The 57,671-nt window shown below is 46.9% G+C and carries 51 protein-coding genes and 2 pseudogenes (1 of these 53 running past the window's edge); 35 read left to right on the top strand and 18 right to left on the bottom strand.

The features are described 5' to 3' along the window. Positions 1-437: the 3' portion of a thioesterase family protein gene (locus tag COW15_RS14415; RefSeq protein WP_293633207.1), read on the top strand. The gene continues 28 nt to the left of window position 1, outside the view; only the last 437 of its 465 coding nucleotides appear in the window; the start codon falls outside the window, past its left edge; its stop codon occupies positions 435-437. 185 nt (positions 438-622) lie between these two features. Then, positions 623-1,513, top strand: a complete 891-nt coding sequence (rarD, locus tag COW15_RS14410; RefSeq protein WP_293633206.1) for an EamA family transporter RarD — start codon at positions 623-625, stop codon at positions 1,511-1,513. A gap of 105 nt (positions 1,514-1,618) precedes the next feature. On the opposite strand, the gene argA is transcribed toward rarD, so the two are convergent. The 4 genes from argA to radC all read right to left on the bottom strand — a co-directional run bounded on the left by argA (position 1,619) and on the right by radC (position 4,479). After that, entirely contained in the window at positions 1,619-2,938 is a 1,320-nt protein-coding gene (gene argA, locus COW15_RS14405; protein WP_293633205.1) for an amino-acid N-acetyltransferase, read from the bottom strand. A 325-nt stretch (positions 2,939-3,263) separates the two neighbouring features. After that, positions 3,264-3,437, bottom strand: a complete 174-nt coding sequence (rpmG, locus tag COW15_RS14400; RefSeq protein ID WP_006079871.1) for a 50S ribosomal protein L33 — start codon at positions 3,435-3,437, stop codon at positions 3,264-3,266. 6 nt (positions 3,438-3,443) lie between these two features. Beyond that, positions 3,444-3,680, bottom strand: a complete 237-nt coding sequence (gene rpmB / locus COW15_RS14395; RefSeq protein ID WP_006079870.1) for a 50S ribosomal protein L28 — start codon at positions 3,678-3,680, stop codon at positions 3,444-3,446. Positions 3,681-3,801: 121 nt separating this feature from the next. Beyond that, the gene (gene radC, locus COW15_RS14390) at positions 3,802-4,479 is read right to left on the bottom strand and encodes a DNA repair protein RadC (protein ID WP_007651295.1); all 678 of its coding nucleotides are present in this window, start codon (positions 4,477-4,479) and stop codon (positions 3,802-3,804) included. Positions 4,480-4,600: 121 nt separating this feature from the next. Here radC and coaBC point away from each other — a divergent pair, with 121 nt between their 5' ends. From coaBC to folE, 5 genes are all read left to right on the top strand, one after another. After that, positions 4,601-5,824 (top strand): bifunctional phosphopantothenoylcysteine decarboxylase/phosphopantothenate--cysteine ligase CoaBC, encoded by a 1,224-nt coding sequence (gene coaBC, locus COW15_RS14385; RefSeq protein ID WP_293633235.1) that lies wholly within the window; start codon positions 4,601-4,603, stop codon positions 5,822-5,824. Continuing rightward, on the top strand, positions 5,821-6,279 hold the full coding sequence (gene dut, locus COW15_RS14380; RefSeq protein WP_253989318.1) for a dUTP diphosphatase: 459 nt from the start codon (positions 5,821-5,823) through the stop codon (positions 6,277-6,279). The genes coaBC and dut overlap by 4 nt, the downstream gene beginning before the upstream one ends. A gap of 34 nt (positions 6,280-6,313) precedes the next feature. Beyond that, positions 6,314-6,907 (top strand): nucleoid occlusion factor SlmA, encoded by a 594-nt coding sequence (gene slmA, locus COW15_RS14375; RefSeq protein ID WP_007651298.1) that lies wholly within the window; start codon positions 6,314-6,316, stop codon positions 6,905-6,907. Between the two features lie 134 nt (positions 6,908-7,041). Next, positions 7,042-9,042 (top strand): S9 family peptidase, encoded by a 2,001-nt coding sequence (locus COW15_RS14370; RefSeq protein ID WP_293633204.1) that lies wholly within the window; start codon positions 7,042-7,044, stop codon positions 9,040-9,042. Between the two features lie 255 nt (positions 9,043-9,297). Then, on the top strand, positions 9,298-9,942 hold the full coding sequence (folE, locus tag COW15_RS14365) for a GTP cyclohydrolase I FolE (RefSeq protein ID WP_293633203.1): 645 nt from the start codon (positions 9,298-9,300) through the stop codon (positions 9,940-9,942). Positions 9,943-10,120: 178 nt separating this feature from the next. On the opposite strand, the gene pyrE is transcribed toward folE, so the two are convergent. Together pyrE and rph are read right to left on the bottom strand one after the other, a co-directional pair. Continuing rightward, the gene (gene pyrE / locus COW15_RS14360; RefSeq protein ID WP_248992646.1) at positions 10,121-10,762 is read right to left on the bottom strand and encodes an orotate phosphoribosyltransferase; all 642 of its coding nucleotides are present in this window, start codon (positions 10,760-10,762) and stop codon (positions 10,121-10,123) included. 143 nt (positions 10,763-10,905) lie between these two features. Next, positions 10,906-11,619 (bottom strand): ribonuclease PH, encoded by a 714-nt coding sequence (gene rph, locus COW15_RS14355; RefSeq protein WP_007651307.1) that lies wholly within the window; start codon positions 11,617-11,619, stop codon positions 10,906-10,908. 212 nt (positions 11,620-11,831) lie between these two features. Here rph and COW15_RS14350 point away from each other — a divergent pair, with 212 nt between their 5' ends. After that, positions 11,832-12,695, top strand: a complete 864-nt coding sequence (locus COW15_RS14350; protein ID WP_293633202.1) for a YicC/YloC family endoribonuclease — start codon at positions 11,832-11,834, stop codon at positions 12,693-12,695. Positions 12,696-12,842: 147 nt separating this feature from the next. Here the strand turns inward: COW15_RS14350 and COW15_RS14345 are convergent, their stop codons facing one another. Then, positions 12,843-13,976 carry a hypothetical protein gene (locus tag COW15_RS14345; RefSeq protein WP_293633201.1) on the bottom strand — a complete coding sequence of 378 codons (1,134 nt, stop codon included), beginning with the start codon at positions 13,974-13,976 and terminating at the stop codon, positions 12,843-12,845. Between the two features lie 169 nt (positions 13,977-14,145). Here COW15_RS14345 and COW15_RS14340 point away from each other — a divergent pair, with 169 nt between their 5' ends. Next, positions 14,146-14,784, top strand: a complete 639-nt coding sequence (locus COW15_RS14340) for an ERCC4 domain-containing protein (protein ID WP_293633200.1) — start codon at positions 14,146-14,148, stop codon at positions 14,782-14,784. 28 nt (positions 14,785-14,812) lie between these two features. On the opposite strand, the gene yjjG is transcribed toward COW15_RS14340, so the two are convergent. After that, positions 14,813-15,496, bottom strand: a complete 684-nt coding sequence (gene yjjG, locus COW15_RS14335; RefSeq protein WP_293633234.1) for a pyrimidine 5'-nucleotidase — start codon at positions 15,494-15,496, stop codon at positions 14,813-14,815. A gap of 403 nt (positions 15,497-15,899) precedes the next feature. On the opposite strand from yjjG, the gene COW15_RS14330 reads away from it, so the two are divergent. Together COW15_RS14330 and COW15_RS14325 are read left to right on the top strand one after the other, a co-directional pair. Next, positions 15,900-16,796 carry a LysR family transcriptional regulator gene (locus COW15_RS14330; protein WP_293633199.1) on the top strand — a complete coding sequence of 299 codons (897 nt, stop codon included), beginning with the start codon at positions 15,900-15,902 and terminating at the stop codon, positions 16,794-16,796. Between the two features lie 103 nt (positions 16,797-16,899). Next, on the top strand, positions 16,900-17,376 hold the full coding sequence (locus COW15_RS14325; RefSeq protein WP_293633198.1) for a PD-(D/E)XK nuclease superfamily protein: 477 nt from the start codon (positions 16,900-16,902) through the stop codon (positions 17,374-17,376). A 35-nt stretch (positions 17,377-17,411) separates the two neighbouring features. On the opposite strand, the gene COW15_RS14320 is transcribed toward COW15_RS14325, so the two are convergent. The 5 genes and pseudogenes from COW15_RS14320 to COW15_RS14300 all read right to left on the bottom strand — a co-directional run bounded on the left by COW15_RS14320 (position 17,412) and on the right by COW15_RS14300 (position 21,735). Then, positions 17,412-19,367 (bottom strand): DUF2075 domain-containing protein, encoded by a 1,956-nt coding sequence (locus tag COW15_RS14320; protein WP_293633197.1) that lies wholly within the window; start codon positions 19,365-19,367, stop codon positions 17,412-17,414. After that, positions 19,364-19,594: a helix-turn-helix transcriptional regulator gene (locus tag COW15_RS14315; RefSeq protein ID WP_293633196.1), complete on the bottom strand. Its 231-nt coding sequence runs from the start codon at positions 19,592-19,594 to the stop codon at positions 19,364-19,366. Before COW15_RS14315 ends, COW15_RS14320 begins: the two co-directional genes overlap by 4 nt. 184 nt (positions 19,595-19,778) lie before the next feature. Beyond that, a pseudogene (locus COW15_RS14310) lies at positions 19,779-20,047 on the bottom strand (hypothetical protein); the annotation flags it as partial. 120 nt (positions 20,048-20,167) lie between these two features. After that, positions 20,168-21,433 (bottom strand): type II toxin-antitoxin system HipA family toxin, encoded by a 1,266-nt coding sequence (locus COW15_RS14305; RefSeq protein ID WP_293633195.1) that lies wholly within the window; start codon positions 21,431-21,433, stop codon positions 20,168-20,170. Continuing rightward, positions 21,430-21,735 carry a transcriptional regulator gene (locus COW15_RS14300; protein WP_248993318.1) on the bottom strand — a complete coding sequence of 102 codons (306 nt, stop codon included), beginning with the start codon at positions 21,733-21,735 and terminating at the stop codon, positions 21,430-21,432. The genes COW15_RS14305 and COW15_RS14300 overlap by 4 nt, the downstream gene beginning before the upstream one ends. 267 nt (positions 21,736-22,002) lie before the next feature. On the opposite strand from COW15_RS14300, the pseudogene COW15_RS14295 reads away from it, so the two are divergent. Continuing rightward, positions 22,003-22,530: pseudogene (locus COW15_RS14295) on the top strand (DUF4143 domain-containing protein); the annotation flags it as partial. 90 nt (positions 22,531-22,620) lie between these two features. Here COW15_RS14295 and COW15_RS14290 read toward each other — a convergent pair. After that, positions 22,621-23,736 carry a Fic family protein gene (locus tag COW15_RS14290; RefSeq protein ID WP_293633194.1) on the bottom strand — a complete coding sequence of 372 codons (1,116 nt, stop codon included), beginning with the start codon at positions 23,734-23,736 and terminating at the stop codon, positions 22,621-22,623. 307 nt (positions 23,737-24,043) lie between these two features. On the opposite strand from COW15_RS14290, the gene COW15_RS14285 reads away from it, so the two are divergent. After that, a complete protein-coding gene (locus tag COW15_RS14285; protein WP_293633193.1) occupies positions 24,044-24,871 on the top strand; it encodes a sulfotransferase family protein in 828 nt (275 codons plus the stop codon). A gap of 23 nt (positions 24,872-24,894) precedes the next feature. Here the strand turns inward: COW15_RS14285 and COW15_RS14280 are convergent, their stop codons facing one another. The 4 genes from COW15_RS14280 to COW15_RS14265 all read right to left on the bottom strand — a co-directional run bounded on the left by COW15_RS14280 (position 24,895) and on the right by COW15_RS14265 (position 29,874). Continuing rightward, the gene (locus COW15_RS14280) at positions 24,895-26,319 is read right to left on the bottom strand and encodes an MFS transporter (RefSeq protein ID WP_293633192.1); all 1,425 of its coding nucleotides are present in this window, start codon (positions 26,317-26,319) and stop codon (positions 24,895-24,897) included. Positions 26,320-26,362: 43 nt separating this feature from the next. Further along, on the bottom strand, positions 26,363-27,427 hold the full coding sequence (locus tag COW15_RS14275; protein ID WP_293633191.1) for an aminoglycoside phosphotransferase family protein: 1,065 nt from the start codon (positions 27,425-27,427) through the stop codon (positions 26,363-26,365). Next, the gene (locus COW15_RS14270) at positions 27,420-28,292 is read right to left on the bottom strand and encodes an NTP transferase domain-containing protein (RefSeq protein WP_293633190.1); all 873 of its coding nucleotides are present in this window, start codon (positions 28,290-28,292) and stop codon (positions 27,420-27,422) included. Before COW15_RS14270 ends, COW15_RS14275 begins: the two co-directional genes overlap by 8 nt. A gap of 139 nt (positions 28,293-28,431) precedes the next feature. Further along, a complete protein-coding gene (locus COW15_RS14265) occupies positions 28,432-29,874 on the bottom strand; it encodes a hypothetical protein (protein ID WP_293633189.1) in 1,443 nt (480 codons plus the stop codon). A gap of 243 nt (positions 29,875-30,117) precedes the next feature. Between COW15_RS14265 and gmk the strand changes: the two genes are divergently transcribed. The 22 genes from gmk (at position 30,118) to COW15_RS14155 (ending at position 57,613) form a co-directional block, all read left to right on the top strand. Continuing rightward, on the top strand, positions 30,118-30,741 hold the full coding sequence (gene gmk, locus COW15_RS14260) for a guanylate kinase (protein WP_293633188.1): 624 nt from the start codon (positions 30,118-30,120) through the stop codon (positions 30,739-30,741). 58 nt (positions 30,742-30,799) lie between these two features. Next, positions 30,800-31,078 carry a DNA-directed RNA polymerase subunit omega gene (gene rpoZ / locus COW15_RS14255; protein WP_007651394.1) on the top strand — a complete coding sequence of 93 codons (279 nt, stop codon included), beginning with the start codon at positions 30,800-30,802 and terminating at the stop codon, positions 31,076-31,078. Positions 31,079-31,122: 44 nt separating this feature from the next. Further along, a complete protein-coding gene (spoT, locus tag COW15_RS14250) occupies positions 31,123-33,228 on the top strand; it encodes a bifunctional GTP diphosphokinase/guanosine-3',5'-bis pyrophosphate 3'-pyrophosphohydrolase (protein ID WP_293633187.1) in 2,106 nt (701 codons plus the stop codon). A 25-nt stretch (positions 33,229-33,253) separates the two neighbouring features. Further along, a complete protein-coding gene (locus COW15_RS14245; RefSeq protein ID WP_293633186.1) occupies positions 33,254-33,637 on the top strand; it encodes a RidA family protein in 384 nt (127 codons plus the stop codon). A gap of 154 nt (positions 33,638-33,791) precedes the next feature. After that, the gene (locus COW15_RS14240) at positions 33,792-35,939 is read left to right on the top strand and encodes a winged helix-turn-helix domain-containing protein (RefSeq protein WP_293633185.1); all 2,148 of its coding nucleotides are present in this window, start codon (positions 33,792-33,794) and stop codon (positions 35,937-35,939) included. Between the two features lie 273 nt (positions 35,940-36,212). Further along, positions 36,213-36,851, top strand: coding sequence for a helix-turn-helix domain-containing protein (locus tag COW15_RS14235; RefSeq protein WP_293633184.1), 639 nt, complete (start codon positions 36,213-36,215; stop codon positions 36,849-36,851). Positions 36,852-36,960: 109 nt separating this feature from the next. Next, entirely contained in the window at positions 36,961-37,131 is a 171-nt protein-coding gene (locus COW15_RS14230; RefSeq protein ID WP_293633183.1) for a hypothetical protein, read from the top strand. 108 nt (positions 37,132-37,239) lie between these two features. Beyond that, the gene (locus COW15_RS14225; RefSeq protein WP_293633182.1) at positions 37,240-37,413 is read left to right on the top strand and encodes a hypothetical protein; all 174 of its coding nucleotides are present in this window, start codon (positions 37,240-37,242) and stop codon (positions 37,411-37,413) included. A gap of 103 nt (positions 37,414-37,516) precedes the next feature. Then, the gene (locus COW15_RS14220; protein ID WP_293633181.1) at positions 37,517-38,542 is read left to right on the top strand and encodes a radical SAM protein; all 1,026 of its coding nucleotides are present in this window, start codon (positions 37,517-37,519) and stop codon (positions 38,540-38,542) included. 2 nt (positions 38,543-38,544) lie between these two features. Next, positions 38,545-39,249, top strand: coding sequence for a hypothetical protein (locus tag COW15_RS14215; RefSeq protein ID WP_293633180.1), 705 nt, complete (start codon positions 38,545-38,547; stop codon positions 39,247-39,249). Position 39,250: 1 nt separating this feature from the next. After that, positions 39,251-41,356 (top strand): peptidase domain-containing ABC transporter, encoded by a 2,106-nt coding sequence (locus COW15_RS14210; protein WP_293633179.1) that lies wholly within the window; start codon positions 39,251-39,253, stop codon positions 41,354-41,356. A gap of 13 nt (positions 41,357-41,369) precedes the next feature. Continuing rightward, the gene (locus COW15_RS14205; protein WP_293633178.1) at positions 41,370-42,599 is read left to right on the top strand and encodes an HlyD family efflux transporter periplasmic adaptor subunit; all 1,230 of its coding nucleotides are present in this window, start codon (positions 41,370-41,372) and stop codon (positions 42,597-42,599) included. Between the two features lie 9 nt (positions 42,600-42,608). Beyond that, a complete protein-coding gene (locus COW15_RS14200) occupies positions 42,609-43,310 on the top strand; it encodes an ABC transporter ATP-binding protein (protein WP_293633177.1) in 702 nt (233 codons plus the stop codon). Then, positions 43,307-45,721 (top strand): ABC transporter permease, encoded by a 2,415-nt coding sequence (locus tag COW15_RS14195; protein WP_293633176.1) that lies wholly within the window; start codon positions 43,307-43,309, stop codon positions 45,719-45,721. The genes COW15_RS14200 and COW15_RS14195 overlap by 4 nt, the downstream gene beginning before the upstream one ends. Beyond that, positions 45,714-48,113, top strand: coding sequence for a prolyl oligopeptidase family serine peptidase (locus COW15_RS14190; RefSeq protein ID WP_293633175.1), 2,400 nt, complete (start codon positions 45,714-45,716; stop codon positions 48,111-48,113). Before COW15_RS14195 ends, COW15_RS14190 begins: the two co-directional genes overlap by 8 nt. 72 nt (positions 48,114-48,185) lie before the next feature. Further along, positions 48,186-49,412: a hypothetical protein gene (locus tag COW15_RS14185; protein ID WP_293633174.1), complete on the top strand. Its 1,227-nt coding sequence runs from the start codon at positions 48,186-48,188 to the stop codon at positions 49,410-49,412. A 168-nt stretch (positions 49,413-49,580) separates the two neighbouring features. After that, positions 49,581-51,245 (top strand): AMP-binding protein, encoded by a 1,665-nt coding sequence (locus COW15_RS14180; RefSeq protein WP_293633173.1) that lies wholly within the window; start codon positions 49,581-49,583, stop codon positions 51,243-51,245. 182 nt (positions 51,246-51,427) lie between these two features. Further along, a complete protein-coding gene (locus COW15_RS14175; RefSeq protein WP_293633172.1) occupies positions 51,428-52,378 on the top strand; it encodes a calcium/sodium antiporter in 951 nt (316 codons plus the stop codon). A gap of 186 nt (positions 52,379-52,564) precedes the next feature. After that, entirely contained in the window at positions 52,565-53,266 is a 702-nt protein-coding gene (locus COW15_RS14170) for a hypothetical protein (RefSeq protein ID WP_293633171.1), read from the top strand. 105 nt (positions 53,267-53,371) lie between these two features. Further along, on the top strand, positions 53,372-54,451 hold the full coding sequence (locus tag COW15_RS14165) for a sensor histidine kinase (protein ID WP_293633170.1): 1,080 nt from the start codon (positions 53,372-53,374) through the stop codon (positions 54,449-54,451). Next, positions 54,451-55,047 carry a response regulator transcription factor gene (locus COW15_RS14160; RefSeq protein WP_293633169.1) on the top strand — a complete coding sequence of 199 codons (597 nt, stop codon included), beginning with the start codon at positions 54,451-54,453 and terminating at the stop codon, positions 55,045-55,047. The genes COW15_RS14165 and COW15_RS14160 overlap by 1 nt, the downstream gene beginning before the upstream one ends. 424 nt (positions 55,048-55,471) lie before the next feature. Further along, positions 55,472-57,613: a SpvB/TcaC N-terminal domain-containing protein gene (locus tag COW15_RS14155; RefSeq protein ID WP_293633168.1), complete on the top strand. Its 2,142-nt coding sequence runs from the start codon at positions 55,472-55,474 to the stop codon at positions 57,611-57,613. Positions 57,614-57,671 lie beyond the last annotated feature (58 nt).

The raw sequence follows: 57,671 nt of genomic DNA, 5'->3' as shown, positions 1-57,671 counted from the left end.
TAAAACGTGTCGCAGAAGTATTTGATCAACATGTACCTTTTCATAATCTGCTCGGACTCGATATTAAGCGCTACGATATCGATGGCGTAGAGGTAGTGATCAATATGAAACCTGAGCTTATCGGCAATATTCACCAACAAATTCTCCACGGCGGTGTCACGGCGACGGTGCTCGATGTGGTCGGCGGACTCACAGCCTTTGCAGGGCTGGTCGCAAGCCGTGAAGATTGGACAATCGAAGAATTACAACAACGCCTGCAAACTCTGGGGACGATTGATATGCGGGTCGATTACCTTAGGCCGGGACGTGGCCAAATCTTTACCGGCACGGGCAGCGTGATCCGAGCTGGCAACCGGGTGTCGGTGTGCCGGATGGAGTTGCATAATGAACAAGGCACACATATCGCATTTGGAACTGGTACTTATATGGTAGGTTAACGCTCTCGTGATTGACAGTAGACTATTCAAACTTCAATGCATTGATTAATAAATTATATTTATTACTATCAACCCTAAAATACGCTACCGAGATATTCTGTAACCAAAAAGTCTTTAAGACATACCTTGAGTCAGACAACAGACCCACCTACAATCGCGGTCTTGTTGTCCTTCGAAGATGCCCCATGCCAGACCATGAATACCGCAAAGGGATCCTACTCGCCGTCAGTGCTTACTGCATGTGGGGTTTTGCACCTTTATATTTCAAACTGCTCCAACAGGTTTCCGCCACCGAAATTTTACTTCATCGGGTAATTTGGTCATTTGTGTTTATGGTGATCATCATGATGTTTATCGGCGGTTTTGAAAAATTACGCCAACTTTTTAAACAGCCTAGGCAACTGATGGTGCTCACGGTCACTTCGATACTCATTGCGGGCAACTGGTTGATTTTCATTTGGGCAGTCAATAATGATCATATGCTCGATGCCAGCTTAGGCTACTTTATCAACCCACTATTGAATGTATTGCTGGGCATGCTGTTTTTAGGGGAAAGATTACGTAAATTGCAATGGTTTGCCGTAGCACTTGCCAGCGCCGGAGTGCTAATCCAGCTGATTTCATTTGGTTCCATCCCAATTGTTTCGCTCGCACTGGCTGGCAGCTTTGGCTTTTACGCCCTATTACGCAAAAAAGTGAATGTAGATGCAAAATCAGGTCTACTGGTCGAAACCGCGCTTTTACTGCCCGTTGCGTTAATTTATCTTCTTACAACGCTGGATGCGGCGACCGCCAATATGCTAACCAACAATTGGCATTTAAACTTACTGCTGATGGCGGCGGGTATTGTTACCACTATCCCTCTGCTGTGTTTTGCGGGGGCGGCGGTCCGCATTCCTTTGTCTATGCTCGGTTTTTTCCAATATATCGGCCCGAGTATCATGTTCATCCTCGCGGTGAGTCTATTTAATGAGCCCTTCGATGCAGAAAAAGGCGTGACCTTCGGCTTTATTTGGAGCGCACTGCTCATCTTTACCTTAGACATGGCCTATAAACGCAAGAAGGTACAAGCGTAAAGGATGTAAGAGCATTGCTCTACTTTAGGCGAGGAACCCTATCTACAGCGTTAAAGATAAAAATGCCAGCACTCGCTGGCATTGATTGAATTGATTTAGAACGGCTTAGAGATCGAGGGCGAGAATTTTTGAACGGCGCTGATAGTTATACAGCTGCTTTTTCTTCTGCGGCAGCGCTTCCACATCTTCAATCACAAAACCATGCTCTAAAAACCAGTGAATGCTACGTGTTGTCAGCGCGAACAAGCGTGAATAACCACGGCTGCGCGCTTGGCCAATAATATTCTTCAGCAGCAGGCTACCACGGTCGGCATCGCGATAATCGGGGTGCACCACAAGACAAGCAAACTCACCGGCATTATCTTCTTCAAAAGGATAAAGCGCGGCACAGCCAATCACTAAGCCATCACGCTCAATCAGCATAAACTGCTCGATTTCAATCTCGAGTTGCTCACGGCTACGGCGCACCAGAATGCCTTGCTCCTCCAATGGACGGATAAGGTTCAACACCCCACCAATATCGGCGATCGAAGCACGGCGTAATCGCTCGGCACTTTCAGTCACAATTTGAGTACCAATACCTTCACGGGAGAACAGTTCCTGCAGCAGCGCACCATCTTCGAGATAACTGACCAAGTGACAACGCGGTACACCATTGCGACAGGCATCAATGCTCGCCTTCAAGAAAGCCATAGTGCCCACACAGGCGGAGCCTTGCTCGGCAAGCTTATTAAGAATATTCTGCGCATCATTGGGCATTAACTCGGCAATCACATCACCGTTACGATCGAGAATACCGTTCTGTGAGCTAAAACCAATCATCTTATCGGCTTTAAGCTTAATCGCCACTTGAGTGGCAATCTCTTCCGCCGTTAAGTTAAAGCTCTCACCGGTAACCGAAGCGGCAATCGGCCCCATCAATACGATGCAGTGATTATCTAGCTGCCGTTTTAAGCCTTGCACATCGATACGACGCACTTTGCCACTCAAACAAAAATCGATGCCATTATCCACGCCTAACGGTTGAGCAATCACAAAATTACCGCTGACTAAGTTAATTTGCGCGCCTTGCATGGGCGTGTTACTTAGACTCATCGACAAACGTGCGGTGATATCAAACTGCAGCGCACCCGCCACTTGTTTGATCACTTTGAGAGAGTCTTCATCCGTGATACGTACACCCTCGTGATAAGCAGGTTCAATACCGTTGGCAGCCAAGGCAGCATCTATCTGCGGCCTAGCACCATATACCAATACGACTTTAATCCCTAAACTGTGCAGCAAAGCGACATCGTTTAAGATGGCGCGAAATTGATTTTGAGCCAAAGCTTCACCACCCAACATGACCACAAAAGTTTTACCTCTGTGAGCATTGACATAGGGGGCAGAATGACGAAATCCATCAACCAGTTCAGTGGTACGCACGCGTTATTTACACCTCATTTTTGAGCTGGCAACGTCACTATGAACACGCCAGGAATGAATCATTAAGTTTCGCGTATGGTATTGCATTTTAATTCACATATAAAGAATTTATTCTCATTAAAATGCAGTTTTAATACATTAAAGTGCTTACATTCGCACAATTTTACACTTTCAGTAAGTGTTTACATTTTTTTAACTGTACGGCGCAAAATTCGATGACTTAAGTTTGCGATAAAATTATCTCAACTTGATGACTCACCGCTAAAAAAACGCAAAAAAAAAAGCCCCTTATTTAAGGGGCTTTTCTCGAAACACTAACCAAGAATTACTTGATTTTGGCTTCTTTGTAGATAACGTGCTGGCGAATAACGGGATCAAATTTTTTGATTTCCATTTTTTCTGGCATGTTACGCTTGTTTTTTTCAGTTGTGTAGAAGTGACCAGTTTTAGCTGTAGAAACTAATTTGATCTTCTCACGATTACCTTTAGCTTTAGCCATGATCTATTACACCTTCTCGCCACGGGCACGAAGTTCAGCAACAACAACTTCAATACCTTTCTTATCGATCAGACGGATACCTTTAGTAGATACACGTAACTGTACGAAACGTTTTTCTTCTTCTAACCAGAAACGGTGGTTTTGCAGGTTAGGTAAAAAACGACGACGGGTCGCGTTTTTTGCGTGCGAACGGTTGTTACCAACCATCGGCTTCTTGCCAGTAACTTGGCATACTCTTGACATGTCAATCTTCTCCAAAAACAATTTTAACGCTCGAGCATTAATGTGCCTCGTATGGCCGTCGCCCGAGGCACAAAGAGGGCGCATTTTATACACGATCACAGAGTGAAGATCAAGTGTTAGATTAATTAATCCAGCCTCGTTCCGCAAAAGAAACTATCTCTCGATCACCGACAACCATATGATCCAACAAGGATACATCTATGGTTGCTAACGCATTTTTTAATCGCTCAGTTATTCGTCGGTCAGCCTGACTGGGCTCGGCAATCCCCGACGGATGATTGTGACACACTATGACGGCAGCAGCCTTTTTTTCAAGCACTAAGCTCACCACTTCACGTGGATATACTGAGGCTGAATCTATGGTTCCGCGGAATAATTCGACAAACTGAATTACTCTATGCTGGCTATCCAGCAGCAAAATTGCGAACACTTCATAGGAGCGGTCAGCTAATTGTCGCATTAAATAGTCCCGAGTTAAATCGGGATTTGTCAAAACCTGACCTCTCTGCAGGTTTTCTTGTGCCACACGCCGTGCTAATTCAGCCGCGGCTTGAAGCTGGGCGTATTTTACAGGTCCCACGCCCGGAAGTCGACACACCTGATGCTTTGGTGCACAAAGTAGGCTTCTTAATCCGCCAAATTCATGGATAAGTGAACGCGCTAAATCCACCGCATTGAGCCCAGACAAACCATTGCGCAGCAAAACGGCAAGCAATTCAGCATCGGACAGATGTGCAGCCCCTTTTTGTAACAGCTTATCTCTGGGTCCTTCTCCCTCTGGCCAGTCCTTAATCGCCATACGACCTCCTGTCATTTCCCCCATTTGCCGTTTACAGAGTATGGACGAGATTTTTTGAACTGGGATAGTCACTAAAATTGACCGCTTTGTGATATCGTTGGCGGCATTATTTCAATCTCGGATGATGTCTGTGAGCCTGACAAATAAAAACGTCCTATTGGGCATTGGTGGCGGCATAGCCGCCTATAAAAGTGCTGATTTAGTGCGCCGACTAAAAGAACGCGGCTTTGATGTGCGCGTGGTGATGAGTCAAAGTGCAATGGAGTTTATCACCCCCCTCACACTGCAAGCCTTGTCTGGACATCCCATCGCGTCTAGTTTGCTCGATCCTGCGGCAGAGGCCGCCATGGGGCACATTGAACTCGCCCGTTGGGCCGATCTGGTCATTATCGCCCCCGCAACGGCCAACTTACTCGCCCGTATCAATGCCGGTATGGCAGATGAATTAATCACCACCACTTGTCTTGCCACCGAGGCGCCTATCGCCCTGTGTCCGGCGATGAATCAGCAGATGTATCGCAATCTGGCAACTCAAGCGAATTTAGCGAGCCTTACAGCCCGCGGCTTTACCCTCTGGGGGCCCGCGAGCGGCAGCCAAGCCTGTGGTGAAGTCGGCCCTGGACGTATGTTAGAGCCATTGGATATTGCCGAATTAGCGACGCAATTTTTTGCGGTTAATGACCCCCCAGCGCCTAAACCTCTGCTAGGACAATCGGTACTGATCACCGCCGGCCCGACCCGCGAAGCTATCGACCCCGTTAGATACATTTCGAATCACAGTTCGGGGAAAATGGGTTTTGCCCTCGCCAAAGCTGCGGCAGAGATGGGCGCAACTGTGACTTTGGTCTCAGGGCCAGTTAATCTAGCCACTCCCGAAGGCGTGACACGCATCGATGTAGAATCGGCGCAAAATATGCTCGACGCTGTAATGGATAAGGTTGATAAAAAAGATATTTTTATTGGCTGCGCCGCCGTTGCCGACTATCGCATTAGCGACATCGCCACCTGCAAAATCAAAAAATCGGCGGAAGAAATGCAACTTGCGCTGGTGAGGAATCCTGATATCTTAGCCACGGTTGCGAGCTTACCTAACCATCCCTTTGTGGTGGGATTCGCCGCAGAAACCCATGATGTAGAAACCTATGCCCGCGATAAACTCAAACGTAAAAACTTGAATATGATCGCCGCAAACGACATTTCCGTCGCAGGACTTGGTTTTAATGCCGATGCCAATGCCCTGCGCGTGTTCTGGCCGCAAGGCAGCCAAGATTTGCCCGCCACTGACAAACTCACGCTGGCACGGCAATTACTTTCGTTGATAGTGAAAGAAAAAACAAATACATGAAAACACCGATTGAATTAAAGATCCTCGACTCCCGTATTGGTTCTGAGTTCCCCCTGCCCGCTTACGCCACTCCAGGTAGTGCGGGTATGGATCTTCGTGCCATGATAGACACCACAATGACGATAGCGCCCGGTGAAACTCGGCTTATTCCAACGGGGATTGCCATTCATGTTGCCGACCCAGGATTGGCTGCGGTGATTTTACCCCGCTCCGGTCTTGGCCATAAGCACGGTATCGTACTTGGCAATCTGGTTGGGCTTATCGACTCCGATTACCAGGGACCCTTGATGGTGTCTTGCTGGAATAGAAGCGATTGCCCATTTACCTTAGAAATTGGCGATCGTCTCGCACAACTGGTGTTTGTTCCTGTGGTACAGGCCCAATTCAAACTCGTTGATGAGTTCGACAGTTCAGATCGTGGTGAAGGTGGATTTGGCCATTCTGGCACTAAATAATCCCCCTAGTCGTTATTAAGCCAAGGATACTGCAATGGCTGTAAGCCCAAAAATTAATCGTCGTGAACATATTTTGCAATGCCTAGCGCAGATGCTAGAAACCAGTCCCGGACAAAGGATCACCACAGCCAAACTCGCCTCGGAAGTGGGTGTATCGGAAGCCGCACTTTACCGCCATTTCCCCAGCAAGGCGCGGATGTTCGAAGGCTTAATCGAATTTATCGAAGAGTCACTGCTCTCGCGCATTAACTTAATCATGGATGACGAAAAAGACACCATGAAGCGCTGCCAGCTTGTTTTACAGCTACTGCTGATTTTTGCCGAGCGTAATCCGGGGATTTCCCGCGTACTCAATGGGGATGCGCTGCTCGGAGAAAATGAACGTCTCCGTAGCAGGATCAGTACACTATTTGCCAAAATTGAAACCCAGTTAAAGCAAATTTTACGGGAAAAGACGTTGCGGGAAGGCAAAGGCTTTAACTTAGACGAAGCCATATTGGCTAATTTGCTATTAGCCTTTGCCGAAGGCCGAATTGCTCAATTTGTACGAAGTGAATTCAAACTCAAACCGACTACACACTTCGATGAACAGTGGCGATTTATCCAACATCAACTGTTGCAAAGTTAATGATTTACTTAAATAAAGGGCGCTATTTAACGCCCTTTATTTTTATCGCACTTCCTTGTTTCGCTCTCACTTTTGTTTTATTCTCAACAATCATTTAAGAAACAAAAATCACAATAAATTTACAAGGATGTCGGATGAAACGCTTTCGATTAGCCGCTTTGGCTGCTCTTTGCTTACCTATGATGCCTATCGCCACATTTGCGGCTGAAACATCGGCCGCGAATGCATTATCGCAGGCGCAATTATTTAGTAAAGGTGATGAATATTCACATGTAAGAATATCTCCAACGGGCAAGTACCTCAGCACAATCACGAGTGTTGAGGGTAAAAACGTACTGTTAGTCTTAGACGCTCAGACAAAAAAATTGCTTAATGCAATACGTTTCCCGGGGAATGCCCAGGTCGGTGACTATCAGTGGGCCAGTAGTGAACGACTGGTTTTGGCAAAAGAGTACTTAAAAGGCTGGAGTGATGTTCCCCAGTACTACGGCGAGTTGCTGGCGGTAAATGCCGATGGTTCACGTAAGGCCTATCTCTTTGGCTACAACAGCGGCGAACAACAGACTGGCTCCAATATCAAGAAAAACACCCCAATGCGTGCGACAGCGTTTATCCTCGATCCCCTGCCCGATGATGAGCGTTATATGCTGGTCAATGCAATCCCATGGAGTGATAAGCTCAATCTTGACTTTGAGCTATCACAAGATGTCTATCGCGTAGACTTGTTCAATGGCACACGCAAACGCATCACAGGCTCACCTATAGGTCAAGCACGTTTTATGACAGACCACGAGGGTGAAGTCCGCTTCGTTGTCGGTGAAGATCGTCAAAATACCACCAAAGTGTTTTACCGTAAGGCAGGTGAATGGATCAATACCGATAAACTCAATCTCGGCCTAAGTGATTTTCACCCCATTTCCTTCGCCGATGGTAAAAATACCATTTATGCAGCAGGTCGAACCCAAGGTGAGACCTTAGGCGTGTACAGAATCAACCTTGAGACTGGCGATAAGACCGAGATTATTCAAGATGAAAATGTCGATCCGAGTAATTTTTGGATAAATGGCACTAACAAACAACTTTATGCAGTTGAGTTTGAAAATGGTTACCCAAGCTATGCCTTCGTCAATAACGAAGACAGCCATGCCAAACTGCTAAAGGATTTGCTTGCCGCGCTGCCGGGTCACCAAGTGCGGATTGTCAGCGAAACTAGGGATGGCGAGAAGCTCGTGGTCATTGCATTTAACGACCGAAATCCTGGTGACTACTATGTCTTTGATACGAAAAAACTTAAACTCGAGTATCTCGCCGCCGCCAGAAAATGGCTCGATCCCGAGAAAATGGCCGAGGTGAAACCCATCAGTTTTACCAGCCGCGATGGTAAAACGATCCATGGTTACCTCACATTACCCTATGGAAAAGAAGCTAAAAATCTACCGCTAGTGGTGAATCCCCATGGCGGCCCGCATACAGGCCCCAAAAATGGAAGAGATTGGTGGGAATTTAATCCTGAAACCCAAATGATCGCCAACCAAGGTATAGCCGTATTACAAGTTAACTTTCGCGGTTCTGGAGGCTATGCAGCAGATTTTACGATAGCGGGATACCAAAAATGGGGCAGTGATATTCAATTTGATATTATCGACGCGACTCAGTATGTGATAGACCAAGGTTTTGCCGATAAAGAACGTATCTGCATCGCTGGCGGCAGCTTTGGTGGCTATAGTGCCCTACAAAGCGCGGTATTAGCGCCAGATATATTCAAATGCGCCATAGGTATGGCTGGTATCTATGATTTACCACTATGGAAAGATGACAGTGATGTTGCAAACTCATCATCTGGAAGCAGCTATCAAACAGATGTACTAGGAAACAATTTGGAAACACTTAAAGCCATGTCGCCAAGCTATAACGTCAACAAGCTCAAAGCGAACTTGTTGCTAGTTCATGGTGGAGATGACGAGCGAACCCCAATAACTCAACTCGAATCACTCGAAAAAGCCCTAAAAGCTCATAATTACCCCTACCAAAAACTGGTGATGGATAATGAAGGTCACGGTTTTTATAACGATGAGCATAGAGCGAAATACTATGAACAGATGCTAGGTTTCTTGAAAACCAACTTAAAACTTTAGGATTCACTCAATTTTACTAACACTTATCGCTGAATAAGATTAGCAGCATCGAATGTAAAGCCGATATCCGATAAGGACTATCGGCTTTTTCATCGGCGCGGTGAGTGATTTTCGGTATGAATTATCCGCAATTCGCGCTATCCTCCTCCCCCTTGTTCTTGCCCCGCAAGAATAACCCAATTTGTATCCTAGGCTGGATGATCGATACCAGCATAGGTTTTCAATGATAGCCGCTACAAAGTAGTGGAGGATAAGATGGCATTAAGTGAAGCAGCAGTAAAAGTACAAGCCGCGTTGTTAGACCGTGGACTTGAAACCCCCATGCTCCCCAGCGTTTACAGCAGTGAAGAACGTAAAGACAAGATTGAACATCATATGAAGGAGATACTGACATTAATGTCATTGGATCTGTCAGACGATAGCCTTGCCGATACGCCACGCCGCATCGCTAAAATGTACGTCGATGAAATCTTCTCCGGCTTAGACTATGAGAATTTCCCTAAGATCACAGTGATCGATAACAAGATGGGCTTCGATGAGATGGTGCGAGTGCAAGATATTAGCCTCACCAGCACCTGCGAGCATCATTTAGTGACGATCGACGGTACTGCGACCATTGCTTATCTGCCACGTAAAAAAATTATCGGTTTATCAAAGATTAATCGTATCGTACGTTTCTTTGCCCAACGCCCACAGGTACAAGAGCGTTTGACTCAGCAAGTGCTCGTTGCCCTGCAAACCTTACTCGAAACTAAAGATGTTGCGGTAAAAATGGATGCGGTGCATTACTGCGTAAAATCCCGTGGCGTGATGGACTCCACCAGCTCGACCACTACCACAGCGCTGGGTGGTATTTTCAAATCTAATCCTGCGACCCGCGCCGAGTTTTTGCATCAATAAGATACTATAGCGAACGCTCGCGGGCTCGTTCACAGATAACAGAACGCGGTGAACCGCTCACAGCAAAAGCATTAACAGATAAGAACTTAAAAACAAAAGCCCTAGGTGGGCTTTTGTTTTTTCTAACGGCGAATTCGTGAACGCCCCTCGGCGAGCATTAGCTCTCTGAATTCATCGCTTAAATGCCGTATTGCTCACGGTATTGGCTCACCGCAGCAAGTTGGGCTTCCATTCCCGGCTTTTCAGATAAGTAGCTGATAAGGTCCGCAAGTTTGATAATCGCCACTATGCCGCAGCCAAAATCACGCTCAACTTCTTGAATCGCCGATAACTCGCCCTTACCTTTCTCTTGTCTATCCAGCGCAATCAACACGCCGGCTAATTGCGCTTTATGGGCTTCAATAATTTCCATCGACTCACGAATCGCCGTACCCGCGGTGATCACATCGTCCACCAGCATCACGCGGCCTTTAAGTTCGCTACCGACTAAGCTGCCACCCTCACCGTGGTCTTTTTTCTCTTTGCGGTTAAAGCAGTAAGGAATATCGATATCGTGGTGTTCACACAGGGCAACTGCCGTAGTGGTCGCAATCGGAATGCCTTTGTAAGCCGGACCAAATAACAGGTCGTACTCGATACCCGAATCCACTAAGGCAGCAGCATAAAAGCGGCCTAAACGGGCTAAGTCACGGCCAGTATTGAATAAGCCTGCATTAAAGAAGTAAGGACTGATACGGCCCGATTTAAGGGTAAATTCGCCGAATCGCAGCACCTGACGCTCTAGGGCAAATTCAATAAACTCACGTTGATAGGCTTTCACAATCTCTCCTTACGACTTTGTCTTTTATGGTTAACTGTTAATTCGGTACAGAGTGTGTATTAAATCTTGCTGCACACTAAAGTTGCAGCTAATAAAAAGCCCCGCACTCTATAACATAACGGGGCTTTTTCATCACAACAATCTTAGTTCAGTGCGGCTTTCTGCACATCGACGATTTCACGAATACTGTTCTTCGCCAATCCGAGTAGCTCAATCAGTTCTTCGTGGCTAAAGGGCTCGCCCTCTGCAGTACCTTGGATCTCAATAATCTTACCGGTTTCAGTCATCACCACATTCATGTCGGTTTCGGCGGCGCTGTCTTCCACATATTCCAGATCGCTTATCGCTTCACCCTTATAGATACCGACGCTGACCGCAGCGATCAGGAATTTCAGCGGGTTAGATTTAATAATGCCTTTACCACGAGCCCAGTTCAGCGCATCGACTAAGGCAACACAGGCGCCAGTGATAGAGGCGGTGCGCGTACCACCATCGGCTTGGATCACATCACAATCGATCACGATAGTGTTTTCACCTAAGGCCTTCATATCCACACAGGCGCGCAGCGCACGGCCGATAAGACGTTGAATTTCTTGCGTACGGCCAGATTGCTTACCGCGAGCGGCTTCACGATCCATACGGCTATGGGTCGAACGTGGCAACATGCCGTATTCCGCCGTCACCCAGCCTTGACCCTGACCCTTAAGGAAACGTGGCACACCTTCAGTAAAACTGGCGGTACAAAGCACTTTCGTTTCGCCAAATTCCACTAACACAGAACCTTCGGCATGGGCCGTAAACTGGCGAGTGATAGTGATGGGACGAGTTTGTGCTGGCGTTCTGTTACTTGGACGCATGCGAGATTCCTGTATTCTGAGTCATTGACCGATTTTGGCTGCATATTATAGGGGCTTGCGCCTTAGGATGCCATGCTTAGGGTGATTCTCTGACAAACTCATCTAGGCAAAGTACCCATTAACTTGCAGTCTTATACTGTATGCCTTTAATCCTAAAGCCATTGACTCTATAATCGCCTCTCATTATGACGATTAAACCATTAGGACAACCCATGATCCAAAGCATGACAGCCTACGCTCGCATCGAGCACAAAGCACAATGGGGCACAGCCTCCTGGGAAATTCGCTCAGTCAACCAACGCTATCTCGAAACTTACCTACGCTTACCCGAGCAATTTCGCAGCTTCGAACCCGTACTGCGCGATCGCCTTCGTAAACGTTTAAGCCGTGGCAAAGTAGAAGTCAATCTGCGCTACGAACTGGCCGACAACAGCAACAACGAACTGCAATTGAACCAAGGCCTAGCAAAACAATTGCTCGATGCCGCCACTTGGCTCAAGCAAGAAGCGGGACAGGGTGAGGTGAACCTGACCGACATCCTGCGTTGGCCGGGAGTGCTATCAAGCTCTGAACAAGATATGGATGCGATCGGTGCAGATCTGATGACAGCCTTCGACTCAGCCATAGATCAATTCATCGAAGCCCGTGGCCGTGAAGGCGAAGCCATCAAAGACATGCTGCTAAGCCGCTTAGATGGCGTGAGCGAGCAAATCGCCGTCGTGCGCGAGCACATGCCAAAAGTGATGGAATATCAACGCGAAAAGCTCACCAACCGCCTTGCAGAAATCAAAGGTGAACTGGATCCTGCCCGCATCGAGCAAGAAATGGTGCTACTGGCACAGAAACAAGATGTCGCCGAAGAAATGGACCGCCTCGAAGCCCATGTCACCGAAGCGCGCCGCATCCTCAAAAAAGGCGGCAGCGAAGGTCGCCGTTTAGATTTTATGATGCAGGAATTTAACCGCGAATCGAACACCCTCGCCTCTAAATCCATCAGCACCGAAATCACCTCAGCCGCAGTGGAGCTTAAAGTGCTGATTGAGCAAATGCGTGAGCAGATCCAGAACGTTGAATAGTGTGTTGTGGTGTTTAACTGCAATCTAATAAATAAAAACCCTGATTTATCAGGGTTTTTATTTAGGTAACTCAATCTAATTCACTTTTAATAAAGCAAAACGCATCACTCGATCACAGCGCCATAGCTATGTGAATTAAAAACTAAATCAAAGCGATAGCACAATTTTCTGTAGTGGCTCTAACCGTTTAATCAGTGCTTTACGCTGTTTATTTTTGCTAATAAAAACATCAAATTTTTGCTTAAACACACTGGTAGATAGTTTTAGCTGGTAGGCATCAAACAACACTTGCAATGTAAAGCTGGCATTATCATAGCCACTGGCACACCCACGAGCCGCCTCCTCAAAAGCACGATCCCAATGGCTTTGATGCGCTTTATAAACCGCTTCAAGATGCTCATTACGTAATAACGTCTCACGAGCAAGACGCTCGGCCTCTGCCGTGAGCTCTTCTTGCATCACTTCTTTTTCTGCTACATGCCAGAAGGGATGCAACGATGCAACGGTTACCCAGTGGGAGTACTCTATTGGTGTTTCTTGCGTTCTGAGGAGCGCATACGCATCCGCCGCAAATATTTTCCCTTCATCAAATAAGCGACAAAGCAACGCGTCCTTGTCGGCATCCGTTAGCTTAGCCACCTGCTGCTGTGCCGTTAATACTGTGGTTTGAGGCGAATGTGCAGGCATTGACTGCAACAAAAGATGTAAAGCACGTATCGATTGCAAAGGAATGCCAAAAAGGGCGGTAAATGCCAATTGCGCCGGTGTTAACTGGTGAAAATCAAAGGCTATAAGTGGCAGTGGTTTTAGCCTTGGATCATCATAGGCTCGACTTAACCAATGAAAATACAAAACGCGATAATCGCCAGCGAAGAGTTCTGCCCTCAGTGCCGCCAAATGAAGCATAAAGGATTCGGCATCTTCATCGTCACGGTAGTGATCGTCTTCCTCTAAAGAAAATATCAGTAATTGGTTCTGTTCATTTTCGACAAGAGACACATAACACTCAGCATTTATTACCTTGAAATCATTGGGGATTGTACCGGCTGGCAATTTAAGATACGCATTCACTTGTCCCCAATTGGCGTAATAAATGCCAATATCAAAAAAATCCATCATTAATTCTTCGGGATCGGCCTTTAAATCACCGTAATGATATTGAACACAAAAGGAGTGGCTGGTGATATCTGCTCGGCTAGAAATATTTCTTAATCTATTCCGCTGTGGGACCGATAAGCTACTGTTAACACATTCGAATCGATAATACTGATATTCACTCATGGCTAGCTCACGTTGATTTTCTAGTTCTGCATTATGGTGGCAGGTCGAACTGACGCACTTCATCTTAAACTGAGAATTTACAAAGCTGAAGACAACTTTGGTACTTGTGACTCAGCCTGACTACACTCATAACAACCCTGAATGTGTCACTCGGCTAAGGTCACTAAAATTGGCTGCAGATAAAATTCCCCTCTTTTATGACGATAGAGAACATGCAGAAACCATCCTCTATGAGCTGTCACTGCACGAAGATCTCTCGCTCATCAAAAAACGCCTAAAATTGGGTGATTATCAACTCAATGATTGGCTAATTGAACGCAAAACCTTGCCCGATCTCGTGCAATCCCTATGTGATGGGCGCTTATTCGCTCAAGTTGCTAGACTAGCCGCAAGCTCAAGTAGCGCAGCACTACTTATCGAAGGCTGCACTCAAGATATCGCAGGTTACCAGATCCGCAGAGAGGCGCTTATCGGAGCGCTGTGCTCCATTTCAATCAATTTCCATATCCCAATACTTCGCAGTTTATCGCAAAATGAAACCGCCAAAATACTGTATTTTTGCGCCACTCAGTTAAATCGCAGAGAAAATGAATTAACCCTCACGGGACGTAAGCCCAAACGCAAGAAAAATCAGCAACTGTTTATCTTGCAGAGCCTTCCCGAGGTCGGCCCTAAGCTTGCCAGCAGGCTGCTGTACCACTTCAAAAATATCGAGGCCGTTTTCACCGCTCCCGAAGAGGCATTAATCCGAGTCGAAGGCATAGGTAAGGAAAAAGCCCGAAAGATCCGTGAAGCGCTAACAGATTGATTTGTAAATTATTTTAAAGTTATGCCGTTTACACCCCGAGCAACAGGCTATGCAGTTCTTGATGGGAGCGCACTTGATAGTGCGGCACGATCCCGGCGGGCACATCGTGGCCGTGGACGTTATACCAGCAGGTATGAATACCGGCATTGATGCCACCTTGAATATCGGAATGCGGGTTATCGCCGACCATAAGCACAGTTTCGCGCTCAGGATGCCCCATCAATTCAAAGGCATGTTCAAAAATGCCCACATCGGGTTTGGCCATGCCGACTTTTTCTGAAATCACTAAAATATCAAAATGATGCTGCAAGCCAGTACGCGCTAAGCGCACAGTTTGTAGCTCGGTAAAACCGTTGGTGATGATACCCAATTTGGCTTTCCCCTGCAGCGCAGCTAATAATTCACGGGCACCGGGTAGCGGGGCACAAATCTCGGCCATCGCCGCTAAAAAGGCGCTATTGAGCGTCATTGCTGATACCGCTAATTTGGCCGCCCACGTTTCGAAACGTGTGATTTGCAATTCGGCGGCGGTGATTTTACCGTCTTGATAATCGACCCAAAGTGGTGTGTTAACTAACTGATATTCATCAAAATCGGCTTGAGTAAAATCGACCCCAAAACCGGCGAACATCAGTTTAAGCCCTGCAAAGGCATCAAAATAAAATAGGGTTTCATCGGCATCGAAAAGCACCCAAGTATAGGGTGTGGCCATGAAATTAGTTTGGCTTGAGGACAAGATAACACTCCTAACGAAAGATAAAATGTACTGATTAATCAGTAAAAGTCTAAAAACCACTAACAGTCGCAGTATCGAAAACCGCTACGCCGTACCCGATTAGCTAAGCCCGAGATAAATCAGGAGCATCATTCAAATGGGGTAACGAACTTACAGAACCCGCGATCACATTCTATTAGTGAGGGCACATTTTTTGTTGCAAAATAGTCTACAGTCTTTATCTATCATTGATAATACCGTGCCAATGCAACCTATCGTTGAGCATAACTCAACAGTAAACACACTCTACCTTATTTATCACTCAGAGAGTTTAGTTAAAGACCGATTAAATCGAATGGAAATTCAGTAACCTACCTCGCCTCAACAGAATGGGACGCATATGGAACATTTTTCAGCTCTGCCGATTTTTGTCACTGTGGTCGAATGTGGCAGTTTTTCCGCTGCGGGGCAAAAACTCGGGCTAAGCAAATCGGCCATCAGCAAACGCATCACTCTGCTAGAACAACATTTAGGGATTCAACTATTACAACGCACTACGCGCAGCTTGAGTCTAACGGACGCGGGGGCGCGTTATTTCGAGTATGTTCGCCCTGCGGTGCTGCTCACCCAAGAAGGATTGGATGCCATCTCCGAACTACAGCAAACGCCTAGAGGCAATCTGCGAGTTTCAGTGCCTATGGTGTTTGGTCGCTTATATATTGCGCCATTAATAGCTGAATTTTTAAGGCGTTACCCAGATATCCAGCTACAAATGCAGATGGATGATAAGACAACCGACTTAATTGCTGGCGGATTTGATCTGGCGATTCGCATCGGTGAACTACCCGATTCCAGCCTGATTGCCCGCAAGTTGGCACCTTGTTTAAGCGTGATTTGCGCATCCCCTAGCTACCTTGCTCTGCATGGCTTACCAGCCACACCTACGGTATTAACCCAGCACAACTGTTTGTTTTACTCATATTTTCAAGATGGTGTGGAATGGACCTTCCACAGTCCCGAAGGGGCGCAGCGTATCCAGCCTAAGGGCAACTATCAGGTCAATAATAGTGATGCCATCCACCAAGCCACACTCGACGGTTTAGGCATAGCCAACCTGCCCCGTTTCATGGTTGACGCCGACTTACAAGCAGGTCTCCTACAAGCCTTGCTCGCAGACCATCCCCTCCCCGAACATGGCATTTATGCCGTGTATCCACAGCGAAAATACCTCCCAACCAAAGTGACGGTATTGATTGAATTTTTGATGGAGAAGTTGGGGAGTAGCAAGTTTGGATAAATTTCAAAGTGATAGAACAATTTTGTGTAGTGGTTCTAACTGATTGAAAATCAGCCACTCTCAATGCTACATTAAAGGGCGATTTAATAACCAAGGATGGAGAATGAACCAAGAATCACTTTTTGAAGATCTACCTGAAGTCGACTCAGGTAAATATGAAGCGAGCATGTTATCCAATCAGAAGTTTTGTGATCAAGTAGAACAATCCCTTGTGGCTCTAGGCTTTTGTGAATCACAAGGTGTTCCGTCTCAAAACGAGTTCCTTAAAGGTGCGCCTTATACAGATATGTATGGTGGAATTCGAAAGGCAGCCTTCTTAGTACAACACCAAACGCTAGGAGCAGTCCGAATTGAAGCTCACAAGCAAGAGCAAAGCGGCTCTGTCGATCAAAAATTTCCTTTTTTCCTAGAGTCTCTTCGCCTCGCGCCAGAGCACAATTTAGTCATTTTACTCGGTGGTAAAGGCTATAAACAAAAAGCTTTTGACTGGATCAAAACGACTGCGAGTAATATTCAGGACAAACAAGTCAAGGTCTTTGGAGATCTTGATGAATTCATTAGCTTTTTTGTTTCTAAATAATTTAAAATGGCGGATAATTCCGCCTCTTATTTACGCTAAATAACACCAACCCCACAATCTATCAAGTACTTATAAGTATGATCATAAAACTTGGGATCTCGAGTCTCATCTGATTTATCGCCTTTAGGCACAAATATCACCATGCCCTGACGAGCCCTCGTCAACAATACGCGATAAGCATTTTCAAGATATCTCTTACGTACAGCTTGATGTCGCATTTCCCATTTAGTTCCTCTAAATTCCCAATGCTCAAACACTTGGCCGTTGAAACGATAATCTGCATCCCAAGCCACAACACACCAATCTAGCTCCAGTCCTTGTACATCAAACTCGGTGGCTACATCCTCTAAAAACTCGGCAGAACGAATATCTTCAACTCCACTTAAAAACCACTTAGCAGGATCTATCTCATTCTTAACGAAAATGCCCTCAGCTTTAAGCCGAATGCCTTTAGAAGAAGCAAGCAGCCCCATCGATTCATTGGCTCGTTTGTGCTGCTTAATCCAAGCTTTGGCCTTAGCTAAATCGCGAGTAACTTTGATTGGGTAGACATGCTCTATCTCTTTATAGAAGCTAACTGCAAGTCCGCATTGCCCAGAAACCAAGTAATGAACAAAGCTCGATAACTTTTCAGCACGGAAAGATCGCATGGATGTGGCAAGATGTAAGTTAGGTAAGACACTCGCCCTTGAAACCGCATTCAGGTCTACGCCCATTGAGACATACTCACCAGACAATAAAGCGGTGGAAAAATAGACATCCCAATCTAAGAACCTGTCCTTAAGTGCGTCCAACCAACCTGCTAGGCCTGCCTCACCTTTATTAATCTCCTGCCCACCACCGACTAGCGCAATAATAAATGCCCAGTCTTGACGACGGTCCATTACTTCGATGAGAAACTCAGGCTCTGATTTATCAAAGTCGACAATACCTCGCTTACGACGCATAAAATCGCTTGCCTGCTCTTTATCCCACGCCCGTTGAGCCTCATCAAATATGGCCACTTTTTCAGGCGGCACACCACCATGCAGATATTCATCCCTAAAGCGATGGATATTTTGAATAAATGATTCTGTCTCCTTTCTGGTTGCGCTGATTGACTCACCAGTTCTAGAAGATCTATCCCTAGCTAAGGCTTCCTGTAATACCGTCACTAAAGGCCCATTACCACTGAGGAAAACAGAATACTCATTCTCTTCCCTATTTGCGTGAATACTCGCAATATTAAGCCCAACAAGAGTTTTACCCGCACCCGGAACGCCGGTAACGAAACAAATTATTTTTCGCTTATTGATACGAGCATCGTGAATCAACTGAAGTAATTGCTGACTCGTTTGCCCAAGATTTTGAGTATCCGCTTCACTACGAGCAATATCTTCGACTTTATGCTGCGCATATAGCGCTTGTGCCGCTTCGATAATAGTTGGTGTCGGCAAATAACCAGAATCAGCCCACAGCATTGGATCAAAAGGAGATTGATTCAACTGTTCAGCGATTTGACGCATGCTTGAAAACAATTCACAGGGTGAAATACACAAGGTCGAAGCAACATTATCGTCGGCGAATACGGGATCTTTCGATTGGCTCATCGCTTTGGTGGCAACAAGCAGAGGAACGAGATATTTATCATGACTACCACGATGAAAGTTCTTTAAATCTAAAGCATATCCATGAGTTTGCCTCATATCTGCAGCGGTAAATACTTTTGCGCCAACTTTAAATTCTACAACAAAAACAGTCCCTTTAAATATCATCACAACATCGGCACGTCGTCCCATTCGTGGGATCATAAACTCAATGAAAATATGCCCTTCTCGCTCAACGCTCTCGACCAAGGAACGTTTGAGAACTTCAATTTCAGCACACCAAGCACGAGTTTGTGTATGCAATAAATGCTGAGTATGGAAACGTGATATCTGTCCGGTAATCGTATCGGGCTCTGCTGAGAGAAAATCTTTAAAACTCGCCGAATAAAATGCTCGTTGAGTCATAATGCTCCCTCAACGGTAAAATCAAGAAGTTGTTTCGCAGGGATATCTAAAGCACTGGCAAGCTTAAAAAGATTGATCAAACTAACATTGCGTTGCCCACGTTCAATGCCGCTGACATAGGTTCTGTCCATGTCAGCTTTTAATGCAAGCTGCTCCTGAGAAAAAGATCTCTCAAGTCGCAAACTTTTTAGATGAGTACCGAATGAGGTAAGCAAATGATCTTCCATGAATAATCCTTTGAAGAGTTTTCATGATGATCTTTACTTGTAGACAATACGTCTACGGACTATGAGTCACACTCAATGCCTAGCACTTAATGATTTGGATATCACATCACACAGAGCAATCACTCACAAAATGCAAAATGATTGTTACCCTGATTACATTTAGACGGCAAATTCCGCAATCTACTTAGCAACCACTCGGCAATAAGTACCTCGTACTTCGGCCGCCGGCGTCGGCTTTCACTCACTTTCTATCCAACATCATCCTGTTCGACCATTTGCGCAAGATGACGGGTGGCGGTGGCGCGGCTCACCTTAGCGACCTTTTGGTACTGGCTACTACTTTTGATACTGGCTACTATTAGTCCCTAATTCAAAATCGCCATCTAACATCCGATTGAGCACTTTGGCTTGCTCTTGACTCAATAAGGATGGGTCGACACTTTGCCAATACTGCCGCAAATGCCCAAGGGGTGGTGTGTGGGTTGGAACAGATGAACTGAGGAACCAAGGAAAAAGTGAAACTATAACTTCATTTTTATCATGATAGTGAAAATATAGTTTCACTTAATGTCATTAAACGTTAAACGCTGATTCCTTCATGGCTTGCTCGGCTCGGCTGATCCCTAGTTGCATAGCAACGGTTTGCCATTGCTTAACCGCAGTTAATACTTCATCGTAAATTTGAGTGGCTTGGGTTTGAGAAAGCCGAAAGAAATCTTTTACGTCAAAGGCTAATTGATAGTCTAAGGCGTTGTCTGTATCTGTAATGTTCAGGTGTAGGCCATGCTTACCAACAATGGGGTTTAAGTCATAAGCAGGTGATAACTTCCAGCCATTCTTTGCCAGTAAAAAACCATGGTTACGCAGGTGATCATCCGTATTGGACACCGCAATATTAAACACGATACGACGCCATAATTGTGCTAAGTCAGCTTCTGTTTGTGCGCCCTGAGTGGAAAGAAACTCAGCAATCTCTAAGTAGCTGGCACCTTGAGATTGTTCACCATCATAGTATTGTAGTTGAGACATGGCCGATGAGAAATGCAGCCGTAACTCCCCTTGGCGGTCAAAGCGTTTTGTTAAAAAGGTATGGTGCTGTGATGAAAACTGCCTGATCTCACTTGGAAACATGTCAACACCTGCCGCCAAAGCCAATTCATAACAGACCATCTCCCACGCACCTACATCATGGGTGTCGTTTAAATTGGGAAACTTGGCAATCCACAAATGACCTTGTTCATCTGTCACACAAGCCTTGGGCCTTGCACCGCCCAGTGATGAGCCTGGAGAAATCAACATCTTTAACCAGCGATAATACTCGTCACTATCGATGTTATCATCATTTTCAATCTGCATGGCGGCGTGCTCTAGTTCACGCAGTGACGCCATCGGCGGCGCAGCAAACTCAGCATTGTTATCCAAGAAAGGGGCATCCAAGAGAGCATCGGAGCCTGCTCGCTTAAATCGGATCCCTCCCATTCGGTAAGAATCATGTACGCCCAGCAGGTAGTCCAACTCGTTTAATCGGCTCGTTGCCCGAATGCCCTTGCGTGCTTCAATAGCCGCACGCCGTTGCATCAAAATACGACCCCAACGATCAGGGGATGAATCGAGAAAGGCACGGAAGTTCTTATCGGCTTCGTCATTGTAGAGTTCACCTGAGTGAAGCGTCAGCATAGGATCTATTTGCAAGCGATAAGCTGAGGTTAGAAACGCTTTATCGTAGGCAAAACTAAACACACCACCTCGGCTTGAATCACTGTAAGCAAGCTGCCCTATTAGCAGTGGCGCTTCAATTGGCTGCCAGTCGGCATAGACTTCAACGATTTCACGGCTCATCTTGAACCTTCCAGCAATTTTATGTTTTGCAGCTTGATACCGACTTCGTCGTGAGCGGCCATTTCTGCAAAGTTGCTCTCCATTCCAAGTACAGCCATGACCTTCAAGTAAGTGCCAATGGCAACACCCGGATCACCTGCGAAGACTTTGTTCACGGTTTTATGATCGAAGCCAGTTCGCTCACACAGTAGCTTTTTAGTAAAACCACGTCGCTTCATAGCCAACAATAAGTCCTCACCAAAATGGGTAAGGATTTTTAGCTGTTTTGGAAACAGCACATTGTGCAAATCACGCTTAGCCATAACACCAACCAAAGGGACTATATTCTCACTATTCAACCATTAATGGGAATATAGTCCAACCTAGTCAATTAAACAACTATCACGGACAATAAAGTGGGACTGTATTCCCATTTTTATAATTAAAATAGGATTAATATCCCACATTAAAGTATTTCATGCACGATGGCTAGGTCGATAGTACGAAAAACTGAATACCAGAAATCACCAAATCACACTTTTACGCGCATAAAAATGAAAAATCCCGCACTTTTATGCGCGTAAAAGTGTAAATCTCGTTATAGCGATTTTGAAACCGCAATCCATTGGCTTAACTGTTGCCGCTTAGCCTTGCCGAACTACCCTATTGAAGGGTTGCCGAAATCGCCTCTGGCGGCCTATAAAAAAGAGAATATGATCAAGCTGTTTCTGTTTGATGTGGGCCTACTCAATCATATGCTGGGTAGCAGTTATAAAGAGATCAAACAACAAAACTATGAATACAAAGGGTATGTGGCAGAAAACTTTGTGCAGCAAGAACTCTCCGCCATTGGCATTGACCCAAGTTATTCATGGAACGACGCCCGCGCCGAAATCGAATTTATTTTGGCGACGGATGAAGGGGATATCATCCCTGTCGAAGTAAAAAGTGGCAAACGCACAAGAGCTAAATCGCTACAGTCATATATAGAGAAATGCAATCCACATAAAACGATCAAGTTGACAGGAACTCAAGGCTCGTCGGCCCTTGAGCAAAAACATCTCGTTTTTCCGCTGTATTACATTGAGCATGTCGTTAAGAAACACTTATTAAGCTAAATGATCCGTCGCCAAGCCCCTCAACAGCTAGCTTCAACAACTTGAGGTTGCTTAGCCATTTATCTAGCGAATTAAGCTCATTGAAACAACCTATTTCCCACTCGGCAATAAGTACCTCGTACTTCGGCCGCCGGCGTCGGCTTTCACTAAAAAGCGCTGTTCGACCATTTGCGCAAGATGACGGGTGGCGGTAGCACGGCTCACCTTAGCGACCTTTTGATACTGGCTACTATTAATCCCTAATTCAAAATCGCCATCTAACATCCGATTGAGCACTTTGGCTTGCTCTTGACTCAATAAGGATTGATCGACACTTTGCCAATATTGAGTTTTCCGCAGAGTCTTGTTCACATCTGCCATCGCATTGAGTAAACAATCATTGAGGGTTTCAAAAAACCATACTAACCAAGGAGTAATATCGACATCGCCCCTTTGAGTAGACTCTAAAATGTCATAGTAGGCTTGGCGATGGGCAAGAATACTGACTGACATAGCGTAAAAACGAATTGAGCGTTTTTCCGCTTGCGCCAAGGCTAAATCGGTCAATAAACGCGTGATTCGTCCATTACCATCATCAAGCGGATGCAGAGTCACAAACCAAAGGTGAGCTATCGCCGCACGGATAAGCGGATCTAAACCCAGATCTTGCCTTGATGCATTAAACCATTCAATAAACTGCGAGAGTTCAGCGTCCAAAGTGGCTCGAGAGGGTGCCTCAAAATGCACCGTTGGTTTATCAATCCGGCCAGAGACAACTTGCATAGGCGTATCGCCTCGCAGCGCTCCACCAATAACTGGGTTAAACAGCGTATAACCATGGGGAAATAACTGTTTATGCCAACCTAATATCCGCTCGAGGGTTAACTCAGTCTCTAAATTTTTTAAGGCATCGAGCATAATGTCAGCTAAACCATCGGTTTGTGCTGTGGTCGGATAAGACTTGTCTTCGGACACGCCGAGTTTTTTAGCCAAGGATGAGCGCACCGAAGCCGCATTGAGCTTTTCACCTTCAATCGCACTGGAATGGATAATGTTAGCGAGCAAGGTGTCGAGTGCCGCCGCTGACGTTAATTGGCTGTCGTCGTGATTTAGCATTTGTTTGCCAAGCAGTTGACCCTGATTGAAATAGACCTGACGCAGCAAGGCATCAACACTGCTGGCATTCCAATGAAACTTAGGCCAATCGGCTTGCTGCCAAATCCACATATCTTACCCCATGAGTCAAATAACAAGCCTATTCTACTCACTTAATGAGGCGATTAACAAACCTATTTACCTCAAAATATGAGGCAAATAATACAAGTAATCGCCTCACCTTGCCCAACTGCTTATAGAATAAAGGGATTTATGCTATTGATGTGCTTCTACAGAGCAATGCAGACGCAACGACAGCTTTGCGCTGCCAAAACCTGTGGGCTGCGATATACTGCCGGCGTTGATAAAACACTCATATTAAAATCCAATTTACACACCAATAGCGACCACGCTGACAAGAATATGCTGAGCCCAATCCATGCCTGATAACGCAAATATTGCCACCTCTTGCCACTCTCAGGCTGACGATGCCACTGATGCGCTGCCCACTCAGCCACAGCGCGATTCGACTAAGCTGAGTTTAACCAAGTCGTGTTTAAGCAAGCCAAATGCAACCAAGCATGGAATCGTGGCAGCTGAGCGAAAAAATAAGATTATTATCATAGGCTTGCCTAGAACAGGGACGACCAGCGTGAGTGTGGCGCTATTAGAGCAAGGGCTTAAAGTGGCACATATGGCCTTTACCAAAGCCGCCTTTATGCAGGCAGATGCCATTTCCGATGCGCCTTGTTTTAGTGATTTCAAGCAATTAGATAAACTCTTTCCCGATGCTAAGTTTGTCTATTTAGATCGAAACTTAAGCGCTTGGGTGCCTTCGATGCAGATGCTGCTAAGCCGGATGTTGCCACATTTAGATGCCAAAACCGGCCGCTTCCATCCTATTATGAAGCGCAGTTTTCGTCATTGCTTCGGTGTGGGAGAAGTCCATAATCCACAGGATGAACAACATCTTATTGGCTGTTATCAGCGCCACCAAAGGGAAGTGTTTAGTTACTTTGCTAGGCGAAATAACTTCTTGAATATCGATGTTAGCCAGCAAGGCGCATTAGGTCAGCTGTTGCAATTTATGGCGCAGCCAACGGATACCACACCAGTTGAGGTCTGCCATCAAATAACAGAGTTAAGTTTTCCAAGGCTCAATATTGGCCGCAATGTGGCCAGTTGGGATGAATACAAACATCCCAATAAGATCAGCGCCAATGCCTCAGGGCCAGACAAGCGTAAATTCTTTGATTATAAAATTTAGGGGCTAGGAGCTAGATTCTAGATTTACTCACTATTTTTCCTGCGTTTTACCACAGTGAGCCAATCGAGACTCACGCCGGAAATCGCATTAAAGCCGCGGATACGGAAGATAAGCTGAAGTAACTGCGGCCTTGGCCGCACCTTAGGCTCGACCGCACGCGGAATAAACCATAGGGTCACTAAGGTTCGCATTAGGGTCGATACCAGAAAAACCACAAAAATCGGGCTTGTGAGCCAACTATCCCAGCCAGACCAAATCAAAAAATCCGCCGCATGGGAGGCAATTGTGCCTCCGACCATAGCGCCGACAAACACCAATCCCGCGCTGAGTGCGGCCTGTAGGGCAGCGTAAGTGGCAAAGTCACTACGAAAGGGACGAATATCGTAAAGGTAGTTGGCGGTACTTAAGGTAAAGCCACTCCACGCCAGGCCAGAGAAAGCTTGGATAGCTAAGATATACAAATAGTTATCAGAGAATAGCCACAGCAAGGGTAAACTTGGGATCATGCAACTGGTGATAATCATCACCAAACGATTACCGAATTGATCACTAAATCTGCCCCAAAACTTCAGAGTCACAAACTGGGTGGCTATCGAGGCCACACTGGCTAGTACAAACTCAAAGTAAGTAAACTTCAAATCTTCCAGCATATATACGGCAAAAAACGGTGCCGAAATCGCCACCATTGCCTGCATGCTAGCGACAAACAAACTGTATTGGCGAAAGGTTTTATCCTTCCATGCATCGCGAAAATGACCAATGGTCTGGACAAATACGCCGCGCTGTTTCGGCTCGCGGGGATCGGGATCGTGCATCTGCAGCAATAACCAAGCCGACACAAAACGCCCCATGGCGGCAATTGAAAACAACAAGGTAAAGCCTAGCCACGCCATCTGCATCGAGTCGGTGAGGGTAAGAATACCGCCGCCAATAAAGAACACACTCAAAGATGCGCCCATAGTGAGTCGCGTGCGCGCAGCAAAAAACGCACCGCGGCGGCGTTCGGGCACGATAGAGCCCATCCACGCCCGCCAATGGGGTTGAATTAAATTGATAAATCCATGGTAACAAACCGCTAAACCAATAAAGATCCATACCGCCTGTTCTGGGCCGAAAGCGGCTAGCGCGCCCATCGCCAGCACGACACAGGCCTGAAAGGCGGCACAAAAGACGATAAAAGTGCGGCGGGAGAAATGGCTTGCGAGCCAAACAGATAAGAGTTGGGAGAATGCGCCAAAGAGTTGCGGTAACCCTGTGACAAAGCCCATTTGCGCTAGGCTGGCACCGAGAAAAATGGCATAGGCATTGAAGAAGTTATCGCTGGTTGCCGTCATCATAGACGAGGCAACGGCCTCCTGCTGCGAGCGGCGCAGGGTGCATCTTAACCACGAATTGCGTTCGCTACGCCGCGAATAAGTTGATTCTGTTGGTGTCGCAGTGGAGCACATACCAAAGCACCTATATTCACGCGCTTACAACGCCAAGCGCTGGTTAAAAATTGGCTTTAAGTTCAACCTCTTGATCTAGCAGGCTCTGGTACAGGGTAAACTGGTTGGCCGCGCGATCTAGATTATGGCCTTCACGGTGGATATGGAAATACACATCACCGTTAAGATAATCCGTTAAAAAACGCACGCCTATCATTAGACAAATCACCCTAGCACCCAGCCATAGGCTGCGCCTTTCCTCCTCGGTCAACACTCCACCAAGCTCACTTAAATACCCCCGGCAAATCGCGGCGAAAATATCTTGGCGCACTTGGACTTTATCCAAGGCCGTTGAGTCTTCTTCCTCTGGCGAGCAGAAGGTGCGCACCATATCGCCAAAGTCATACATCAGATGACCCTTCATGCAAGTATCTAAATCAATAATCGCCATGCTGGACATGTCGCGTTTATCGAAGAGCATATTATTGATTTTAGTGTCGTTATGGCAAATTCGCAGCGGCAGTTTTGGCGATATTTCCGCTAATTCATCCAACAAAGCTTGCTGGGATAACGCATAATCGACCCAATGACGGCAGAGCGCTAAGCGATGTTGACTATCGAGTTCAGCGGCCTGTTTTAGCAAGGCCATACGTCCCGGCAAATGGTGGAACTGGGGGATAACATCCTCAAGCTGGGTCGCATCAAAATCACTTAGGGCCGAGGCAAAATGACCAAAAGCCTTGGCCGCCATTTCCGCCTGCTCTGCGGATTTGACCACCTCAATACTTAAGCTATGGGGTAAATAACTGATCGCGCGCCAAAAACCCTGCTCACCCAAATCAATAGCCAATTCACCCTCTTGGGTTAGGCAAGGGCTGACAACTTTAAGACCGTATTGCTGCTGCAACGACTTAGCACATAAATGATGGCTGATCTTATCGGCATTGCTGACGAGTGCCTGTGGTGTCTTAAACACTTGAGTATTAATACGTTGCAGCACTAATTCGCCTGCAGGCCAACGCACTAACAAAGTGTCGTTGATATGACCATTACCTAACGCTGAGATTTTTGCCTCTGTGGCTTCAATTCCAAAATGAGGCAACACTGACTGCCTGATGAGTTTAATCACTCAATAACTCCGTTAATTTTTGTTTTACCCAGACAGAGTCCTGCGGATAAGTCACGCCGAGCCAAGGCTCAGAGGCAACATCGACATATACAGGCAAACCTTGCTCAATTCCCGCCTGGACTATGGCGGGCAAGTAACATTCAGATTTAGGCAGTTTGCCCTGCTGGCCTATAAATGCCGTTAATTCCTGTTTAATAACATCAAAAATACTTGGGGAGAAGCCCCAGCACGTCATCGACACCAAAGACTGCGGAGGAAGTAGCGCCAATCCCCCAGGGCCTTCGCCGACAAAGCCATTATCACACGCACGGATATTGAGCCATTCAGCCACAGATTTAAGCAGGCCATTCTCGACCTGACACAATCCGCGATTTACCCCACCATGCTCCGATAACGTGAGCGCTATGGGATAAGCCACCATCATCCACTCCGTCGGCCTTGACGTTAAGCCTTTGGCTAACGAGACAAAAGCGCTATCAGCATAAAAATCATCGGCATTGATCACCGCCATAGGACCTTGAACGAGGTGGCGCGCACACCAGAGCGCATGGGCCGTGCCCCAAGGTTTAAGCCTGTGACTATAGTCTGGCAACTGCGCGGCCTCGGGCAAATCAGTGATGTTTTGATAGCAAAAATGGTACTCAAAATCGGCGGGCAAAAACCGCGTCAATATCCCAGTTAATTCAAGCGCTAACTCAGGACGGATCACTAATACCGCACGCTTAAATCCACTGCGGATCGCAGACATGATCGACAATACCAACATGGGCTCGCCCGCAGGGCCGAGGGCAGCTAATTGCTTGTCGCCGCCAAAACGGCTGCCTAGCCCAGCCGCCATAATGACTAAGGTCAATTCAGTATTCATGTTGGGTTGATATATTCAGTTCAAATTTAAAGGTGTTTCCCCAAACCGCAGCGACCTAAACAACCTAAAGTACGGTTTGAGAAAAAGAGGAGCAAAAGTGTAATCTACCCCTCCGATTGTGACTAGAGTATCGGCGCCATTATTGGGCTAAATAATCAGCAAATGTACGATTTTGTTCCAAAATCGCTTGGCTACCCTTTAAGCTAAACTTGTAACCGCATAGGCCAATGCTGCCGCGGCGGGCAAGGTCAACTATGATACCTGCGCTATCCAGAGGTGAAAACCGCGCTTCAGTAGCCGAATCCGCTTTCAAATCAACCGTCATAGGGCGATACTCAGTGCCATTATTAAACACTAAGGCGCGGCAGGTCTTATCCCCCTGCGCCGTGGCTAATGACCAAATATTTTGCGCTTTACCCTGCTCACCCAACCAACGCATGATCAATACATCACCCTCTAAGGCGACAGAGAACCCATCGGGCATTTCCAAGGTCACTCTATCGCTTGCAATAGGAGCAACAGGAACCGCACTCACCACTTGAGCCTGTGCCTGTTCATCACTGTTTGGCCATAGTCCCCACACCAAAACCACCAACATCAGTCCACCTAAGCCTATTGCCGCAGGACGCCAATAGCGGCGGTTCGGCATAGGGAGTCTAGGCAACACTAAATAACGGCGATAGGGTGAAAAAAACTCAATTAGACCACGGAACAACTCCGTCATAGAGCCTGAATCTTTGGCCTCGGCGCGGCGACGGCGCATTTCTTCTGCGTCCTCGGCCTGGTTAATACTATGGGACTCATCATCGGGATCGAAACGCCACACGGGCTCATCACTCAGATCGGCGGGATCTAAAGGAGCGTGTCGTGAATTGGCGTGTTGTAAATCCACCTGAGCGAGATCCACATCAACCACTTCAATATGCGTTTGTTGCACGCGGCTTTGATTTGCCGGGCGAAAATCTGCTTGAGCAGCAATAATGGCATCCTGCACCACAAAATCCGCCGGATTTTGGGTCATTCTGGTTAATTCATCGAAACGCAATTCATCTTGACGTAGCGCCTCCAAATCCACCTCAGCCGATGTGGCCGCGCCCGTAGGCTCGGTTTGGGAATAGGTTTGCGCCGTCGCGGCGGTTTTAGGAGTCAGCACAGGCTCCACTCGGCGACGGGGTATGGCTTGTGAGGTGGGCGAGTCTAACGCTGGGCCGTAATAGCCAAAACGATAATCCACTATGGTTGGCGAAGGTAAACGAGCGCCCCAAAAGGTTGCCCCTGCGGCTAACACTAACCCCAATATCGCAATGAAAGGCGGCGCCCCAACAATTAACAGCGCAAGATATACAGGAAGCGGTAATACTAATAAAGCCGCTAAAAACTTAGGCTTATTGGCATCCATTAAACGGCGCAGGCTAGTTAATGCCAGTAGGGGCAAGCCTAATAGCGCCAATAAATACATTAAGAAATTTGCCCCAAACCCTGCAACGGCAAGGGAAATGCAGACATAAACGCCCACACTAATAGCGGCAAAACGGGGACGGGAATCACGCCCGTGAAGGCAGAAAAGAGATTTTAACAGCACGACCCTTCCTTAATAGTTGAATAATTCAAGCGCAAACACGACTATCAATGTCGTATGGACACGAGCGTAACGAATTTAGCCGCAATTGTCAGTGCCTACGGCCCTAGTTGGATAAAAATGCCCATGAAAACGTCAATAGACTTACATTGCCGAACAACAAGCCCTAGCGTTTATAGGGTCAAAATCTGTATAATGCTCGGCTTTCTGGGCCCTTGTTGCGTTAACAAACTGGATATTTAGCTCATGACCGCACGCGGAAATTTATTTATTGTGTCGGCACCCAGTGGTGCTGGTAAATCCTCGCTGATCTCGGCACTGCTTAAAGATAAGCCCACCGATATGCAGGTTTCGGTATCCCATACCACCCGCTCTCCGCGCCCAGGCGAAGTCGATGGTCAACACTATCATTTTGTTAATGTTGAACAATTCAAAGCGTTAATTGCTGAAAATGCCTTTTTTGAATGGGCAGAAGTGTTCGGCAATTACTATGGCACCTCGCGCCATGTGATTGAACATACGCTCACCCAAGGTATCGATGTATTCCTCGATATCGACTGGCAAGGTGCCCAGCAAGTCAAAGCCGTGATGCCAGAGGCCGTTGGGGTATTTATTCTGCCGCCATCGAAAGCCGAGCTAGAACGCCGCCTCACTGGCCGCGGTCAAGATAGCCAGGATGTGATCGACAGCCGTATGGCCCAGGCCGTATCGGAAATGTCACACTTTAAAGAATATGATTTTATTATTGTCAACGACGATTTTGACACCGCCCTCGCCGATCTGCGTGCCATCATTCGCAGTCAACGCTTAACGGGAGCTAGTCAGATCCACGCGCAAAATGATATGCTTAACGATCTGTTGGCAGGCTAACTGCCTTAGTGTACAATTTTGCGTCATTTTTTCCCTAGATAAACTGGAGTTTCAACACATGGCTCGCGTAACTGTAGAAGACGCCGTAGAACAAATCGGCAACCGTTTTGATATGATCTTGGTTGCGGCGCGTCGTGCTCGCCAAATCGCCGTGCAGGGTAAAGACCCTATGGTTGAAGAGATGAACGACAAACCCACGGTTATCGCCCTGCGTGAAATCGAACTCGGTTTAGTTAACGCTCACACCTTAGATGCCGATGAGCGTCAAACCGTGCGTGAACGTGAAGCCGCTGAAATTGCAGCGGTTGCAGCGATTGCTGAAGGTCGTTCACTATAAGCGTTATTGAGTAAAACCTGTTTAGGTAAAAGGAGAGCTGCCACTTGTATCTGTTTGAAGGTCTAAAGGAGTCTGCTTCCGGTTACTTAGAACCTGAACAGGTAGAATTGCTCAAGCAGGCGTACCAAGTTGCGCGTGATGCCCATGAAGGGCAGATGCGCACGAGCGGCGAACCTTATATTACCCATCCGGTTGCGGTTGCCCGCATCCTAGCTGAGATGCGCCTCGACCATGAGACGCTGATGGCAGCACTGCTACACGACACGATCGAAGACACCCATGTCACTAAAGATGACTTAGCCGAATTATTCGGTGAGTCAGTGGCAGAATTAGTCGAAGGGGTGTCGAAACTCGATAAGCTTAAATTTCGCGATAAGAAAGAAGCGCAAGCGGAAAACTTTCGCAAAATGATGATGGCGATGACGCAGGATATCCGCGTTATCCTCATCAAGCTTGCCGATAGAACCCACAATATGCGCACCTTAGGCGCCCTGCGCCCCGACAAACGTCGCCGTATCGCCCGCGAAACCTTAGAAATCTACGCGCCCATCGCTAACCGTCTCGGTATCCACAATATCAAGACAGAGTTAGAAGACTTAGGCTTTCAAGCCTATTATCCGATGCGTTATCGGGTGCTTAAAGAAGTGGTTAAAGCCGCCCGTGGCAATCGCAAAGAATTGATCCAAGGCATTGAAGCCGCTGTTTATACACGCTTAAACGATGCGGGTATTCCGGGAAAAGTCAAAGGCCGCGAGAAAAATCTCTACTCCATCTATAACAAGATGCAGAGTAAAGAGCTGCAATTCCAAGAAGTCATGGATATCTACGCCTTTCGGGTGATAGTCGATTCCATCGACACTTGTTATCGCGTGCTCGGCGCCATGCACGGCCTTTACAAACCTCGTCCCGGTCGTTTCAAAGATTATATCGCAATCCCTAAAGCCAACGGTTATCAGTCACTCCATACCTCTTTATTTGGTCCACACGGCGTACCCGTTGAGATCCAAATTCGTACCGAAGATATGGATCAGATGGCCGACAAAGGGGTCGCCGCACACTGGGCCTACAAAGGCGGTGCACAAACGGGCCAAGGCACGACGACTCAAGTGCGTGCCCGTAAGTGGATGCAAAGCTTGTTGGAATTACAACAGAGCGCCAGCACCTCATTCGAATTCGTTGAGAACGTGAAGACCGAACTCTTCCCCGAAGAGATTTATGTGTTCACCCCAGAAGGCCGCATTCTGGAATTACCCGTTAATGCGACTGCGGTCGATTTTGCCTACGAAGTGCATACGGACGTGGGCAATACCTGCGTCGGTGCCCGCGTTAACCGCCAAGCGTACCCGCTGAGTCAGCCGTTAATCTCGGGGCAAACCGTTGAAATTATTACCGCGAAAGGCGCACGCCCCAATGCTGCTTGGCTGAACTTTGTGGTCACGGGTAAGGCCCGCGCTAAAATTCGCCAAGTGCTGAAGAGCCTTAAGGGTGATGATGCCGTTGCCCTTGGTCGTCGCCTGCTGAACCATGCGCTGGGGAAAACCAAGCTCGATAGCATAGCGCCGGAACAGATTGAGAAAGTGGTGCGCGATACTAAGCATGCCAATTTGAATTCACTCTTAGCCGATATTGGCCTTGGCAATGCCATGAGTATCGTGATCGCCCAACGTTTGATTGGCGATAACCTTGAAAATCAAGAGAGCCGCGACGCCCACTTGATGCCAATCCGTGGCGCCGAAGGCATGCTAGTCACCTTTGCCAACTGTTGTCGCCCCATCCCTGGTGATGCGGTCATCGCCCACGTCAGCCCAGGTAAAGGCTTAGTGGTGCATATGGAAAACTGCGCCAACATCCGTGGTTACCAAGGTGAGCCAGATAAGTACATTCCGGTTCAGTGGGATAATGTTGATGGGGTCGAGTATCAAGCCAATCTGCGGGTCGAAATCGTCAATCACCAAGGTGCACTGGCCAAGATCACCTCGATCATTGCCGCCGAAGGCTCGAACATTCATAACCTGAGCACAGAGGAGCGCGATGGCCGCGTGTATCTGATTAACCTGCGTATTTCAGTGAAAGACAGGATCCATTTAGCCAACGTGATGCGCCGAATTAGGGTGCTTCCCGAAGTGTTGCGCACATCCCGTAATCGTTAATTAACTCAATATTAGAGAGAGCGTCATGGCAGAAAAAATTATCATAGCGACCGAAAATGCCCCTGCGGCCATCGGCACCTATTCACAGGCCGTTAAAGTAGGCAATACAGTGTATTTATCCGGCCAAATTCCGCTGGTGCCAAGCACTATGCAAATTGTGAGCGATGATTTTGAGGCGCAGGTTGTGCAAGTATTTGAAAACTTAACTGCCGTTTGTACCGCTGCCGGTGGTTCGATCAACGATATCGTTAAGCTCAATATCTTCCTGACAGATTTAAGCCACTTTGCCAAAGTGAATGAGATCATGAGCCGCTACTTCAGCCAGCCCTACCCTGCCCGCGCCGCTATCGGCGTGAAGCAATTGCCGAAGGCTTCTCAAGTTGAAATGGACGGGGTAATGGAGCTGTAAAGACCATTTATATAGTCTTCGACCTAACCTCAAAGCACTACGGTGCTTTGAGGTTGATATTTAATAGATATATTCTTTAGAACCCCCTAAGATAGCCTAACTAGATTGGTTACAAATTAATAACAACATAAAAGCCACGTTCAGGGAATGAAAAGTGCCGACGACACCACTGATCAAAATAGGCGAGTTCTCCTTTGATTTACAGCAATCCATACTCTATCTAGGGCAAGCAGAATTAGCCGCAGAGCCTAAGGTTATCGAACTCTTGATCTATCTGTATCAACATAGGGAACGCTATGTTGGCATGGAGGAGCTACACCAAGAAGTATGGCGTGACAGAGTGGTATCCGATACCGCGGTACGCGGCACAATTAAAAAACTCCGCGCATTACTGGGCGATACTGATCTCACCCAGGCTAGATACATTAAATCTGTATCCAAAAAAGGTTATAAATTAATTTGTACTACCGAAGAAACCCCACAGATTGCCGAGGATATTGGCGAGACCCCCTATACATTTAGTCCATTAAATGACCCCCTAGATCAGCAATTACTCAATGTCAGTGGTGGATACGCCGCCGAGGTTAGCCCACAAAAATATCCAAAACTTAAATTCCATCTGGGTAGCATGCTATTGATGCTCATGGTATTCATTCTTATATTTAGCTTAAGTAATCCCCCAATATTAGGGTTAAAGCACTTTACCCACGCCAATGAGCAAGCTCAAAGTCGGTTACTCTCGAATTTTCCGGGTGAAAAAATCTCTTTATCGGCATCGAGTGACGGCCGCTACATCGTCTTCACCGGAAGAACATCCGTCGAACAAGACCGTCAAGTTTATCTGCTCGATAACCAAACCAACCAAATTAAACAAGCGACTCAAACCGTTAAAAATGCACTCTTAGTGGCTTTTGTAAACAACAACACTATCGCCTATAGCAATGCGGAACTGGGTAACTCGACCCTCTTTTTACAAACACTAGATACGACCCAAGACCAAGCGCCTATCACACTGCTCTCGGGAGTTTACGCGATTATCGATATCAAGAGTGGTCCATCGGATGATGAGCTATTAGTGAATATTCAAACGAATAAAGATGCCGCAGCCATGTATTTCACCTTGAATATTCACACCCGCGTGCTGAATCGATTGGCAACTGTGAGCAGCAGTGATGAAAACTATTACCAAGCGAGTCTATCTCCGAACAAACATTTACTGGCCCTAGCAAAAGTCAATGCGGAGCAGCACCAGTTACTCATTGTCGATATTGTCACAAACCAATTAGTCACTGAAATGCACTTACCTGAAACCGTCGACAGCATAGCTTGGCGTGATAACCATCAGTTAATAGTGCTCGATCAATATGCTATAGAACAAGTGGAGATCGGCACACAACAAAAAACGCGATTATTAGCCAACAAAGAAGGGCTTATCACCGCACTAACAATAGTCAATGGGGACGATCTTCTACTGCTAAAAAGTACTCAGGCCAGAGCGAGCCGCCATTATGTTGAGCAGGATATCGATCTTACTCCCGCATCGGCCAAGCTCATTCAGGTTGAGAATGCTGTCAGTTCAATGTTTTATTCAACTCATGCCGAACAAAAATGGATCACTTTGCTCCAAGATAATATCTATTCCCTCGCTCGTTTTGACCATAAAGGTAAACAACACACAGTATTTCAAACAGATAAAGCGATTGAAATACTCGATGAATCACCCGATGGCATACTATTACTCAAGGTTGAGGGCCAACTCATCGCAGTCACGCCCATGACAGGTGAGATAAGCTATCTCACTCGCTCCCATCAGCTGATCAGCGATGCGATATTTACCCAGGATGGTAGACATATTCTGTTTGGACAGCGTATCGCCAACCAATGGGAAATTGAAGAACTCGATTTACTGACCTTAACTTCACAGACCTTACTCACGGGCTACCGTGCAATACGCACATTAGACCAAGGTTATGTCATCGCCAACGCGCAGGGTGAGCTTTATCTCCTTCACGATCTCCATTCTCAACCTGAGGAGCTCGGCCAAAGTATCGACTATACCCATTTTAATCGTTGGTATACCCGCAACAACAAGATCATCTGGACCAGCTTCGATTACCACTATACTTACCTGCATCAATTGGATCTCGACGATAGGCATTACCAGGTGAATCAAGAGCGTTTTTTGAAGCTGTATCCTAGAGTCTCTGTCAGCGCCTCGGGGGAAAGAGTGCTGTATCTTTCAACCCAAGTTAAAAATGCCAACATAGAAGAAATCAACCTTGCACAACTAGATAACAAATAAGCCACAAAAAAGTATTATTTTAAGTACGGCTATTGCTCAAGTTAACCGCTATAAATTTTCATACCACCCACACTTAAAGATGAAAATTTATTATGTCGAAACTTAACCTTAGCACTATCTTACTCTCGCTCCTGATTGCATATAGCCACCCAAGCTTTGCTATCGATGATAATGATCCTTTAGTGGATATCCTCTGTTTAGGACCTCTTTGTAAAGACCCCTTGAAAGAGGATACCGCTGGGGGGATTCAAGCTGTAACCTTAGATGTTCATCATGCGGATTGAGCAATCCATACGTTTGCTAGAGGCCCTAAATTCTATTGACGAACTTAGGGACTCTCTAGCCAGCATGACCAAGCATGCCCCCTATGCTTGGTCCTGTCTGTTAATTAAATCTCTTGATGTCAAATATGTTGGGAATATACCACTCTCTTTAACTCATCAGCTGGGAGAGTTTGATATTAAGCGTTATCACTTACAACACTATCGACCCCAATGGTATGCGGGCCAAGATGAACATCTGGCTGCACAGGGCGTGCCACTAAATACCATAATCATCCCCATTAAAACTTTAGGTTTAGACGCAGCCAGCATTATGCTCGGTATTAATGAAGATATGACTAATATCAATATTATCGAAAAAATAAGCTGGTATTGGCAAATACTATCAACCTATATCTATGCTGCATATAAACGCTGTGACTCATCAACCACACGCCATATTCAGTTAACCAAACGAGAAAAGGAATGTCTGAATTGGGCCGCAGAAGGTAAGACATCCTGGGAAATGAGTCAGATCCTCAAAATATCGGAACGCACTGTCAATTTCCACCTAGCTAATTGCATTGAAAAGACCGAAAGCGTCAATCGACAGCAAGCTATATCTAAATGCATGATTTTAGGTTTGATTTAGCATTTAGTCACAATAAAAACAAAAAAGTCACATAAAAGTTATCGCTATATTTTCATCGATAACCTACAAAACTAGGCGTTTGTGCCACGATGCATAATGGAGAGTCACCATGTTTGAACCCATCAAGAAAAATGAGCCCATTAAGGCGATCAAAACGATTGAGGGATTTATTGAAATCACCTCCCTTACCGAGCTAGATGATATTGTTGGTGGTTTTATCGATGCAGAAAGCTTTCTCTGTGAACTAGAAGATCAAGATAATAGATATGCCGAATCTTGATATAAAAAATAGCAAACCTGTGATATCTGACAGCTGACGAATGACATAAATTACCTCAATAATGAATGCGTTCATTAAGAACAAATCATTACTAAATGGAGATACAAAATGTCTAAAAAATTAGAAAACATCAAGGCTGAAGAAATCAAACTAAACTCAAATGGCGATTTAGATGTCAGTGTTGAGCTGCAAGACTTGATTGCTGGTGGTACCAATCCAGAAGATACAGAAGAAGAAGACATTGTTATTAACTTCGGTTGTGGCAAACAAGCTCAACAATAATATTTTAGGGTCTGGTGTAGTTATCAACTTCCACCAGACTCATTAAAAATATTTAGATCATCAAAGCCCGACCTTCGGGCTTTACATCAATAATGGAACTCCTATGAATAATATTAATGGTTTTAGTAAAAAAGAATTAAAGGCATCACTCATGCCCGATATTTTTCATTTAATATTATTTCCAACGGAGGAATGCAATTTCAGATGTGTTTATTGCTATGAAGATTTTGCCATAGGAAATATGCAACCATGGTTAATCGATGCAACTAAAGCATTCTTATCTAAAAAAATCCCCCACTTAAAGCACTTGAACTTAAGCTGGTTTGGTGGCGAGCCCTTAGTTGCTAAAAAAATTGTCTTCGATATTGCACAATTTGCCTACGACTTAGCACAACAATATGACTGCCAATTGTTAGGTGATATCACCACTAATGGTTCCTTGCTGGATGTGAAAACATTAACCACCTTAGTCGCACTCAAACAAAATAGATTTCAAATTTCTATTGATGGCGCGAAAGATCACCATGACACAACCCGATTAACCCGCAGTGGTCGTGGCAGCTTCGACAAAATATGGGAACGCTTACTCGCCGCCGCCGCAACCGACTTAGATTTCCACATCACCCTACGCATACACGTCACCGCCTTTAACCAACAAAGTGTACTTGAATTCTGCGATCTCTTTACACTCGAACTCGCCCAAGATCCACGTTTCAGCCTCTTCTTTAAAGCCATTGAAGATCTTGGAGGCAATAACCAAAGCCAACTCCAACCTTTACTCGATGCGGGTAAACCACGGCAAGTTGCGGCGCAATTACAGCAAAAATATTATCCCAAGCCCAATGATAAACATTATATCTGCTACGCGGCTAAGCCCAATTCCCTCGCCATCAGAGCGAATGGAGCCCTGAACAAGTGTACCGTCGCCCTACAAGATGCTGGCAACGTGATAGGGAAAATCAATCCAGATGGCAGTTTAGAAGTGAATAACCAAGTATTTAGCACTTGGATCCAAGGGTTTGTTGGCTTAGATACGTGGAAAATGGCTTGCCCCCACAGCTACATGGAGGCACAAAAGCAACTCAAGCCCGAATATTCGCGCGATATTGCCATTATTGAAGTGGCCTAAACATGTCTTATTTAAAGCTGTTCCGTAAGGAAGCCTTAAAACATCAATATCAATCCCAAGAGTTTGGAGATTCTGTGATTGAGCAGCCCTTGGCGCTCAATCGCTCTTTGGTCATACTCGTCGCCGCCTTAGGGCTATTTTTTGCCTTAGTGATCTCCTACCCCTTAGTCAGCACCCAAAAGTATGAACTCACAGTTCATGACTCCAATTACCTGCCCTTAGTGTCCCCAATCCCCCTTACCTTAGATAGGCATTTGCTCTTAGATGGTAGTGCAGTTAATGCGAAACAAGCCGTTAGTCAGGTGCGGATTTTCAAAGCCGACAGCCGAGTCGAGGAAATTGACGTACTCCTCAGCCCCGAGGCGGGCTACTATTTTGCTAACATCACCGCGGGAACTGCAGTGCCCGCATTTCAACCACTCGCCAAAATCCTGCGGCACAATCCCGAAAATATTTACTTTTTCTGGCTAATCGAAGCGGATCCACAACGTTTTAAACCTGGCCAAACGGTAGTGCTGCAAGCCGGTACCAAGCGGGCATCAGGGATGATTCATTCCATCATAGGCCCCTACCAGAACAATCGTCTCAATATCGGCATCCGTCTAGCGCCCCCTTACGACTTAGCCATTTTGACGCCGAATGTTACGGCCGAGTTAGAACTCTCGGTTAGACGGGATAATTTCTTTAAGTTACTGAGCCAGTCCTAAGATGCAAGTATCCGATTACATACAATTTGGTCATCAAAAGCTGCCCGTTTATTTGCAAAGTGAAGTTGCCGAATGCGGCATCACCTGTATCGCCATGGCCGCCTGCTACCATGGTTTTAAAACTAATATGCTCGCCATGCGCCAAAAATATCCGACGGGGTTGCATGGCATTACGGTCAAACAAATCATCACGATCGCCGGTGAAATCGGCTTATCGGCACGCGTACTTAAATTGGATCTCGGACAGTTAGCCAAAGTCAAGAAACCTGCTATTTTACACTGGAATTTCAATCACTTTGTCACCCTTGCAGAAGTGTCTAGTAAGGGGGTCACTATCCATGATCCCGCTAAGGGTAAGCTTAAACTGGACTGGAATCAGGTGTCGGAGGCGTTCACCGGAATTGTCATTGAGCTAGTGCCCTCCAGTGAATTTATCCAAAAAGATGAAAGGATCAAGGTTCCACTACGGCAATTCATTGGTCGAGTCGATGGACTCTGGCTATCCCTTGGGAAAATTTTCTTTATTGCCTTGCTACTACAGGCCCTTTTGCTGATCTCGCCCTATTACATTCGAGTCGTGATCGACCAAGGGATTAATGTCGGGCAGACGAGTATTTTATGGTCTGTTTTTGTGGGATTTTTGTTGGTCCTCCTTCTCTCGTCCATGGCCCAGGTCATACGGGCTGCCGCGATCATGTATTTGGATAAGAGCCTCAGTTTCCAAGTCAAAGCCAATATTCAACGCCACTTACTCCACTTGCCCTTAAGCTTCTTTGAAAGCCGCCATGTCGGCGATATCAAATCTCGCTTTGAGGCGTTTAGCGAGGTTCAGCGGCTCATTAGTCGAGGTTTTATTACTGCGCTGGTCGATGGTTTGCTCAGTGTAACCACTATCTGCATCATGTTTCAGTACCAGAGTTCGCTCGCCTTCGTCTCTATTGCTTTCTTGCTCGTGCTCTATCTGGGCCGATTTCTTCTCACCCATAAAGAGAATGAACATCTGGAGCAATCATTAAGTAAGCATGCCAAAGAGAATAGTCACTTTATTGAAACCATACGCGCCATCATGCCAATTAAATGTTTTGCCAAGGAAAATAATCGCCTATCTCATTGGATGAATCTGTATGCCGATTCACTCAACGCTAGCATTAAACGCGAAAAAATCATCATCACCACCGACGTCTTTCAGAATGTGCTCGGTAAGTTAGAATACCTACTAATTGTGTTAATCGGCGCACATTTCATTATTGAACAATCCCTCAGTTTAGGAATGTTTCTCGCCTTTCTCGCTTATAGACAACAGTTTGCCGACAGTGCGCAATCCTTAGTCGATAACTTATTTCGTTTCAAAATTGCAGGCACTTACTTACGTCGAATGTCTGACATCGTCATGCAACCCACGGAGCAGGAACTCCCAAGTTTACCGCTCAATATCTCTCATATTCGAGGCAGAATTGAAGTGAGAGATATTCATTTCCGTTATAGCAAGGCACAGCCTTGGTTGTTTACCGAACTGAATTTTCATGTCGATGCTGGCGAATCGGTGGCGATTATTGGTCGCTCTGGATTGGGGAAAACAACCTTATTGAAAATCATGACCGGCCTGATCCAGACCGAGCACGGTGAAGTCTTACTCGATGATATGCCGATCAAGAATATTGGCTTACGCCAATTTAGGCAAAACTGCGCCACTGTCATGCAAAACGATCAGCTGTTTAATGGCTCCCTACTCGAAAACATCTGCTTCTTCGAGCCGACACCGAATATGGAAAAGATCAAAGAAGCCATCAAAGGTGCGGCCATTTGGGATGAAATTCAAGCCATGCCTATGGGGTTGCATGCACAAGTCGGCGACCTAGGCAGTGCATTATCGGGGGGGCAGAAACAAAGGATCCTGCTCGCTAGAGCTCTCTACACTCAACCCAAAATACTCTTCCTTGACGAGGCCACCAGCCACCTAGATGCGGCTACCGAACTCAAGGTCAATCAATATTTAAAGCAAAAACACATTACGCGCATCAGTGTCGCCCACAGACAAGAAACCATAGCCGCCGCAGACAGGGTGATAGATTTGTCCATATTATCCAATGTACATCGGGTTGCCTAACAAGGAGTTACATATGAATTGGATCACAAGTCAGCGGGTTTACGCTGGCATAGTTGTACTGTCAAGCCTGTTATTGATCAGTGGTTGGCGCCAAGGTTTTGCGAGTAATAGCCATTTTATTGAGGCTAAGCACGTCTCCATCGCGGCGGTGCAGAGTGGTGAGTTCAGCCAAAAGGTCACGGGCTATGGCAGCCTGCTATCGCAAAACCAACGCCTCATTACCGCCAGCAGTGTTGCCATAGTAGATGAGATCAAACTCCGGCCCGGTGCCATAGTTGAGGCCGATAGCGTATTACTCACCCTTAAGAATCCTGAATTAGATAATGCCCTACAACAGGCTGAGGCGACCCTTCAAAACAGTCGCACCACTAAACGCAAGTTCATGCTAGAGCAGCAAAGAGAGCTACTAGAGCAAGCCTCTCGTTTAGCCGAACTGAAGGCCGATGCCGAGATGGCCAATCTGCAAGTAGAGGCAGAGGCGCCATTGGCGAATGAAGGGATCATCTCCGCCATGGATATGCGCCGCAGCCGCTTAAAGGCGGATCAACTCAATGAAAGGCTCACACTAGAACATGAAAAATTGAGTAAGTTACGCGATGTGCATAGAGAACACTTGTCCATCCAAGATGAGGCCATAAAACAGGCAGAGGCCGAATTTCACGCCGCCCAATACCAACACGATCAGCTTATCGTCAGGGCGGGCATTAAGGGTGTACTACAACGCCAACCCATCAGCCTAGGGCAGAGTGTAAATGTGGGTGATGAACTCGCCCTCGTAGGCAGCTTGTCGCCTCTACTCGCCGAGATCAAGGTACCCCAAATGCAGATCCAACTAGTGCAACATGGCGCCATGGCCGACATTGACACTCGTCACGGCATAGTCAGTGGCCAAGTGATCCGTATCGATCCCGTGGTGGCCGATGGCGCTGTCAGTGTCGATATCAAGCTACCAGAGGCGCTCTCGGCAGATATTCGGCCCATGCAAATGGTCGACGCGGTAATCTATGGCAAGAGCCGTGGTCAAGTGAATTTTGTCAGTAAACCCCAAGGGGTAGCCGAAGATAGCCGCTTGACCGTGTTTAAGTTAGATAACCCACATCAGGCCAGTAGGGTACAAGTGCAATTTGGCAAAATTGCAGGCAATAGCATAGAGGTGATCTCTGGCCTGCAGGCGGGTGAAAAAATTATCGTTTCCGCCCTCGCCATCGATGCCGATGTCACCCAAATACAATTGACCCAATAAGGATTTCACATGAAAACGGATGTATTGAAAATCACACAAATTCAAAAAACTTTTATGTCGGGTCAGCAACACAGCCAAGTGCTCAAGGGTGTCAGCTTCACGGTGAAGGAAGGCGAATATGTCGCCATTTCAGGTCCTTCCGGTTGTGGTAAATCGACCTTACTCAATATTCTTGGCCTACTCGATACACCGGACTCGGGTGAATACTATATCGATGGGCTCTTAGTTTCCGATATGGATGCCGATCAAAGAGCGGCGATACGCAGTAGGCGTATTGGCTTTGTGTTTCAATCTTTTAACTTAATTGACGAGTATACCGTTTTAGATAATGTCGCCTTACCACTTAAGTATCGCGGCGACAGCCTAAAACAACGGCAGGCCAGAGCGCGCGAATGTCTAGATAAAGTCGGCCTCGCCGATAAGACGCAGCTGTTTCCCAATCAACTCTCAGGCGGGCAGCAGCAGCGAGTATCCATCGCCAGAGCATTGGCAGCCGATTCCGGCATTATGCTGGTCGATGAACCGACGGGTAATTTGGACTCGAAAAATGGCGATGCTGTGATGGCATTATTGGCCGAACTCAACGCCCAGGGCACGACTATCTGTTTAGTCACCCACGACGCCCGCTACGCTCAGATGGCAAAACGACAAATTCACTTACTCGACGGTCAAGTTGTGGTTGAAAATATCGCAGTGGAGCAAGTCGCATGATAATGAAGCTGAATCCCTGCATGTTGGCGGCAATAGCTCGGCAGTTGCAGCGCGCCAAACACTATTACCTCACAGTGGTCTTCAGCCTAGCGTTAACCCTAACTATGGTGTTTAGCGTGTTTAGCATTTTAGACGTCGCCTATCTGCAACCTTTACCCTATGGCGAATCGGATGACCTCTACTATCTGGAAGGAAGCTTAAAGTATCAAGGGCAGGACATGCCCGGCACTAATACCCAAAATCTGCTAGCGTTACAGCAAAAAAATAGCCCATTTTCCCAGTTGGCCATTTATTTTAGTTGGAGCGAATATAAGCTGTATGACGATCCCAATCGTCCGATAGTACCCGTTTACATGGGATCGTCCAATGTGTTTGAAGTATTACAAGTTGAGCCTGTACTCGGACGTTTTTTCAATGCGAATGAAGACTTAGGTAATAAACAACCCTCAGCAGTGATCAGTTATCAGCTGTGGCAAAGCCATTTTGCAGGTGATCCCGCCGTGATAGGCAAGAGCATACAACTGAATCAACGCCGTTTTAACATCATAGGCGTCACACCGGATAACTGGGTTTTACCACAGAAAACCGATGTTGCTAGTGCCATTTGGCTGCCCATGGATATGGATGAGCAACTCGATCCTAAGACCTTCGGCGGTTATTCCGGGGGAGTGAAAGCCCTAGCGAGACTTGCATCCGGCATCACATTTGAACAGGCCAGTGAGCAAGCTGGCATACTGATGGCGGCCGCGGCACAGCAAAATACCCCGGATATCGTCAAGGAATATCCGATCTCAGCACGACTACAGGACTTTACCTCCGCCATTCGCGGTGATAGCAGTAACATTATCTTAATGCTAGTCGCAGGGGTTATTTTGCTGACACTCATCGCCCTGATCAACTTAGGCAATTTACAATTAGCCCGGGCCGTTGGAAGGGTACAATCGGTGGCGATCAGTTACGTCTTTGGTGCGACTAAGCGTCAGTTATTTAAGGAAATATTTCAACATAATCTGTTGGTTATCGGTAGTGCAGCCCTGCTCGCCCTGTTACTGACACAACTGACATTCGATGCGATCCAAACCTTAGGCGCCAGCGTGTTACCGAGACTCGATGCTATGGGCTTGAGCGTTTATATGTTGTTGTTTGCCTTAGGCATATCATTAATCATTGCCTTAATATTCAGTTATATCGAACTCAAAACGATCGATGAAAACCAGCTGAGAACTAGTCTACAAAGCAGCGGTAAAGGCACGGGCAAACAACTCTCCAAGGGAATGAGCCATTGCCTGATCGGCTTACAGCTATTGTTCTCAGTGCTGACCCTGACGGCCTCTAGCCAAGTCTTGATGGCCAGCCTCAGCGAAGCCTTGAGGCCGAATAATCTGGTGACGGACGATCTTTGGTCCATGGTTATCCATTACGCGGCGATCCCAACCACAGAAGAGCGGGTGAATCTGCAGCGAGCCATCCAACTCCAGCTCGCGGGCAAACCTGAGGTACTTCAAGTCAGCCGCGCCTCCGAGCCAAGGATCCCATCACCTTATAACATGGATACCTTGTATAACGAGGCAGGCGAGAGCATCAGTAATAGCCGAATAATCACCGTCGATGAGCATTACTTACCCTTATATCAAATGACGGTCGAAGGCAGATTCTTTACCTATGATGATTTGACACTCACCCACAAACCCGTACTGATCAACCAAAGGCTCGCCAGCAGGCTCACGGGTAATCCCCTAGGGCAAAAAATCATGACGGGTGATAAAGTGGCGCTGCAGATTGTCGGCGTGGTCAATAACACTAACTTTCCCGGGGATGCGAGCTATGAGGGCGATGAGTTATTTTTACCAGGCCAATACCTTGGGGAACGCACAGACACTTTGCTCTTTAAGGTCACGCCCGATTATACCGAATTGAGCCAGGCACAAATGTATGCCGAACTGCTGAAGATCGATCCTAGGCTCGATCTGGTCCAGTTTGCGTCTGTAACAGCACAATTTGATGATTTCTCTCGCAATCAACGCTTTGCCGCAGGCATTGCTGCAGCGATATCGCTCGTCTCTCTGATCATGGTCCTCGCGGGTATCAATGGTATGGTCAGCTATATGGTGCGTATGCGGCGTTACGATCTGGGGGTCAAACTCGCCATGGGCGCGACCCAAACTCGCCTCCTGCATCACCAGTTGCTGGAGCTGGCCACCCCGATTGCTGCGGCTAGCCTGCTTGCCTTCTCCCTCGCTTATTTTGTGATCGGCTACAGTCGCACACTGCCGGAATGGCATTTCACTCTCTATTGGCATGAGCTGATACTTAGCCTGCTGGTTTTACTGGTATTCAGTATGATCAGTTGCTTTTTACCCGTTTGGCAAGTACTGAAAACGGACCCCATCAAGGCGTTACGCAATGAATAAACGCTTATATGGTCCCATCCGACTGGGCTTTATTGCTCTGCTGCTCTGCGTCTTTCAGGCGCAGGCAGCAAGTTCGATGGCCCAATATGAAACACTGCTTAAGTCGGTTGGACCGGAACACCTTTGGCAAGCGCCGGATCAGCAATGGTTGGTCATGGCGCAAGCTAAACACTATCCAACATTAATCTCAGCCTCACCCCAAAGCTATTTTTCTGCGGTGGGGAAAAACTTCAGCACGGCGATCGCGCTGGAGAAGGACACTCAGATCTTCGAATCCTTGCAACTTATTAATCTGCAAACCCGGGATCGGCATCCATTGACCGACGCCAATACCGAGGTCGTCGAGGTCAGTTGGTCACCCCATTCGGATCAAATCGCCTTGATCATGAAGCAGCAGCAAACGCTAACACTATGGCGTTACCATATCGCGACTCGCTCACTGTCACTCTGGTCCGATATTTCCCTGTCATCCCAGTTTAATGCGCATTCTTTAGTCTGGCTTCCCGATGGTCAAACCGTGATCGTCAGAGCGAGCCTCTCCCAAGTGAACCCCATTTCGGCTCCCGTGCCGATACTCAAACGCTCCTCCGATACCGAGGCTGTGCGCCTGTACCGTGATGCGCTAGACACACCAGAGCGGCGGAAAATATTCACTCAGCTTAACCGTCAGCAGGCGGTGCTTATCCAAGCCAATGGCACCCGTCGAATACTCTCCGCGCCCGCTATGTTAGAAACCATGCGCGTATCCCCCGATGGCCGCTACCTATTACTCCAGTCACTCGCCGAGGATCTGCATCCTGGGGTCAAATTTAACCGCTTGGCGCGCGATTATCAGGTTATTGAGCTGGCTTCGGGGCACGTTCGGGCAAATGCCCCCACATTAACAGCCGATACGATAACGGCCAAGCAAGCCGATGCCGCTCCCGCTGGCGCACGCAAACTCAGTTGGCTGCCATCGGCGCCCGCGAGCCTGATATGGATAGAGGCTATTGAAAAACAAGGCAATAAAGTCGCTACCGCACTAAGGGATAGCATCAAGATCTGGCCTGCACCCTTTTCACACCCCGCACAACCTGTGCTCACCTCCAATTGGCGTATTTTTGAGTTGAGCGTCACCCCCCAAGGGCGGATCATCTACAGTGATTTTCACGCTCAGCAGAAACAATTACGCCTCTGGAGCTGGGACAGTAAGGCCCCCCTGGAAGCCGCCACTCATTTGATTCAATATGACTACACGGACACCTATGCCGATCCAGGGCAAGTCGCCGTGATCAGGAGTCCATTGGGTTATGACTATGCCGTGGCTAACGCCAACAACAGTGTGTATCTCACCGGCGTTGGGCAGACAGATCAAGGGCAATCCCCCTTCGTAAAACGCTATGATCTGAATAAAAAATCAGCGGTTGTCATCTTTCAAAGTGCAGCCGATACACTCCAAAAACCGCTCTATATCAGGGTGACGGATCAACAGGAAACCCTGATCATCACCTCGGAAACCGCCCAACGTGCACCTATACTACAACGCTGGCAGGCGGGTAATGTCTCGGCGCCTCTGTATGATTGGCACAGTCCTGAATTGCCAGTAAAGCCCGTGCCACAACACTTAAGTTACCCGCGAGCCGATGGGGTCGAACTATCCGCCGATCTATACTTGCCCGTGCATACGGGGCCAGCAAAACTGCCTGTGATTATCTGGATCTATCCCAAATCTTATTACAGTCACAAGCAACAACAGCGAAAATCGAGTCCACAGCAATTTACTCTCATAGAACCCCTCAGCCCGCTGGTCGGTTTACTCGAAGGGGTTGCCGTCCTAGACGCCAGCTACGCCCCCATAGTGACAGGTAAAGATGAGCAGCCTAATGACAGCTTTATCGAACAACAGCGTCTCAATGCACTCGCAACCATTGAAGCACTCGAGAAAACGGGTCAAATAGACACCTCACGCATGTTCCTTATGGGGCATTCCTATGGCGCATTTAGCGCCTTAAGTTTACTAGCGACGAGCGATCACTTTGCGGGCGCTATCGCCAGAAGTGGGGCCTATAATCGCAGCTTAACACCGATAGGTTTTCAGAGTGAACAGCGCCCACTATGGGAAATCCCCGAACTTTATCAACAACTCTCACCTTTTTTTCAGGCAAATCAAATCACGGCGCCCGTGCTATTGATCCATGGCACAGAGGATCAAAACCCTGGGACTTCGGTGTTGCAATCCGAATTGATGTTCCAGGCCCTGCAGAGCAATGGTGTTAATAGCGAATTACTCTTACTCCCACAGGAGGGGCATCAATATGAAACAAAAGACAATATTCTAGCCATGCTAGAGACTCAGGCGCGTTGGATCCGTCAACGGATAAACGAGCCCAAACCCATCAAAGCTCACCTGTAAAATATGCCAGTTCCCGCCTTTGATACGAGAGGGTACAAAGGCTTTCTAGGAAAACAGTCTCAGGATCCCGCCATGCCGATGCGACACCACACTCATTCGATGACAGACAATGCGACGCATGTTGCAGCTGTCATCCGAGAGACACAGGTTCCACAATGCCGATACCAGCCGCTGATCCAAGCGGATCCTATCATCAGGCAGCCAATAACGACTTGGCAGCAGAGTTTACTGCGCAGATTACATACCTCGCTCATTGTGGGAAACGAGGACGTCGCGGAGGCATTCAATCAATTAGCCCTACTGGAGGCCTATCGAGGACACCACGACACGGCACTTAGCTTCTGCCAATTGCAGATAACTTACTGGCGCAACTTAGCCAATCGCCATAGGGATGAACTTTATCTTCTGCCCGCATTGCAGCCTTGGATCAATACCTTTCGCTTACAACGCTGGCAACAACAGAATATGACCGCTTCCTCGTTATATCAGCAACTCGCGCCTGAGCGGCGAAATGAACGAAATAATCTTAATGATCAATATGCTATATCGCCTACGATCGGCGAGCTTCTCGCCAATCCGAGCGCAGGGAAATACTCTCAACTGATCGAGAGCGTTTACTGGCTAGAGTCCAGCCATCAATTACTTAACATAGGCGACTATGCTGGGTTAATGCAGCAGATACAGAGTGGACTAAGGCAAGATATTAAGTATTCCATTCGCTCTCGGTTATTAGAAATCTGGTTTAAGGCCTTAGTGAATAAAGGGCAAAATGCCTACGCACTCGAGGCTCTCCAGCGGATGAAATTAACCCAGAGTCACCACCAACTGGAATTTAGGGCGTTGGAAATGATCTTGTCATTCAATCTGGGGATAGATATTACCGACAAAGCGGCCCAGATTTACGACGAGCTACAGGTCTACTGTCATAGGGCTAGTGACGCTAAAGGGTTATATTTACTGGCAGAATTTTGCAAGATTTACCAACAGATTGGCAGCCATACACAACAAATAACCCTATGGAACCAACTGCTGTCCTTGGCCACTTTACTTAACGATGAAGTGCTCTGCTTTGATGCTCAATTTGCCCTAAGTCAATTAGGCCAGTATTCGGTAAGCCAAATCGATACTGAAGCGCAATACTCAGACTATAAAATCATCCGCGATAGACTCTCATTGCCTATCCACTCTCAACATTCGCAGCCGATCCAAACCTGTTTAACCCACTTGGCCGAACTCAATATTGAGCAGAGCCTAACGATGCTGGAACGCATGCTCTCCCCGAGTGAGTCTAAAATGTGAGATCTGAAATGTGAGTGGCCGCATTTCAACTCCATCTTATTTTCATACTGAGTACTCCGATTCAGGAGTTTACAAGCTCGCAAACTATTTGCGCGGCCCCGCAAAACTCGCCATACTGGGCACCTAGAATGATGGGTTAAAATAACAATAAATAACAGGAAATTGCCAATGGATACAGCGATTAAGACGCCAATTGAAATGCTGGCGCACTGGGCTAAGACACGTGGGGATCACATTTATTTACGCCAACCCATCAAGGGCCAATACCTCGATTTCACTTGGGGTGAAGTGCAAGAAAAAGTACAACAACTCGCCGGAGCCCTGCGCCACTTAGGTTTAGAACCTGGCGATAAAATTGCCGTGCTCTCTAAAAACTGTGCAGAGTGGTTTATCACGGATCTTGCCCTAATGCATGGCGGTTATATTAGTGTGCCAATTTACCCGACGGCCAACACAGATACCATTCGCTATGTGCTGCAACACAGCGGCGCTAAAGCCATTTTCCTTGGCAAACTCGATCATTGGGCCGATCAAGAAGCAGGTGTTGGCGGCGAGTTGCTACGCCTTGCCATGCCCTATGAGACAATGCCAGCCCAATATCAGTGGGAACAACTGCTCAATATGGGTCATCCCTTGATTGAGACGCCATTGCCTACGGCGGATCAAGTGATGACACTTATCTACACCTCAGGTTCTACGGGCCAACCCAAAGGTGCGATCCAAACCTTCGCCAGCTATGGCTGGACCTGTCAGGCGGTAGTGCGGGATCTGCGTACCGATGGCGACGACCGCCTGCTGTCCTATTTGCCTTTAGCCCACATCACCGAACGGGTGGCGATTGAAGGTTCATCCTTCTATTCGGGCAGCACTGTCGCCTTTGTCGAGAATCTCGACACCTTCGTCTTAGATGTGCAGCGAGCTAAGCCAACGGTCTTTTTCTCGGTGCCACGTTTATGGAGCCTATTCCAGAAAAACATTATCGATAAAATTGGCGTCAGCAAGCTCAATCTATTGCTGAAGATCCCACTCATCAGCAGCTTAGTTAAATACAAAATCCACAAAGGATTAGGACTCAACCATTGCCGCTTATTGGGTTCTGGCTCGGCGCCCATTCCGCCCTCTTTAATCCACTGGTATCACAGCATTGGCCTCGATATTTGTGAAGCCTGGGGCATGACGGAAAACTGTGCTTATTCCATTATCAACTACCCCTTCGATGTCCGTAAAATTGGCACTGTAGGTAAACCAGTACAGGACTGCTATATCCGTCAGGGTGAAGATGGCGAGTTATTGATTAAGAGTCCAGGTTTGATGACGGCTTACTATTTACAACCCGAAGCCACAGCGGCGGCCTTCGACGCCGATGGCTTTTTCCACACCGGCGATCTGTGTGCTATCGATGCCGATGGTTGCGTGACTATTACCGGTCGAGTGAAGGACAACTTCAAAACTGCTAAGGGTAAATATGTCGCCCCCGTGCCTATCGAACGTAAATTAGCACAGGATCCCCATGTGGAATTAATTTGTGTGATTGGTTCTGGCCTGCCCCATCCTGTCGCTTTAGTGCAACTCTCCGAAGGGGCGGGTCTACAGGCCCGCGAAGAAGTTCGCGCCTCGCTAAAAACGACATTAGATAGTGTTAATCCACACTTAGAATCCCACGAACATGTGGATGCGATAGTCGTGGTTAACGATCCTTGGACGATTGAGAATGACGTGCTGACTCCCACCCTAAAAATCAAACGCCATGTGCTTGAGAAGGCTTTTAGTGAGCGTGTTGATGGCATTCGTGGTGCCCAAGTCTGTTGGGAAGATGAGATAACAAAGAAATAACTCATCTGAAACAGTAGGATGGCGAGTGTCGTTACAGATTTTAAAGCAGCACGCTTAAGGGCGTGCTTTTTTATGACATATTCTGTCAAACTGTGACAAAAACACGTATTATGTACGCCTGTCGATTAGGATACCCCATCCCGATCCCTATTCACTTAATCAAGGTTTAACAGAGTCCTAAAATGCTAATTGCACTTTCAATTATTGGCGGTTTTATTATTTTAACCTTAGGCGCAGAAGCATTGGTTCGCGGCGCGAGTTCTATCGCCCTTCGCCTAGGTATCACTCCGCTCGTTATCGGCTTAACCATTGTGGCCTTTGGTACTAGTGCCCCCGAATTAGCGGTCAGTGTCAAATCGGCCCTCGCTGGCAACAGTGGTATCGCGCTAGGTAACGTGATCGGTTCGAATATCGCCAACATAGGGTTAATCCTCGCAATTACCGCACTGATCCGTCCTATCGAAGTGCAATCTCAAATGGTAAAACGTGATATTCCCTTGATGATCTTGGCCTCGATGCTGTTTTGGGGGTTATTACTCGATGGCGAACTCAGCCTAATCGATGGCGCTGTGCTGTTATCGCTACTGGTGGGTTACTTAGTGTTTAGCTATATCAGTTCCAAAAACACTACGGATGCTGATGGCGAAGTCATCGAAGAAGGCCCTAAAAACCCCTTGCTCTCCCTGCTATTCATCGCCATCGGTATTAGTATGCTTGTCGGTGGCGGGGTGCTATTTGTAAATGGCGCCGTCGATTTAGCGAAGACTTTCGGCGTGAGCGAAGTGATTATCGGCCTAACCATTGTTGCGATTGGCACGAGCATGCCGGAATTAGTCACCTCAGTTATCGCCGCATTTAAGGGCCAGAGCGATATTGCTATCGGTAATATTGTTGGTTCCAATGTGTTCAATATATTAGGTATTCTGGGCGTGACTGCGATAGTGCATCCAGTATCAGGGCTAGGTTTCCAACCCCTAGATTTTATCGTTATGCTGGCACTGACCGTCGTGGTTTTACCCTTCGCCTGGTCTGGTTATCAGATAGGCCGTCGCAGGGGTGCGGCATTGTTACTCAGCTATTTAGGCTATATGAGTTACTTAGTCAGCCAAGCGAGCACACAAGCTTTAGTATAAATACCAGAGCCAATACACAAAACACCGGAGCTATTCCGGTGTTTTGCTATCTGATCTTAGGATTTGCTCAACCGATGACATTTGTCATGCTTAAGTGATGACCTTTGTGTCTGCATTTCATCTATGGCATTGCTGATAATGAGTCCGTACCCAAGCAATGGGAAACTGACTCAATAAGGAAATACCATGAAAGCATTACTCCTCATCTCTAGCCTGACTTTAATCGCTGCGCCCGCACTGGCTGCTGTATCTAATCCCAATATCACCCACATTGATGCCGCCGCCAATTCGATGAATATCGCTAAATTGCAGCAATTGAGTGCCAGCACCCAAGACTATGATCAAGCCTATGCCAACTATCGTCTCGCCATCAGTGCCAATGTGATGGGGCAAAAGTCCCTTGCTGGCAGTGCATTGACGGCGGCCCAAGCCACACTGGAAGCATTACAGGACAGCCAAGCGAATGCCGAATCCCTAGCGCTTTTGTCCTCCGTCTATGGAATGCAAATCGCCTTAGACACCACTAAAGGCGCCGTGTTAGGTTTTAAATCCGCCAAGGCCATCGCTAGCGCCGAGCAGCTAGAGCCACAAAACCCAAGAGTCGCCCTCGTCAAGGCCATTGCCGCCTATAATACTCCCGCCCTCTTTGGCGGCAGCATGCAAAATGCGAAGACCTTGGCTAGCACAGCAATAGAAAGATTCGCCGGTCCCTGCGATAACATCTGCTGGGGTGAGGCCGAAGCCTATACCTGGCGAGGACTCGCGAAACAGGAGCTTGGCGATAATCAAGGCGCGATTGAAGATTGGCAACAGGCGCTAAAAGTGCAAGCGGATTACGGTTGGGCTAAGTTTTTGCTTCAACAAAATCAGCAAGTAAGTGCAAAATAGCCACATTAGCAAACGGGGATCTAGGCGCTGAACACGGCGCCAATCCCTAATTGAAATGAATCGAAGCAGATAATCCAACAACCAGTACAGCTTCACAGAGGCGCTATGACGAGCACACCCCTTCAGATTGAGCGGAAAATTGCGTGGATCTATCTGATAAATTTAGCATTTTATCTTATCCCTTTGTTTCTAAGCCCCTATCCTTTATGGAAAATTGCCTTAAGTTTAGCCGTGCTTATTCCCTTTATTGCCAGCTACTTTTGGGCCTATAAATGCAACTATCGCAGCGCCTATAAACCCATTCTGGTGATGGTGCTTATCGGAACCGCCATTACTCCCATCAACCCTGGCTCTATTTCACTGTTCACCTTTGCGGGCTTTTTTATCGGTTTCTTTTACCCACTCAAATCCAGCATATTCTTCCTGCTCAGCCTAGTGGGCTTATTATTTGGCTTAAATGAGGTGTGTCACTTTGGAAATTTCTATTTCCCCCTCTACGGCTCGGCACTGGTGCTCGGTGTCGGTATGTTGGGCTTGGCCGAACGCAAGCGCTATCAACATAAGTTACAAGCTCAACAGAGTTCCCAAGAAATTAGCACCTTAGCCACTATGCTCGAACGGGAGCGTATCGCGCGGGATCTACACGACATCATGGGTCACAGCTTATCTTCCATTGCCCTTAAGGCCGAGTTAGCCGAAAAACTCATCGCAAAACAAGAATATGAACTCGCCTCGACTCAATTGATTGAACTGGGGCAAATCGCAAGGGAAAGCCTGAGTCAAATTCGTCATACGGTTTCAGACTACAAGCACAAAGGGTTAGAGAGTTGCGTCACCCAGCTTTGTAAATCCTTAAGGGATAAAGGATTATGTGTCGAACTCTATGGTGAGATCCCTAAACTGCCCACCAGAATGGAGAGCCAACTGGGCTTGATCCTCACCGAACTGGTGAATAATATTCTCCGCCATAGCGGTGCCAGTGAATGTTATATTGCCTTTGATAAACAAGCCGATCAGCTACTAGTTGAGGTCAAAGACAATGCGACACCTAAACCCTTGGTCGAAGGCAATGGACTCACAGGGATCCGCGAACGCTTAGACAGCCTAGGCGGCAGCTTGAACTACAATCTCGACCAAGGATACGCCTTTAGCGTCAGTTTACCTCTGCTGGGAGAAGCAACTTAATGAAGATTTTACTGGCTGAAGACCAATCCATGGTCCGTGGCGCCCTCGCAGCCCTGTTAACCCTCGCGGGTGGATTTACTATCACCCAAGCCAGTGACGGCGATGAGGCGCTAAATTTACTCAAACAGCAGAGCTTTGATCTACTACTCACGGATATAGAAATGCCGGGACGCACCGGCCTAGAACTCGCCGCTTGGCTTAAAGATCAACAAAGCCACACTAAAGTGGTAGTGATCACTACCTTTGGCCGTGCAGGTTATATCAAACGCGCCATTGAAGCGGGCGTCGGTGGCTTTCTGCTAAAGGATGCGCCTTCGGAAACCTTAGTCAATGCGATTCAACAAGTGATTGCGGGAAAACGGGTGATAGATCCTGAGCTTGCCATGATGGCCATAGGCGATATCGATCCACTCAACGATAAAGAACGCCGCGCACTACGCCTTGCCAGCGAAGGCAAGTCCACCGCAGAGATTGCCGAAACCCTGTTTATTGCCGAAGGTACAGTGCGCAATTATCTATCGGAAGCTATCGCCAAACTCAATGCCAGCAATCGGATCGATGCGGCGCGTATCGCCAGACAGAAAGGTTGGCTATGATGCTTTTCAGACACAGAAGGCCCGCCCCTTTATTTCACAAGCAGCGCCCTTGAGGGCGCTACTAAAACATCCCTGTTTTAGAAGGTCACTGTTGCAACAATGTCAATCTAACTAACCCTCTAGCTGTTCGTTTAGCTAAAAGCTTTTGCCCCAAAGAGTTGGAACATAATACCGCTGAGTTAGCGTTACTCAATTTCGCCATTGGAGTGTAAATGTACCAAGGCAATAGGATGGTTAAACCATCGTTGCCTTGGCATAGCGGTAATGCGTCTTAAAAATAATCCGCTCATTCTCGATGAGAGAACATGATTACCTCCCCCCCGATTTCAAAAATAAAATAAAGTGTTTACTCTATGTTGCCATAATGTATTTATTTTTGTATTGTCATTTGACAAAAATAGGAACTTAAACTAAAGGGAATGCCATGTTGCCGCTATGGACACAGCACCGTAACTCATCTTTTGCCGCTTTTATATTGCTATTTGGACTGGTTTGCGTGGCACCGAGTGAGGCGGCGCTGCTTCCTGATACGCCTTCCCTTAGTGGTAGCAAATCAAGTTCCACGATTGATTTACATTGGTATATAGGATGTGAAGTCACTGCCGTTAATATCCAAGAATCTACCAACGGTAGTACATGGGGCAGTGTCTATAGTGGGCTTGGTAATGCCGATGGTGGTGTATCATCGATGTCAATGGCATTGGCCCCTGCACTCGATGATGGTACTGGTACGGCATGTTCTGGCTGGACAAGTGCACGCTATATCAATTTATCGGGTAAAACGCTCTCAGGTTATTATTACCGCATCAATGCCTGCAAAGGTTCATTGTGCAGCGCTTATAGTCCCTCGATTCTCGTTGGCAGTTCTTCGGTGCCGACAACCCCCTCGGCTCCAGCTTCTATCTTTGTTCCTGCAACCAATGCAACTGGAGCATTCAGTGTTTCCTGGTCGAGTGTCAGTGGCGCTGCGCGTTATGAATTACAGCAGCGCGTTAACAGTGGCGCATGGGTCACTAAGTATTCTGGAACGGCCACAAACTTTGCGTTGTCGGGACTGGCTTCTGGCACCTATCAGTATCAAGTGCGAGCTTGCTCAACGGCGTGCAGTGCTTGGAAGTTATCGAGTAATACTCAGGTTACTTTGCCCGTGCTTGGCAGTGATTGGAAAAACCTATCGCGGGTGACGGTTGCCGATGCGGGCGGTAGTGATATTGAACCTGCAGAAACCGTTGACTTAAGTGTGGCTGCGGTTAAGGGTCAAGCCGGTGTGTCCGGCGGACAGGCAAGTTATCACATTCCCATCGATTTACCACTGGGGCGTAATGGCGTTCAACCTTCAGTATCACTCAGCTATAACTCCCAGAGTGGTAATGGCGTTTTAGGTGTGGGTTGGTCACTTAATGCGGGCTCAAGCATTAGTCGTTGTGGTGCAACCTTTGCTCAAGATGGTTTTACCCGCGCAGTAACCTTCAATGCCTCGACCGATAGGTTGTGTCTCGATGGTCAGCGTTTGATTGCCATTAATGGCACCTATGGCACAAGTAATACCGAATATCGCACTGAGATGGACTCCTTCGTTAAAGTGGTCCAGCACGGCAATATTAATGACAGTAACAGCAGTTTTACCGTCTATAAACCAGATGGAAATTCGGCAACCTATGGTACAAATGCTAATAGCCGCTTTGTGCCGAGCGGTTTAAGTACTGTATTAAGCTGGAAGGTGACTCAAGAGTCGCATTCTAATGGCGTAAACACGATTGACTTTGAGTACGATACAAGTGTCAATGGAGAGCACTTGCTAAATACAATATTTTATACCGGAAGCCGCGGGGTTAAAGGTGACAGAGTTGTGGAATTCATTTATGAAAATCGAGCAGATAAGAGTAAAGGATTTTATTCTGGTGGTGAATATGTTACCCAAAGAAGGTTAAGAAGTATTTTTTCAAGAGTAAATGACACTGAGGTTTTTACTTATAATATTTTATATAAAACGAGTGACTTTAGTGATCGTAGTATTATTGAGTCAATTGAATTATGTTCGTTAGATAGCAGTTGCGCGCCTTTGACTCAATTTAAATGGGAGGATAGCGCTAATAAAATTATTTCCAGTAAGTTATTAGTTGGTGGAAACCAGCTATTCGATAGTAAAGTGTGGATCGGAAAAATTCTTGGTTACAGTGATCTTAATGGAGACGGTAGCCCTGATTTTATGGGATATAACACTAATGCAGAACAAGATTTAGTCGGTCAAAATGATCTTACATTAAGTTCTGCCTGTCGGTTTGTAGGTGGCGTTATAGGTGTAAGAAATTGTCTAAATTTCGATGTCGATGGTGATGGCATTATAGACCCTTATAAATCAATCAATAATGTATTACATATCAAAATTTCATCGTTAGGTGGTAATTATCTCTCGACGGGAGTGAAATACGATGAGCGTACTAACATACTTGAACTTAATAACGTCCCCGTTATTCCTGATCGCATTGTCACTGCAGCGGATATGAATGGTGATGGTCTTGTTGATATTGTTGAACGAAGCCGCTTTGCGGCAGGAACAAGATAAAGCCATCCTTTTGCCCCTCATCCTAAATACTTGCTAGACGCGACCTGCTTCGGTCGCA

Origin of the sequence: Shewanella sp. CG12_big_fil_rev_8_21_14_0_65_47_15 (genome assembly GCF_002783505.1) — a bacterium.
Taxonomy (GTDB): domain Bacteria; phylum Pseudomonadota; class Gammaproteobacteria; order Enterobacterales; family Shewanellaceae; genus Shewanella.
The sequence above is the reverse complement of the archived record's forward strand: the minus strand, read 5'-3'. Positions and strand labels throughout refer to the sequence as shown.

Coding starts and splice junctions, on each gene's coding strand:
- rarD (WP_293633206.1), top strand. CDS start 623: ATGCCAGACCATGAATACCGCAAAGGGATCCTACTCGCCGTCAGTGCT.
- rpmG (WP_006079871.1), bottom strand. CDS start 3,437: ATGGCTAAAGCTAAAGGTAATCGTGAGAAGATCAAATTAGTTTCTACA.
- rpmB (WP_006079870.1), bottom strand. CDS start 3,680: ATGTCAAGAGTATGCCAAGTTACTGGCAAGAAGCCGATGGTTGGTAAC.
- radC (WP_007651295.1), bottom strand. CDS start 4,479: ATGGCGATTAAGGACTGGCCAGAGGGAGAAGGACCCAGAGATAAGCTG.
- coaBC (WP_293633235.1), top strand. CDS start 4,601: ATGATGTCTGTGAGCCTGACAAATAAAAACGTCCTATTGGGCATTGGT.
- dut (WP_253989318.1), top strand. CDS start 5,821: ATGAAAACACCGATTGAATTAAAGATCCTCGACTCCCGTATTGGTTCT.
- slmA (WP_007651298.1), top strand. CDS start 6,314: ATGGCTGTAAGCCCAAAAATTAATCGTCGTGAACATATTTTGCAATGC.
- COW15_RS14370 (WP_293633204.1), top strand. CDS start 7,042: ATGAAACGCTTTCGATTAGCCGCTTTGGCTGCTCTTTGCTTACCTATG.
- folE (WP_293633203.1), top strand. CDS start 9,298: ATGGCATTAAGTGAAGCAGCAGTAAAAGTACAAGCCGCGTTGTTAGAC.
- rph (WP_007651307.1), bottom strand. CDS start 11,619: ATGCGTCCAAGTAACAGAACGCCAGCACAAACTCGTCCCATCACTATC.
- COW15_RS14350 (WP_293633202.1), top strand. CDS start 11,832: ATGATCCAAAGCATGACAGCCTACGCTCGCATCGAGCACAAAGCACAA.
- COW15_RS14345 (WP_293633201.1), bottom strand. CDS start 13,976: ATGAGTGAATATCAGTATTATCGATTCGAATGTGTTAACAGTAGCTTA.
- yjjG (WP_293633234.1), bottom strand. CDS start 15,496: ATGGCCACACCCTATACTTGGGTGCTTTTCGATGCCGATGAAACCCTA.
- COW15_RS14330 (WP_293633199.1), top strand. CDS start 15,900: ATGGAACATTTTTCAGCTCTGCCGATTTTTGTCACTGTGGTCGAATGT.
- COW15_RS14325 (WP_293633198.1), top strand. CDS start 16,900: ATGAACCAAGAATCACTTTTTGAAGATCTACCTGAAGTCGACTCAGGT.
- COW15_RS14320 (WP_293633197.1), bottom strand. CDS start 19,367: ATGACTCAACGAGCATTTTATTCGGCGAGTTTTAAAGATTTTCTCTCA.
- COW15_RS14315 (WP_293633196.1), bottom strand. CDS start 19,594: ATGGAAGATCATTTGCTTACCTCATTCGGTACTCATCTAAAAAGTTTG.
- COW15_RS14305 (WP_293633195.1), bottom strand. CDS start 21,433: ATGAGCCGTGAAATCGTTGAAGTCTATGCCGACTGGCAGCCAATTGAA.
- COW15_RS14300 (WP_248993318.1), bottom strand. CDS start 21,735: ATGGCTAAGCGTGATTTGCACAATGTGCTGTTTCCAAAACAGCTAAAA.
- COW15_RS14290 (WP_293633194.1), bottom strand. CDS start 23,736: ATGTGGATTTGGCAGCAAGCCGATTGGCCTAAGTTTCATTGGAATGCC.
- COW15_RS14285 (WP_293633193.1), top strand. CDS start 24,044: ATGCCTGATAACGCAAATATTGCCACCTCTTGCCACTCTCAGGCTGAC.
- COW15_RS14280 (WP_293633192.1), bottom strand. CDS start 26,319: ATGTGCTCCACTGCGACACCAACAGAATCAACTTATTCGCGGCGTAGC.
- COW15_RS14270 (WP_293633190.1), bottom strand. CDS start 28,292: ATGAATACTGAATTGACCTTAGTCATTATGGCGGCTGGGCTAGGCAGC.
- gmk (WP_293633188.1), top strand. CDS start 30,118: ATGACCGCACGCGGAAATTTATTTATTGTGTCGGCACCCAGTGGTGCT.
- rpoZ (WP_007651394.1), top strand. CDS start 30,800: ATGGCTCGCGTAACTGTAGAAGACGCCGTAGAACAAATCGGCAACCGT.
- COW15_RS14245 (WP_293633186.1), top strand. CDS start 33,254: ATGGCAGAAAAAATTATCATAGCGACCGAAAATGCCCCTGCGGCCATC.
- COW15_RS14235 (WP_293633184.1), top strand. CDS start 36,213: ATGCGGATTGAGCAATCCATACGTTTGCTAGAGGCCCTAAATTCTATT.
- COW15_RS14230 (WP_293633183.1), top strand. CDS start 36,961: ATGTTTGAACCCATCAAGAAAAATGAGCCCATTAAGGCGATCAAAACG.
- COW15_RS14225 (WP_293633182.1), top strand. CDS start 37,240: ATGTCTAAAAAATTAGAAAACATCAAGGCTGAAGAAATCAAACTAAAC.
- COW15_RS14220 (WP_293633181.1), top strand. CDS start 37,517: ATGAATAATATTAATGGTTTTAGTAAAAAAGAATTAAAGGCATCACTC.
- COW15_RS14215 (WP_293633180.1), top strand. CDS start 38,545: ATGTCTTATTTAAAGCTGTTCCGTAAGGAAGCCTTAAAACATCAATAT.
- COW15_RS14210 (WP_293633179.1), top strand. CDS start 39,251: ATGCAAGTATCCGATTACATACAATTTGGTCATCAAAAGCTGCCCGTT.
- COW15_RS14205 (WP_293633178.1), top strand. CDS start 41,370: ATGAATTGGATCACAAGTCAGCGGGTTTACGCTGGCATAGTTGTACTG.
- COW15_RS14200 (WP_293633177.1), top strand. CDS start 42,609: ATGAAAACGGATGTATTGAAAATCACACAAATTCAAAAAACTTTTATG.
- COW15_RS14195 (WP_293633176.1), top strand. CDS start 43,307: ATGATAATGAAGCTGAATCCCTGCATGTTGGCGGCAATAGCTCGGCAG.
- COW15_RS14190 (WP_293633175.1), top strand. CDS start 45,714: ATGAATAAACGCTTATATGGTCCCATCCGACTGGGCTTTATTGCTCTG.
- COW15_RS14185 (WP_293633174.1), top strand. CDS start 48,186: ATGCCGATGCGACACCACACTCATTCGATGACAGACAATGCGACGCAT.
- COW15_RS14180 (WP_293633173.1), top strand. CDS start 49,581: ATGGATACAGCGATTAAGACGCCAATTGAAATGCTGGCGCACTGGGCT.
- COW15_RS14175 (WP_293633172.1), top strand. CDS start 51,428: ATGCTAATTGCACTTTCAATTATTGGCGGTTTTATTATTTTAACCTTA.
- COW15_RS14170 (WP_293633171.1), top strand. CDS start 52,565: ATGAAAGCATTACTCCTCATCTCTAGCCTGACTTTAATCGCTGCGCCC.
- COW15_RS14165 (WP_293633170.1), top strand. CDS start 53,372: ATGACGAGCACACCCCTTCAGATTGAGCGGAAAATTGCGTGGATCTAT.
- COW15_RS14160 (WP_293633169.1), top strand. CDS start 54,451: ATGAAGATTTTACTGGCTGAAGACCAATCCATGGTCCGTGGCGCCCTC.
- COW15_RS14155 (WP_293633168.1), top strand. CDS start 55,472: ATGTTGCCGCTATGGACACAGCACCGTAACTCATCTTTTGCCGCTTTT.